Consider the following 57671-nt stretch of genomic DNA (forward strand, 5'->3'; position numbering starts at 1 on the left):
GTGGAGGTGTGGCCGCCGGTGGGTGCGGTGCGGGTTGGGGTGGAGGGGGTTTATGAGGGGTTGGCGGAGCGGGGGTATGCGTATGGGCCGGTGTTCCAGGGGCTGCGGGATGCGTGGCGTCGGGGGGACGAGGTCTTCGTCGAGGTGGCGGTACCGGCGGAGGCGGGGGGCGATGCGGCGCGTTGTGCGATCCATCCCGCTCTCCTCGACGCCGCGCTGCACGGGGTGCGATTCGGCGACTTCGTAACCGACGACGACCAGGCTTATGTGCCGTTCTCCTGGACTGGCGTCACGCTGAACGCGGTCGGTGCGACGGTCCTGCGCGTCACGCTGTCCCCGGCCGGCCGCGACGCGATCGCCCTCCGGGCCACCGACACCACCGGCGCGCCGGTCCTGTCGGCGCGCTCACTGGCCCTGCGCCCGGTCTCCGCCCAACAGCTGAACGACACGCGGGGGAGCAGGACTGATGCCCTCCATCGAGTGGAGTGGGTGGACGCGTCTGGGGCTGTGGCGGCCGGGGGTGAGGTGGCGTCGCGGACTGAGGTGGTGCGAGTGGTCTCCGAGGGTGCGGATGTGGTGGGTGAGGCGTATGGGCATGTGCTTGGGGTGTTGGAGCGGGTGCGGGCGTGGGTGGCGGATGAGGATCTGGCGGGTGAGCGGTTGGTGGTGGTGACGCGGGGTGCTGTTGATGCGGGTGGTGGTGTGGAGGATGTGGCCGGGGCGGCGGTGTGGGGTTTGGTGCGGTCCGCGCAGTCGGAGAATCCGGGGCGTCTGGTGCTGGTGGATACCGATGATGTGGAGGGTGTCGGTGGTGTTCTGCCCGGGGTGCTGGCTCTGGGTGAGGAGCAGGTGGTGGTGCGTTCGGGTGTGGTGCGGGTGCCGCGTCTGGGTCGGGTGCGGGTGTCGGGTGAGGTGTCGGGTGGGTTTGGTTCGGGTGCGGTGTTGGTGACGGGTGGTACGGGTGTGTTGGGTGGTGTGGTGTCGCGGCATCTGGTGGTGCGGCATGGGGTGAGCAGGCTGGTGTTGTTGTCGCGTCGTGCGGGGGAGACTGAGGGTGCGGCGGAGTTGCGGGCGGAGTTGGAGGGGGCGGGTGCTGAGGTGGTGATCGCGGCGTGTGATGCCGCGGATCGTGAGGCTCTGGCCGGGGTGTTGTCGGGGTTGCCGGAGGGTTTTGCGCTGAGTGGTGTGGTGCATGCGGCGGGTGTGCTGGATGACGGGTTGCTGACGTCGTTGACGCGTGAGCGGGTTGAGCCGGTGTTGCGGGCGAAGGTGGACGCTGCGTGGAATCTGCATGAGCTGACGGCCGGGATGGACCTGTCGGCGCTGGTGTTCTTCTCGTCGGCCGCGGGTGTTTTGGGCAACGCGGGCCAGAGCAGTTATGCGGCGGCGAACGGCTTCCTGGACGCGCTGGCGGCTCATCGGCGGGCGCGGGGGCTGCCCGCGGTGTCGATCGCGTGGGGCTTCTGGGAAGAACGCAGCGAACTGACCAAGCACCTGTCGGCCGACGATCTGGCGCGTGCCCACGCGGTGCCGATGCCCACCTCCCAGGCACTGGATCTGTTCGACGCGGCACTCGCCGCAGACGAGGCCATGGTCCTGGCCGCACCGCTGCACCACCGGGCATGGTCGGACGCGGACAACCCGCCCGCCGTCCTGCGCGACCTGGTCCGGCCGCGGATCCGGCGTGCGGCCGAGGCCGCCGACGCCTCCGGATCGGCCTCCGCGCTCGAACACCGGCTGACCGCCGTGGACCGTTCCGAGTGGGACCAGGTCGTACGCGAACTCGTGCGCAATCACATCGCGGCGGTGCTGCGCCATGCCTCCGCGGAGTCGGTAGACACCTCGCGGACCTTCCAGGAGATCGGCTTCGACTCGCTGACCGCGGTGGAACTGCGCAACCGGATCAGCGCGGCAACCGGCGTACGGCTGCCAGCCACCGCCGTGTTCGACTATCCGACACCGCGAGCGCTCGCCGATCACCTGCTCGCCGAAGTCCTCGGGAAGGACATCGGCGCCGCCGCCGCGACACCTGCCGGAGCCGCCCTCGTCGCCGACGATCCCATCGTCATCGTCGGGATGAGCTGCCGCTACCCCGGCGGGATCACCTCACCGGAAGCGCTGTGGGACCTGGTGCGCTCGGGCGGCGACGCGATATCCCCCTTGCCCACCGACCGAGGATGGGACCTGGACGGTCTCTACGACCCGGATCCGGACCGCCCCGGTAGGTCGTACGCCCGCAGCGGTGGATTCGTCTACGACGCGACCGAGTTCGACGCCGCCTTCTTCGGGATCTCGCCGCGCGAGGCCGCCGCCATGGACCCGCAGCAGCGGCTGCTGCTGGAAACCTCATGGGAGGCGTTCGAGCGTGCGGGCATCCCCGCCACCTCCGTCAAGGGCGAGCGGATCGGCGTGTTCACCGGGGTGATGCACCACGACTACCTCACCCGCCTGACGACCACACCGGACGGTGTCGAGGGCTATCTGGGCACGGGCGCGGCGGCCGGCGTCGCCTCGGGCCGCGTGGCGTACACCTTCGGGCTCGAGGGCCCGGCGGTCACCGTGGACACGGCCTGCTCGTCGTCGCTGGTGGCCCTGCACCTCGCCATACAGGCGCTGCGCCTTGGCGAGTGCTCGCTCGCGCTGGCCGGTGGCGTGACGGTGATGTCCACCCCCACCGTCTTCGTGGAGTTCTCCCGTCAGCGTGGGCTCGCGTCGGACGGCAAGTGCAAGGCGTTCGCGGGAGCGGCGGACGGCACCGGCTTCGCCGAAGGCATCGGCATGCTGCTGGTCGAACGGCTCTCGGACGCACGGCGCAATGGACACCCCGTCCTGGCGGTGGTGCGAGGCAGTGCGGTGAATCAGGATGGTGCGTCGAATGGTTTGACGGCGCCGAATGGTCCGTCGCAGCAGCGGGTGATTCGTCAGGCGCTGGCGAGTGCGGGGTTGTCGGCGGTGGATGTGGATGCGGTGGAGGCGCATGGTACGGGTACGACACTGGGTGATCCGATCGAGGCGCAGGCGTTGTTGGCCACGTATGGTCAGGGTCGGGATGCGGACCGGCCGTTGTTGCTGGGGTCGATCAAGTCGAATATCGGTCACACTCAGGCTGCCGCCGGTGTCGCCGGTGTGATCAAGATGGTCATGGCCATGGGCCATGGCGTGCTGCCGCAGAGTCTGCATATCGATGAGCCCACTCCACACGTGGACTGGTCCACCGGCGCGGTGCGACTCCTGGGTGAGCACACGGAGTGGCCGGAGGCCGGGCGGCCCCGCCGGGCCGGTGTGTCGTCGTTCGGCATCAGCGGAACGAACGCGCACCTGATCCTTGAGCAGGCCCCGCTGCCGACGACAGCGGAGCGACCCGACGACGCCGAGCCCGGCGATGCGAAGTCCGATGACGCGCAGTCCGATGGCGTGCGGCCCCGAGCGGCCGGGCCCGGTGCCGTGGTGCCCTGGATCCTCTCGGGTCGCGACCGGCGCGCCCTGTGCGCACAGGCGGAACGACTGCGCGCATACGTGGCGAGCCACCCGGACCGGAGTGTGGCGGACATCGGTTTCTCGCTGCTGACCAGCCGCGCGGTGCTGGAACACCGTGCGGTGGTGCTCGGCGGCGACCACGCCGAACTTTTGGCCGGGCTGACGGCCCTGGCACAGGACGAATCCGCACCGGGCGTGGTGGAGGCCCTGGACGCGGCCGAACCGGGACGCAAGGTGGTGTTCGTCTTCCCCGGTCAGGGGTCGCAGTGGGCCGGGATGGCGCTGGAACTGCTGGAGTCCGCGCCCGTGTTCGCGCGGCGGATGGGCGAGTGCGCCGAAGCGCTGGCTCCGCTGGTGGAGTGGTCGCTGCCGGACGTGTTGGCGGATGAGCGAGCGCTGGCCCGTGTCGATGTGGTGCAGCCGGTGCTGTGGGCGGTGATGGTGTCACTGGCCGAGCTGTGGCGTTCGTACGGTGTGGCGCCATCGGCGGTGGTGGGCCACTCGCAGGGTGAGATCGCGGCGGCGTGTGTCGCGGGCGGCCTGTCCCTGGCGGACGGGGCACGGGTGGTCGTACTGCGCGGCAAGGCGCTGCTCGCCTTGTCGGGCCGGGGCGGAATGGTGTCCGTTCCGGTGCCTGCCGACCGGCTGCGGGACCGGCCCGGGGTCTCCATCGCGGCGGTGAACGGCCCGTCCTCGACGGTGGTGTCCGGCGGCGACGAGGCGCTGGACGCGGTGCTGGCGGAGTTCCCGGCGGCCAAGCGCATCCCGGTGGACTACGCCTCCCACTCGCCCCAGATCGACGGCATCCGGGACGAACTGCTGAAGGCCCTGGCGCCGATCGAGCCGCGCACCGCGGCGATCCCCTTCCACTCCACGGTGACCGGACGGCCCATCGACACCGCCGAGCTGGACGCGGACTACTGGTATCGCAATCTGCGCGAGACCGTTGAGCTCGAGCGGGTCACCCGTGCGGCGGTCGAGGACGGCCATCACACCTTCATCGAGATTAGCCCCCATCCGGTGCTGACCACGGGCCTGCGCGAAACGCTCGATGACGCGGACGCGCACGGCGGCCTCGTACTGGCCTCACTGCGCCGGGACGACGGTGGCCTCACGCGCTTCCGCACCGCCTTGGCCGAGGCGTACGCACACGGTGTCGAGGTCGACTGGCTGTCGGCGTTCCCAGGCGCCCGCCGGGTGGAGCTGCCGACGTACGCCTTCCAGCGCGAACGCTACTGGCTGGACGCCCCCACCGCCGAGGCCCCCACCAGCGCGATCGACGCGGAATTCTGGGCCGCCGTCGAGCGCGAGGACCTCGAGTCGCTCGCCGCGACACTGCGCGTCGACGGGCAGCCGCTGCGCGAAGTGCTGCCCGCCCTGTCCCAGTGGCGGCGCGAACGCCGTGATGTCTCCACCATCGACTCATGGCGATACAAGATCCAGTGGAAGCCGCTCACCCCGCCCGCCACTTCGCCGACCGGCACATGGCTGGTCGTGGTCTCCCACGCCGAGGCCGAGCACGAGTGGGTCGCGGGCGTGACCGGTGCGCTGACCCGTCACGGTGCCGAGCCGCTCGTGGTCGTTCTCGGCGAGCCCGAACTGGACCGTGCCGCGCTGGCCGCCCGGCTGGGCGCGGCGCTGGCCGACACCCCCAGGGTCAGCGGTGTGGTGTCGCTGACCGCGTTGGACGAAAGCCCGCACCCCGCGTATCCCTCGGTCCCCCAGGGATACGCGATGACGTTGTTGCTCTCGCAGGCGCTCGGGGACGCCGGGGTGGAAGCGCCGCTGTGGTGCCTCACCCAGCGTGGCGTCTCGCTCGGCGATGGCGGAGGCAACGGGGGAGGCGCTGGCGGACGCGGTGACGAAGGCAACGGCAGCGGCAATGGGAACGGCACTGGTAGTGGCAGCGGCAATGGTCACGGCGAGGGCGATGGTGACCGTGATGTTGCCGTCAGTCGGAAGCAGGCCCTGACCTGGGGTCTCGGCAAGGTGATCGCCCTGGAACAGCCGCTGCGCTGGGGCGGTTTGATCGACCTGCCGGAGGGCGTGGCCCCGTATGCCCAGGACTACCTGGTCGGTGTGCTGGCCGGCACCTCGGACGAGGATCAGGTGGCGATCCGCCCGACGGGGCTCTTCGGCCGGAGGCTGGCCCACGCACCGGCCCCCGAGCGCGGCGGGGCCTGGCAACCCCGTGGCACCGTACTGGTCACCGGTGGCACCGGAGCGCTGGGCGGCCATGTCGCCCGGTGGCTGGCCGCCCAGGGCGCTGAACACGTGGTACTGACCAGCCGCCGGGGCATGGCCGCGCCCGGCGCCGAACGGCTGGCCGGGGAGCTGGAGGCGCTCGGCGCCCGGGTGACGGTGGCGGCGTGCGACGTCGGTGACCGCGACGCCCTGGCCGCATTGCTGACCGAGGTCGGCCCGCTGACCGCCGTGGTGCACACCGCGGCGGTGCTCGACGACGCCACCCTGAACTCGCTCACCACCGAGCAGCTGCAACGAGTGCTGCGCGTGAAGACCGACGGCGCGGTGCATCTGCACGAACTGACACGCGACATGGAGCTGTCCGCGTTCGTGCTCTTCTCCTCGCTTTCCGGCACTCTCGGCGCACCCGGTCAGGGCAACTACGCACCCGGCCACGTCTTCGTGGACACGTTGGCCGAGCAACGGCGGGCCGAGGGCCTGGTGGCCACCTCCATCGCCTGGGGGCTGTGGGCCGGTGACGGCATGGGCGAGGGCGGTGTGGGCGAAGTGGCCCGCCGCCATGGCGTACCGGAGATGGCACCGGAGATGGCGGTCGCCGCCATGGCTCGTGCCGTCGAGCAGGATGACACCGTCGTCACGGTCGCCGAGATCGACTGGGACCGGCACTATGTCGCGTTCACCGCGACCCGCCCCAGCCCGCTGCTGTCCGACCTCCCCGAGGTACGTGCGCTGATCGACGCCGGAGTCGGCCAGGAGGGCGCCGAACCGGGCCACGAGCGCTCGGAGTTCGCGGAACGACTCGCCGGGATGGCCGACGCCGACCGGAACCGCGCGTTGCTGGATCTGGTACGGCGCCATGTCGCGGTCGTACTCGGACACACCGGCCCGGACGCGATCGACCCCGGTCGCGCCTTCCACGAGATCGGCTTCGACTCGGTCACCGCGGTCGAACTGCGCAACCGGCTCAACCGGGCCACCGGCCTACGGCTGCCGGCCACCGTGACGTTCGACCAACCCACCCCGCTGGCGATGGCGCGGTACCTCCGTGGCGAACTGCTGCACGATGGCCAGGACCGATCGGCCCCGGCCCGCCCGGTCCGCGCGACCGGCGCGGTGGACGACGAGCCCATCGCGATCGTGGGGATGAGCTGCCGCTTCCCCGGGGACGTCGCATCCCCCGAGGACCTGTGGCGCCTGCTCGCCGACGGTTCCGACGCCATTGGCGAGTTCCCCGAGAACCGGGGCTGGGACACCGCGCACCTCTTCCACCCGGACCCCGACCACCGGGGCACCTCCTCCACCCGAGCGGCCGCGTTCGTCTCCGGGGCAGGTGAGTTCGACGCCGGATTCTTCGGAATCTCCCCGCGCGAAGCGGTGGCGATGGACCCGCAACAGCGGCTGCTGCTCGAAGTGTCATGGGAGGCGCTGGAGCGGGCCGGGATCGACCCCTCGACCCTGCGGGGCAGCGAGACCGGCGTGTTCACGGGGACGAACGGCCAGGACTACGCGTCGTTGCTGAAGGCGGACGAGACGGGTGACTTCGAGGGCCGCGTGGGCACCGGCAACTCGGCATCGGTCATGTCCGGCCGGATCTCCTACGTCCTCGGTCTCGAAGGCCCCGCGCTGACCGTGGATACGGCGTGCTCGTCGTCACTGGTGGCATTACACCTGGCGGTGCGGGCCCTGCGGTCGGGCGAGTGCTCACTGGCCCTGGCGGGCGGCGCGAGCGTCATGACGACCACCGGCATCTTCGTGGAGTTCTCCCGTCAGCGGGCGTTGGCGGCCGATGGCCGGTGCAAGGCGTTCGCGGCGGGCGCGGACGGCACCGGCTGGGGCGAGGGCGCCGGAATGCTGGTGGTGGAGCGGTTGTCCGATGCTGAGCGGAACGGCCACCGGGTGTTGGCGGTGGTGCGGGGTAGTGCGGTGAATCAGGATGGTGCGTCGAATGGTTTGACGGCGCCGAATGGTCCGTCGCAGCAGCGGGTGATTCGTCAGGCGTTGGCGAGCGCGGGGTTGTCGGCGGTGGATGTGGATGCGGTGGAGGCGCATGGTACGGGTACGACGCTGGGTGATCCGATTGAGGCGCAGGCGTTGTTGGCCACGTATGGTCAGGGTCGGGATGCGGACCGGCCGTTGTTGCTGGGGTCGATCAAGTCGAATATCGGTCACACTCAGGCCGCTGCCGGTGTCGCCGGTGTGATCAAGATGGTCATGGCCATGGGCCATGGTGTGCTGCCGCAGACTCTGCACATCGATGAGCCCACTCCACACGTGGACTGGTCCGCCGGAGCGGTGCGACTCCTGGATGAGCAGACCGATTGGCCGGAGACCGCACGGCCCCGCCGCGCCGGAGTGTCCGCCTTCGGGGTGAGCGGCACCAACGCCCATGTGATTCTGGAGCAGGCCCCCGCGCCGACCGCCGAGCCCGAGCTCTCGCTGGAACGCGATGAAACGAGGGCCGTGCCGTGGGTGGTCACGGGTGCGAGCGAAGCCGGTGTCCGCGCACAAGCCGCACGCCTCATGGCCTTTGTCGACGATCGGCCGGAACTCCGCCCGATGGATATCGGTTGGTCGCTGGTCTCGACCCGCGCGGCTCTGCCCCACCGCGCGGTGGTGGTCGGCGGGGACCGCGATGAACTCGTCCGTGAGCTGGAGGCCGTGGCCGGTGGCAGCGCCGCGATCGGCGAGGCCCGCACGCATTCCGGGGTGGTGTTTGTCTTCCCTGGTCAGGGGTCGCAGTGGGTGGGGATGGCGTTGGAGTTGGTGGAGTCGTCTTCGGTGTTTGCGGGGCGGTTGGGTGAGTGTGCGGCGGCGCTAGGGCCGTTGGTGGAGTGGTCGTTGTGGGATGTGTTGGGTGATGAGGTGGCGCTCAGTCGGGTTGATGTGGTGCAGCCGGTGTTGTGGGCGGTGATGGTGTCGTTGGCGGAGTTGTGGCGTTCGTTTGGTGTGGTGCCGTCGGTGGTGGTGGGGCATTCGCAGGGTGAGATTGCGGCGGCGTGTGTGGCGGGTGGTCTTTCTCTGGAGGATGGGGCGCGGGTGGTGGCGTTGCGGAGCAAGGCGTTGCTGGCTCTGTCGGGCCGGGGTGGGATGGTGTCGGTTCCGGTGTCTGCCGATCGGCTTCGTGGCCGTCCGGGGTTGTCGGTGGCGGCGGTGAATGGTCCGGTGTCGACGGTGGTGTCGGGGCCGGTTGAGGTGCTGGATGCGGTGTTGGAGGAGTTCCCGGAGGCCAAGCGGATCCCTGTGGACTATGCCTCGCATTCGGTGCAGGTGGAGGAGATCCGGGAGGGGCTGGCTGAGGCGTTGGCGTCGGTCCGGCCGCGTACGGGTGAGGTGCCGTTCTATTCGACGGTGACCGGTCGGCTGATGGACACCGTCGAGTTGGATGCGGGGTACTGGTACCGGAATCTGCGTGAGACGGTGGAGTTCCGGTCCGCGGTCGAAGGGCTGTTGGAGCTTGGCCATACGGTGTTTGTCGAGGCCAGTCCACATCCGGTGCTGACCATCGGCATCCAGGACACGGCCGACGCCACCGACACCACCCACACCGACATCCTCGTCACCGGATCGCTACGCCGCGACGATGGCGGCCTGGTCCGCTTCCTCAGCACCGTCGGCCGACTGTTCACCGCTGGTGTGCCCGTTGAGTGGCAGCCGCTGTTCGCCGAGGCCGGGGCGCGAAGGGGCGATCTCCCGACCTATGCGTTCCAGCATGAGTGGTTCTGGCTGGATCCGGTGCGCGGCGCGAGCGATGTGGGCGGCGCGGGCCTTGCCGGTCTCGCTCACCCCTTGGTGAGCGCGGTGTTGCCCCTGCCCGAATCCGACGGTTGTGTGCTGACCGGCTCGCTCTCGTCGGCCACCCATCCTTGGCTGCGCGATCACGCCGTGCTGGACAAGGTGTTGCTGCCGGGTACCGGGTTCGTCGAACTGGCTCTTCAGGCCGGGCTGCACCTGGGCTGCCGTACGCTGGATGAGCTGACCCTGCAAGCGCCACTCGTACTGCCCGCGCACGGCGACGTACAGATCCAGGTGGCGGTCGGCGGACCGGACGACAGCGGCCGGCGGCCGGTCACGGTGTACTCCAGGCCGGGCCAGGACCGGACCTGGGTACGGCACGCCACCGGCAGCGTCAGCCCCGGCGGTGAAACGGCCACCGTGGATCGGACGGTATGGCCCCCGGTCGACGCCACACCGGTCGACCTCACCGGTGTCTACGCTGAGATGAACACCCGGGGTTACGCGTATGGGCCCGTCTTCCAGGGGCTGCGCGCCGCATGGCGGCGTGGCGACGAGGTGTTCGCCGAGGTGGTCCTGCCCGAGACGGCCGAGAGCGACGCGGGTCGTTGCGCCGTCCACCCCGCCTTGCTCGACGCCGCACTGCACGGCGCCGTACTGGGCACGTTCGTGACCGAACCGGGCCGACCGCACCTTCCGTTCGCCTGGACCGGTGTCAGCCTGCACGCCGTCGGTGCCACCACCTTGCGGGTCGTCTTGTCGCCCGCCGGGCCGGACGCCATCTCGCTCCTGGCGATGGACGGCACGGGAGCGCCGGTGCTGACGGCGGACTCTCTGGCGCTGCGCCCGGTGTCCGAGGGCGCGCTCGGCGGCGCACACAACGACTCGCTGTTCCGAGTGGACTGGACCGAGCTCGCCCTGGCCGCCTCGGACACCTCGGATGAAGTGGCCTTCCCCGTCGTCGAGTCCTTGGCCCAGCTGACCGGGCCGGGGGCACCCCAGCCCGTACACGGGGCCGTGGTGTTCCGGCCTTTCGCCACAGAGGCTTCTGCCACAGAGGCTTCCGTCGCAGGGGCCACAGACGCCACAGGGGCCGCGGATACCACCGAGGAGAACCCGGAGGACGTCTACGCGCTCACCAGCCGTGTCCTCGAGGTCGCGCAGGCGTGGCTGGCGGACGACCGGTTCGGGGACGCCCGCCTCGTCGTGGTGACGCGGGGCGCGGTCGCGACCAGGCCCGCTGAAGACCCGGAGAGCCTTGCCGCAGCCGCGGTTTGGGGCCTCATCCGCACCGCGCAGACCGAGAACCCCGGCCGCTTTGTGCTCGTGGACACAGCGGACGAGGATCCGCCGGTGTCGTCGGTGTCGTCCGCGTCATCCGTGGTGTCCGCCTTGCCCGCGGTGCTCGCCACCGATGAGCCGCAGGTGGCGATCCGAGCAGGGAAGGCGCTGGTGCCCAGGCTGGTACGGGCCGCCTCGTCGGCGTTGCCGGTACCGGCGGAGACGGACACCTGGCGGCTGGAGGCCGACGGCCAGGGCACTCTGGAGAACCTGGTCCTCGCGCCCCACGCGGAGGCGTCCAGGCCACTTGCCGCGCATGAGATCCGGGTGGCCGTGCGCGCCGCCGGGGTCAACTTCCGTGATGTACTGCTCGCTTTGGGGATGTACCCGGACAAGGCCGGTCTGCTGGGCAGCGAAGCCGCCGGGACGGTTCTGGAGATCGGCTCCGGGGTAGCGGGAGTGGCACCGGGAGACCGGGTGATGGGCCTGTTCTCCGGCGCCTTCGGGCCGGTGGCCATCACCGATCACCGACTGGTGGCCCCGATCCCGGCGGGGTGGTCCTTCCCGCAGGCCGCCGCCACCCCGATCGCCTTCCTCACGGCGATGTACGCCTTGATCGACCTGGCCGATGTGCGGAGCGGCGAATCGGTGCTGGTGCACGCCGCGGCCGGTGGCGTCGGGATGGCGGCAGTGCAGGTGGCGCGCTGGCTGGGCGCCGAGGTGTTCGCCACCGCGAGCCCGGCCAAGTGGGATGCGGTACGCGCATGCGGGGTCGCCCCGCAGCGGATCGCCTCCTCCCGCTCGACGGAGTTCGCGGACCGCCTCCGCTCGGACGCACCGGGCGGCGTGGATGTCGTACTCAACTCGCTGACCGGCGAACTCCTCAACGCGTCGCTCGGGCTGCTGCGTCCCGGTGGACGCCTGATCGAGATGGGCAGGACCGACCTCCGGGACGCCGAGGAGGTGATGGCGCGCCACGGTGTGTCGTACCGGGCCTTCGAACTGCTCGACGCCGGTCCCGACCGTATCGGCCGACTGCTCACCGAACTGCTCTCCCTGTTCCGGCAGGGCGTGTTCACCCCGCTGCCACTGCGCGTCCAGGACGTACGCCAGGCGAGCGATGCCTTCCGCCACCTCTCCCAGGCGCGCCACATCGGCAAGCTGGCCCTCACCATCCCGCGACCGCTCTCCGGCGGCACCGCACTGATCACCGGGGGCACCGGGACACTGGGCGGTCTGGTGGCGCGCCATCTGGTGCGGGAACACGGAGTGACGGAGCTGGTGCTGGCCGGCCGCCGTGGTGACACCGCTCCGGGGGCGGCGGAGCTGCTCACCGAGCTGGAGGCCGCCGGAGCCCGGGTGCGCGTGGTCGCATGCGATGTGTCGGACCGGGAGGCGACCGTCGCACTCGTCGCCTCGCTACCGAATCTGCGCAGCGTGGTGCACACGGCCGGTGTCCTCGACGACGCCGTGATCGGGTCGCTCACCCCGGAGCGGCTGCGGACGGTACTGCGCCCCAAGGCGGACGCCGCATGGCATCTGCATGAACTGACCCGGGACCGGGACCTGGCCGAGTTCGTGTTGTTCTCCTCGGCGGCCGGAGTACTCGGTGGCCCAGGACAGGGCAACTACGCGGCGGCCAACGCCTTCCTCGACGCGCTGGCCGCGCGCCGCCGGGCACAGGGGCTGCCCGCGACCTCGCTGGCCTGGGGCTTCTGGGAGCAGCGCAGCGGACTGACCGAACATCTGACCACCGACCGGCTCACCCGGTCCGGCGTGCTGCCGCTGTCCACCGACGAGGGGCTGGCCCTCTTCGACGCCGCCCGCGCGACCGGCGACACCCTGCTGGTGCCGATGCGTTACGAACCGTCCGCACCGGGCCCCGAGCCGGTGCCCGCCCTCCTGCGTGGCCTCGTACGCGCTCCGCTCGCCCGAGCCCTTCCAGGCCCGGCCGATGGTGTCGGCAACGGTGTGACCGAGGGCCTCACCGGGCTGGCGGTGGACGAACGCCTCGGTGTCCTGCTCGACCTGGTCCGCCGGGAGGCGGCGGCCGTGCTCGGCCACGGCGGTCCGGAATCGGTGACACCGCGGCGGCCATTCAAGGAACTCGGCTTCGACTCGCTCTCCGCAGTGGAACTGCGCAACCGGCTGCGCACGGCGACCGGCCGACGGCTGGAAGCCACCCTGATCTTCGACCACCCCACTCCGGCCGCGCTCGCCCGCCACCTCGACGCCGAGCTGTTCGGCGCCACCGATGTGGCGGCGCCCGTACCGGCACCGACGGTCGCGCACCCGGCCGATGAACGGATCGCCATCGTGGGCATGAGCTGCCGGCTCCCCGCCGGGGTGGACTCCCCGGAGGCGCTGTGGACGTTGCTGATGAGCGGCACGGACGCGATATCGGAGCTGCCCACCGACCGCGGCTGGAGTCTCGACGCGCTCTACGACCGGGACCCGAGCCGGCCCGGCACGACATACGCCAAGACCGGTGGCTTCCTGAAGAACGCGGCGGACTTCGACGCGGGATTCTTCACCATCTCCCCGCGAGAGGCGCTGGCCGCGGATCCCCAGCAACGGCTGTGGCTCGAGGCGTGCTGGGAAGCCTTCGAACGCGCCGGTATCGATCCCCTCGCCCTGAAGGGCACCCGCACCGGGGTGTTCGCGGGTGCCGCTTCGACAACGTACGGCGCGGGCCAGGCCGCCGCTCCGGACGGCTCCGAGGGGTATCTGCTCACCGGGAACTCCACCTCCGTGATCTCCGGTCGCGTGGCCTACACCCTCGGCCTCGAAGGCCCCGCCGTCACCGTGGACACCGCGTGCTCGTCCTCGCTGGTCAGCGTGCACTGGGCGTGTGAGTCCCTGCGCAGGGGCGAGAGCACGCTGGCGCTGGCGGGCGGCGTGGCGGTGATGACGACACCGGACCTGCTGGTCGAATTCTCCCGCCAGCGCGGACTCGCACCGGACGGGCGGTGCAAGTCGTTCGCCGCCGCCGCTGATGGCACCGGGTTCGCCGAAGGCGCCGGAGTGCTCGTCCTGGAACGGCTCTCCGACGCCGAGCGGAACGGCCACCAGGTGTTGGCGGTGATCCGTGGCTCCGCCGTCAACCAGGATGGCGCGTCCAACGGCCTGACGGCGCCGAACGGTCCCTCGCAGCAGCGGGTGATCCGGCAGGCGCTGGCGAACGCCGGGCTGGCCTCCCGAGACGTGGACGCGGTCGAGGCGCACGGTACGGGTACGACACTGGGTGATCCGATCGAGGCGCAGGCCCTGCTGGCCACCTACGGCCAGGACCGGGATCCGGATCGGCCACTGCTGCTGGGCTCAGTGAAGTCCAACATCGGACACACCCAGGCGGCCGCGGGCGCCGCCGGACTCATCAAGATGGTTCTGGCGCTGCGCAACGGCATACTGCCACGCACCCTGCACGTCGACGAGCCCTCCCCGCACGTCGACTGGTCCGCCGGGGCCATGGAGCTGCTGACCGAGCAGACCGAGTGGCCCGACCGGGACCGCCCGCGCCGGGCCGGGGTGTCCGCGTTCGGGGTGAGTGGCACCAACGCCCATGTGATCCTCGAACAGGCCCCGGAACCGGACGAGAACGGCGAGCCGGGCACCGGCCGGTCGGGGTTGCCCGCGGTGCCCTGGGTGTTGTCGGGCGCGGGAGCGGCCGGGCTGCGGGCCCAGGCCCAGCGGCTGGCCTCCTTCGTACGGGAGAACCCCCAGCTCGACCCCGTGGACGTGGGCTGGTCCCTGGTCGCGACCCGCGCTGCCCTGTCGCACCGGGCGGTGGTCGTGGGCGCGGACCGCACGGAACTGCTGCGCGAGCTGGACGCGGTGCAATCCGTGGGCGCCGCCGAGGCGGGGCGCGAAGTGGTGTTTGTCTTCCCGGGTCAGGGGTCGCAATGGGTGGGGATGGCGTTGGAGTTGGTGGAGTCGTCTTCGGTGTTTGCGGGGCGGTTGGGTGAGTGTGCGGATGTGTTGGCGCCGTTGGTGGAGTGGTCGTTGTGGGATGTGTTGGGTGATGAGGTGGCGCTCAGTCGGGTTGATGTGGTGCAGCCGGTGTTGTGGGCGGTGATGGTGTCGTTGGCGGAGTTGTGGCATTCGTTTGGTGTGGTGCCGTCGGCGGTGGTGGGGCATTCGCAGGGGGAGATCGCGGCGGCGTGTGTGGCCGGTGGGTTGTCCCTGGAGGATGGGGCGCGGGTGGTGGCCTTGCGGAGCAAGGCATTGCTAGCCCTGTCGGGCCGTGGCGGGATGGTGTCGGTTCCGGTGTCTGCCGATCGGCTTCGTGACCGTCCTAGGTTGTCGGTGGCGGCGGTGAATGGTCCGGTGTCGACGGTGGTGTCGGGTGCCGTCGAGGTGCTGGACGCCGTGCTGGCGGAGTTTCCGGAGGCCAAACGGATCCCCGTGGACTACGCCTCGCATTCCTCGCAGGTGGAGGAGATCCGGCGGGAGCTGGCTGAGGCGCTGGCGTCGGTCCGGCCGCGTACGGGTGAGGTGCCGTTCTATTCGACGGTGACCGGTCGGCTGATGGATACCGTCGAGTTGGATGCGGAGTATTGGTATCGGAATTTGCGTGAGACGGTGGAGTTCCGGTCCGCGGTTGAGGGGCTGCTGGAGCTTGGTCATACGGTGTTTGTCGAGGCCAGTCCGCATCCGGTGCTGACCGTCGGCATCCAGGACACCGCCGACGCCACCGCCACCGACATCGTGATCACCGGTTCGCTCCGCCGGGACGAAGGAGGCGTCCGGCGGTTCCTGATGTCACTGGCCGAGGTGTGCGTCCGTGGTGTCGAGGTCAACTGGTGGAGGGCCTTCGACGGCGCCGGCGCTCGGCGAGTCGACTTGCCCACTTACGCGTTCCAGCGTGAGCGGTTCTGGTTGACGCCACCGACGGGCACGGGCGATGCGTCCGGGCTGGGCCTGGGCGCCGTTGACCATCCCTTGCTGGGCGCGGCGGTGCCTCTCCCGGACGCGGATGGCTGTGTGCTGACCGGTGCGCTGTCGCTGGCCGGGCAGCCATGGCTGGCGGACCACTCCGTCCTCGGCATGGTCCTTCTGCCGGGCACCGCGTTCGTGGAGCTCGCGTTGCAGGCGGGGGCGCGGTTCGGCTGCGACACGCTGGAAGAGCTGACGCTGCATGAGCCGCTCGTCCTGCCCGAGCAGGAGACCGTGCAGCTCCAGGTGTCGGTCGGCGGCCCGGATGACCTCGGCAGCCGCCCCTTCACGGTGTTCTCGCGCCGTGAGGGCGACTGGACACGCCACGCCGGAGGCACCCTGTGCGTGGGCGAGCATGGCGATCCGCCTGCGAATCCGTCGGTGTGGCCACCGGCCGATGCCCGGCCGGTGGATGTCGCCGAGCTGCACATGACGATGGCCGAGCGGGGCTATCAGTACGGACCCGCCTTCCAGGGCCTGCGGAAGGCTTGGATCCGCGACAGCGAGGTGTTCCTCGACGTCGCGTTGCCCGAGTTGGTGAGGGGCGACGCCGCCCGCTGCGGAGTTCATCCCGCGTTGCTGGACGCGGCCCTGCAAGGCATCGGCCTTGGCGCCTTCGTCAGCGAACCGGGCCGGGCCCATCTTCCCTTCTCCTGGAGCGGGGTGACCTTGCACGCGGTGGGCGCCACCACCGTGCGGGTGACGCTCAGCCCGGCCGGACCGGACGCGGTGGCCATCCGGATGACGGACACCATCGGGGCGCCCGTGCTGTCGATCGACGCCTTGGCGATGCGCCCGCTCGCGGAGCAGCGGCTGCTTGAGGCGGGCGGCCGCCGTGGCGACGCATTGTTCCGGCTGGACTGGACGGAGCTTCCCGTCTCCACGGGGGCCACTGGCTCGCGGGCCCTGTCCTGGGGCCTGCTGGGCGGCCACGACGAGCCCCGACTCACGGCCGCGCTGACCGCGGTCGGTGTGTCGCCACAACGCCACCGGGACCTCGCCTCCATCGACCAGGTGCCCGATGTGTTGGTCCTGCCATGTCTGCCCGAGGCGGATGACGGCCCGGCCCCGGAAGCCACCTCGTCCACTCTCGGCCGAGTGCTGGAAGTGGTGCGGGAGTGGCTCGGGGACGCGCGGTACACCGATACCCGCCTGGTGGTGCTCACCCGCCGTGCGGTGGTCACATCCACCGGTGACGACGTGGAGGATCTGGCGGCGGCCGCCGTACGGGGGCTCCTGCGCACCGCACAGCAGGAGAACCCCGACCGGCTCGTCGTGATCGACCATGACGACTCGGACCTTGGGGTACTGCCCGCGGTGCTCGCGACAGGGGAACCCGAAGCGGCCATCCGGGCCGGTACGGTGCTGGTGCCCAGACTGGTCAAGGCGGCCGTACCGGATGGGAAAACCCCTGCCTGGGACACGGGCACCGTACTGATCACCGGCGGGACGGGGACACTCGGCGGCCTGGTCGCCCGCCATCTGGTGACCACCCATGGCGCGCGTGACCTGGTGCTGGCCAGCCGCGGAGGTGACACCGCGCCCGGTGCCGTGGAACTGGCCACCGAGCTGGAGGCGCTCGGCGCCCGTATCCGCGTCGCCGCCTGCGATGTGGCCGATCATGCCCAGCTGACCGCGCTGCTCGACACCATTCCGGCGCTGCGCGCCGTCGTCCACACCGCCGGTGTGGTGGACGACGGTGTCATCGGCTCGATGACCGCCGACCGCTTGGAGGCCGTCCTACGGCCGAAGGCGAACGCGGCGTGGCACCTGCACGAGCTGACCCGCCGACTGGACCTGGACGCGTTCGTACTGTTCTCCTCCGCCACCGGAGTGCTGGGCAGTGCGGGACAGGGCAACTACGCCGCGGCCAACGCCTTCCTCGACGCGCTGGCCGTGCACCGGCGGGCCCAGGGGCTCCCCGCGGTGTCCGTGGCATGGGGCCTGTGGGAGCAGCGGAGTGGCCTGACCGCACATCTGTCGGAGCAGGACATGGCCCGTATGACCCGCACGGGCGCCGTTCCACTCTCCGACGAACGCGGTCTCGAACTGTTCGACGCCGCGTGCCGGAGTGGCGAAGCCACGCTCGTGGCCACTCCGTTGCACCTTCGTGCGGTGGCGGCCACCGGTACGGTGCCGCCCGTGCTGAGCGCGCTGGCACCGGCCCTGCCGCGCCGGGCCGCCGAGGCCGGTGACGGTGGGGTGGCCCTGCGGCAGAGCCTGGCCGAGATGTCGGGTGCGGAACAGAGCCAGACCGCACGGGAGTTGGTACGCGGACACGTCGCCGCGGTGCTGCGGCATCCGGACGGGTCGGCGATCGACCCGGCGCGGACCTTCCAGGAAATCGGCTTCGACTCGTTGACCGCGGTGGAGCTGCGCAACCGGCTGGGTGCCAGCACCGGAATCAGGCTGGCCGCGACCGCGATCTTCGACTATCCGACACCTGCCACGCTGGCGGAGCATCTGCTCGCCGAGATCGTGCCGGAGACCGCCGACCCGGTCGCGGCCCGGCTCGGCGAGCTGGACAAGGTGGCCGCCATGATTTCGGCGATGGGCGAGGACGACACCCTGCGCGAGCAGTTGTCCTCTCGGATGGAGACCATCGTTGCGATGTGGGCCGACCTGCACCGTCCGGAGCGGTCGAGCAGGGTTGGGCGGGACCTCGAATCGGCCTCGCTCGACGACATGTTCGGAATCATCGACCAGGAACTCGATGGGTCATGAGCAGCGAGAACGTCCGACCGGGAATCGAGGGGGCTGGCACGCGGATGTCAAACGACGAAAAGGTACTCGAGTACCTCAAGAAGCTCACCGCCGATCTGCGCCAGACGCGTCAGCGCCTCCAGGACGTCGAGGCCAAGAGTCGCGAGCCGATCGCGATCGTCGGTATGAGCTGCCGTTTCCCGGGCGGGGTGAGCTCGCCGGAAGACCTGTGGCGGCTGACGGAGTCGGCGGTGGACGCGGTCTCCGGCTTCCCCACCGACCGAGGCTGGGACCTGGACGGCCTGTACGACCCCGACCCGGATCGCGCGGGCCGGTCGTACGCCCGCGAGGGCGCGTTCATCCCCGATGCCGGCCACTTCGACGCCGGCCTCTTCGGGATCTCGCCGCGTGAGGCGCTGGCGATGGATCCGCAGCAGCGGCTGCTGCTGGAGGCGTCGTGGGAGGCCCTGGAGCGGGCGGGTATCCCGACCGACTCCCTGAAGGGCAGCCGGACCGGTGTGTTCGCAGGACTGATGTCTTCCGACTATGTCTCGCGGCTGCCGGAGGTTCCGGACGAGCTCGAGGGATACGTCGGCATCGGAAGCGCGGCGAGTGTCGCCTCCGGCCGTGTGTCGTACACGCTGGGGCTTGAGGGTCCGGCGGTCACGGTGGATACGGCGTGTTCGTCGTCGTTGGTGGCGTTGCATCTGGCGGTGCAGGCGTTGCGGTCGGGTGAGTGTTCGCTGGCGCTTGCGGGCGGTGTCACGGTGATGGCGACACCCGGCACCTTTGTCCAGTTCTCCCGGCAGCGCGGCCTGGCCGCCGACGGCCGGTGCAAGGCGTTCGCGGCGGGCGCGGACGGCACCGGCTGGGGCGAGGGCGTCGGCATGCTGGTGGTGGAGCGGTTGTCCGATGCTGAGCGGAACGGCCACCGGGTGTTGGCGGTGGTGCGTGGCAGCGCGGTGAATCAGGATGGTGCGTCGAATGGTTTGACGGCGCCGAATGGTCCGTCGCAGCAGCGGGTGATTCGTCAGGCGTTGGCGAATGCGCGGTTGTCGGCGGTGGATGTGGATGCGGTGGAGGCGCACGGTACGGGTACGGCCCTGGGCGATCCGATCGAGGCGCAGGCTCTGCTGGCCACCTATGGTCAGGATCGGGATGGGGACCGGCCGTTGTGGTTGGGTTCGGTGAAGTCGAATATTGGACATACGCAGGCTGCGGCGGGTGTGGCTGGTGTGATCAAGATGGTGATGGCGATGCGGCATGGGGTGCTGCCGCGGACGCTGCATGTGGATGAGCCTTCGCCGCATGTGGATTGGTCTGCCGGTGCGGTGGAGTTGTTGTTGGGGCAGGTGGTGTGGCCGGATGTGGATCGGCCTCGCCGGGCGGGTGTGTCGGCGTTCGGGGTGAGTGGGACGAATGCCCATGTGGTGTTGGAGCAGGCGCCCGAGGTGGTGGAGGGGTCTCGGGACGAGGGTGTTGCGTTGCCTGCGGTGCCGTGGGTGGTGTCGGGTTCGGGTGAGGCGGCGGTGCGGGCTCAGGCGGAGCGGTTGCGGGAGTTTGTGGTGGGTGATCCTGGGTTGGATCCGGTGGATGTGGGGTGGTCGTTGGCGAGTGCGCGTGCCGGGTTGTCGCATCGTGCGGTGGTGGTGGGTGCGGATCGTGATGAGTTGTTGGGTGGGTTGGGTTCGGTGGTGGTGGGTGTTTCGGCTGGTGGTGGGTTGGGTGTGTTGTTTGCTGGTCAGGGGTCGCAGCGGTTGGGGATGGGGCGTGGGTTGTATGAGGTGTATCCGGTGTTCGCTGCGGCGTGGGATGAGGTGTGTGGGGAGCTGGACCGGTATGTGGATCGGTCGGTGGGTGAGGTGGTGTGGGGTGATGATGTTGAGCTGATTGGGGAGACGGCGTATGCGCAGGCGGGGTTGTTTGCGCTTGAGGTGTCGCTGTATCGGCTGATTGCTTCGTGGGGTGTGCGGGCGGATTATCTGCTGGGTCATTCGATTGGTGAGTTGGCTGCGGCTTATGTGGCGGGTGTGTGGTCGTTGGAGGATGCGGCGAGGGTGGTGGCTGCTCGGGGTCGTTTGATGCAGGGGTTGCCGTCGGGTGGGGTGATGGTTGCGGTGGCCGTCTCGGAGGGTGAGGTGCGGGCGCTGTTGACCGATGGGGTGTCGGTTGCGGCGGTGAATGGTCCCGAGTCGGTGGTGATCTCGGGTGATGAGGGTGCGGTTCGGGCGGTTGTGGATGTGTTGGTTGGGCGGGGGGTGCGGGCGCGGCGGTTGCGGGTGAGTCATGCGTTTCATTCGGCTCGTATGGACGGGATGCTCGCGGAGTTCGGCGAGGTCCTGGACGGCGTCGAGTTCCACGCTCCGAGCGTGCCCGTGGTGTCGAATGTGACGGGTGTGGTGGCGGGTGAGGAGCTGTGCTCACCGGAGTACTGGGTGCGGCATGTGCGGGAGACCGTCCGGTTCGCTGATGGGCTGGCGACGTTGCGTGGGCTGGGCGTTGGTTCGTTCCTGGAGCTGGGGCCGGACGGGACGTTGACCGCGCTGGCCGACGGCGATGGTGTGTCGGTGTCGCAGTCGGGTCGTCCCGAACCGACTGCGGTTATGGCGGCTTTGGGCGGGCTGTACGTCCGGGGTGTAGAGGTGGACTGGGGCGCGGTGTTCCCGGGTGCTCGGCGGGTTGATTTGCCGACGTATGCCTTCCAGCGTGAGCGGTTCTGGCTGGAGTCGTCCCCGGTGCAGCCCGCGACGAGCGCCGTGGACGCGGTGTTTTGGGACGCGGTCGAGCGTGGCGATGCGGAGATTCTTGGGGTTGATGCTGAGCAGCCGTTGAGTGCCGCATTGCCTGCCTTGGCGTCGTGGCGGCGAGCGCGTCAGGAAGAGTCGGTCATCGACGCATGGCGGTATCGGCTGACCTGGGCCCCGGTCGTGGGTCCTCCTTCGCAGCTCTCCGGCCTGTGGTTGGTGGTGGTCGAGCCGGATGAGGAGGAGACGGACGTTGTCGCCGCGCTGCGAGGCGCTGGTGCCGAGGTGCGTGTCGTAACGGTCGATGAGCTGGGTGTGGGTCCGGTTGCGGGTGTGGTGTCGTTGTTGTCGGTTGAGGCGACGGTGTCGTTGGTGCGGGGTCTTGTGGCTGTTGGGGGCGATGCGCCGTTGTGGTGTGTCACTCGGGGTGCGGTCTGTGTGGTGGACGGGGATGTGGTGGATCCGTATGCGTCGGCTGTCTGGGGTCTGGGTCGTGTGATCGGGTTGGAGTATCCGGACCGTTGGGGCGGGCTGATCGATCTGCCCACCGCATGGGATGAGCGAACCTCGGATCTGTTGTGCTCGGTGCTTTCGGGCGCCACAGGCGAGGACCACACAGCGATCCGTGGCAACGAGGTGTTGGGCTGTCGTCTGAGCCGGGCGACGACGTCGGGCCCGGGGCCGTCCACTGCCTGGGAAGCGTCGGGGACCGCGCTGATCACTGGTGGAACGGGTGCCCTGGGGAGCCATGTCGCCCGATGGCTCGCGGATACCGGCGTTGAAGAGATCGTGTTGACGAGCCGGCGAGGCGTGGACGCTCCTGGAGCACGGGAACTGGTCGCCGAACTGTCGGCCACGGGTGTATCGACCCGCGTCGTGGCGTGTGATGTGGCCGATCGGAACGCGGTTGCGGAGCTGATCGAGACCATTCCGGATCTTCGCGTGGTTGTGCATGCCGCGGGAGTACCGAGCTGGGGCCCGTTGAGCGCCCTAACCGCGCAGGACCTTCAGGATGGAATGCGGGCCAAGGTCGCGGGAGCCATCCACCTGGATGAGCTGACGCGCGATATGTCCTTGGATGCTTTTGTGCTGTTTTCGTCGGTGGCGGGGGTGTGGGGGAGCGGGAATCAGTCGGCATATGCGGCGGCGAATGCGTTTTTGGATGGGTTGGCGTGGCGGCGTCGTGGCGTTGGGTTGGTGGCGACGTCGGTGGCGTGGGGTATGTGGGGTGGCGGTGGTATGGCGGTTGGTGGTGAGGAGTTTTTGGTTGAGCGTGGTGTGTCGGGGATGGCTGCGGGGTTGGCGGTTGTGGCGTTGGGGCGGGCGTTGTGTGATGGTGAGACGGCGCTTGTGGTGGCGGATGTGGACTGGGAGCGGTTCGGGGCGAGGTTCACCGCGCTGCGTCCGAGCCCTCTGCTGAGCGAACTGATCCCCGACGCCGCCGACTCGGGGGCTCCGCTGGGCGAATTCGCGGCCCGTCTCCAGACCATGTCCGAGGGCGACCGCATGCGCGCGGCCGTCGAGCTGGTGCGCGTTTCGGCCGCGGCGGTGCTGGGGCACCAGGGGCCGGAGGCCATCGACCCCGGCAGGACGTTCCAGGAGATCGGGTTCGACTCGCTGACCGCCGTGGAGTTGCGCAACCGGATCGCCACGGCCACCGGTATCCGACCGCCGGCCACGATGATCTTCGACTATCCGACCCCTGCGGCCCTCGCCGAGTATCTGAGCGTGGAATTGCTCGGTTCGCCGCAGGACAGTGTGCCGCCGATACAGGTGGCCGCACCGGACGACGGTGATCCCATCGTCATCGTCGGCATGAGTTGCCGCTTCCCCGGGAATGTCGAGTCTCCCGAGGACCTGTGGCGGCTGATCGACTCCGACGGCGATGCCATAACGGCCTTCCCGACGGACCGTGGATGGGACCTGACCAGCCTCTACGACACGGCTGCGGGGGAGCCGGGGACGTCGTATGCGCGTGTCGGCGGGTTCGTCCACGGCGCGGGCGAGTTCGACGCCGGGTTCTTCGGGATCTCGCCGCGTGAGGCGCTGGCGATGGATCCGCAGCAGCGGCTGCTGCTGCACGCGGCGTGGGAGGCGTTCGAGCGGGCCGGTATCCCGGCCGCGTCGGTCAGGGGCAGCCGGACAGGAGTGTTCGTCGGAGCCTCCCCGCAGGGCTATGGCGCCGCCGAAGCGTCGGAAGGCTATTTCCTCACCGGTAGTTCGGGCAGCGTCATTTCGGGTCGGGTGTCGTACACGCTGGGGCTTGAGGGTCCGGCGGTGACGGTGGATACGGCGTGTTCGTCGTCGTTGGTGGCGTTGCATCTGGCGGTGCAGGCGTTGCGGTCGGGTGAGTGCTCGCTGGCGCTCGCGGGCGGTGTCACGGTGATGGCGACACCCACTGCTTTCGTGGAGTTCTCGCGTCAGCGTGGGCTGGCCGCTGATGGCCGGTGCAAGTCCTTTGCCGCTGGTGCGGATGGGACGGGTTGGTCGGAGGGTGTGGGGCTGCTGTTGGTGGAGCGGTTGTCGGATGCTGAGCGGAATGGGCATCCGGTGCTGGCCGTTGTCTCCGGCTCCGCAGTGAATCAAGACGGTGCGTCGAATGGTTTGACGGCGCCGAATGGTCCGTCGCAGCAGCGGGTGATTCGTCAGGCGCTGGCGAACGCGGGGTTGTCGGCGGTGGACGTGGATGCGGTGGAGGCGCATGGTACGGGCACGGCGCTGGGTGATCCGATCGAGGCACAGGCGTTGTTGGCCACCTATGGGCAGGGTCGGGATGTGGATCGGCCGCTGTGGTTGGGTTCGGTGAAGTCGAATATTGGTCATACGCAGGCTGCGGCGGGTGTGGCTGGTGTGATCAAGATGGTGATGGCGATGCGGCATGGGGTGTTGCCGCGAACGCTGCATGTGGATGAGCCCTCCCCGCACGTGGACTGGTCGTCCGGAGCGGTCGAGTTGTTGAGGGGAAGGGCTGCTTGGCCGGAGATGAATCGGCCGCGTCGGGCGGGCGTGTCGTCGTTCGGGGTGAGCGGGACGAACGCGCATGTGGTGTTGGAGCAGGCGCCTGAGACGGTGGAGGGGTCTCGGGGCGAGGGTGTTGCGCTGCCTGCGGTGCCGTGGGTGGTGTCGGGTGTGGGTGAGGTGGCGGTGCGGGCGCAGGTGGAGCGGTTGCGGGAGTTTGTGGACCGGAATGCGGATCTGGATCCGGTGGATGTGGGGTGGTCTTTGGTGGCCGCTCGGTCTGTGTTGTCGCATCGTGCGGTGGTGGTGGGTGGGGATCGTGATGAGTTGTTGGGTGGGTTGGGTTCGGTGGTGGTGGGTGTTTCGGCTGGTGGTGGGTTGGGTGTGTTGTTTGCGGGTCAGGGGTCGCAGCGGTTGGGGATGGGGCGTGGGTTGTATGAGGCGTATCCGGTGTTCGCTGTGGCGTGGGATGAGGTGTGCGCTCAGCTGGACCGGTATGTGGATCGGTCGGTGGGTGAGGTGGTGTGGGGTGATGATGCTGAGTTGATCGGGGAGACGGCGTATACGCAGGCGGGGTTGTTTGCGCTTGAGGTGTCGCTGTTCGCGTTGGTGTCCTCGTGGGGTGTGCGGGCGGATTACCTGCTGGGCCATTCGATTGGTGAGTTGGCTGCGGCTTATGTGGCGGGTGTGTGGTCGTTGGAGGATGCGGCCAAGGTGGTGGCTGCTCGGGGTCGTCTGATGCAGGCGCTGCCGCCGGGCGGGGCGATGGTTGCGGTGGCGGCGTCGGAGGGTGAGGTGCGGGGGTTGCTGACCGATGGGGTGGCGGTTGCGGCGGTGAATGGTCCCGAGTCGGTGGTGATCTCGGGCGATGAGGGTGCGGTTCAGGCGGTTGTGGATGTGTTGGTTGGGCGTGGGGTGCGGACGCGGCGGTTGCGGGTGAGTCATGCGTTTCATTCGGCTCGTATGGACGGGATGCTCGCGGAGTTCGGCGAGGTCCTGGACGGTGTCGAGTTCCACGCTCCGAGCCTGCCGGTGGTGTCGAATGTGACGGGTGTGGTGGCGGGTGAGGAGTTGTGCTCGCCGGAGTACTGGGTGCGTCATGTGCGGGAGACGGTCCGGTTCGCCGATGGGCTGGACACCCTCCGCGAGCTGGGTGTTGGTTCATTCCTGGAGCTGGGCCCCGATGGCACGTTGGCGGCACTGACCGATGGCGATGGGCTGCCGGTCCTGCGCCGGGATCGTCCGGAGCCTCTGTCCGTCATGGCTGCTCTGGGTGGGTTGTATGTCCGGGGCGTGGAGGTGGACTGGGACGCGGTGTTCCCGGGTGCTCGGCGGGTTGATTTGCCGACGTATGCCTTCCAGCGTGAGCGGTTCTGGTTGGAACCGGCCGCTGATGAGCCCACGACGAGCGCGGTCGACGCGGCGTTCTGGGCTGCGGTCGAACGCGGGGACCTCGGATCGTTCGGTATCGACACCGAGCAGCCGCTCAGTACCGCACTGCCCGCCCTTTCGTCCTGGCGCCGCCGTCACCAGGAGAGGTCACTGGTCGAGTCCTGGCGGTACCGCCTCGACTGGTCCCCGATCGGGGCCGTTTCTGAGCTGCCGACTCTGCGCGGTACGTGGCTGGTGGTAGGCGACACCGGAGACGAGGTGGCTGCCGTGTTGCGGGCCGCGGGGGCCGATGCGCGGGCTGTGACGACGGCGGAACTGGGCGAGGTCGCGGCTGCGGGTGTGGTGTCGTTGTTGCCGGTCGAGGCGACGGTGTCACTGGTGCAGGCACTGGGGACGGCCGGGATCGATGCGCCGTTGTGGTGTGTGACTCGGGGTGCGGTGTCGGTGGTGGATGAGGATGTGGTGGATCCGGTTCAGTCGGGGGTGTGGGGTCTTGGGCGGGTGATTGGGCTGGAGTATCCGGATCGTTGGGGTGGTCTGGTTGATCTTCCGGGGGTTGTGGATGAGGAGGCTGGGGTGTGGTTGTGTCGGGTGTTGGGTGGGGGTACGGGGGAGGATCAGGTTGCGGTTCGTGGTGGTGGGGCGTGGGGTGCCCGGTTGGTTCGGGTGGTGGGTTCGGGGTCGGCTGGGTCGGTTGTGTGGCGGGGTGGGGGGTCGGCGTTGGTGACGGGTGGTACGGGTGCGTTGGGTGGTCATGTGGCGCGTTGGCTGGCGGGTGCGGGTGTGGAGAACATTGTGCTGGTGAGTCGTCGGGGGTTGGCTGCGCCTGGTGTGTTGGGGTTGGTGGCGGAGTTGGAGGGGTTGGGTGCTGTGGTTCGGGTGGTGGGGTGTGATGTGGGGGATCGGGATCAGGTGGTGGGGTTGTTGGAGGGGATTGTGGATTTGCGGGTGGTGGTGCATGCGGCGGGTGTGCTGGATGACGGTGTGTTGGAGTCGTTTTCGGCTGGGCGGGTTGGTGAGGTGTGGCGGGTCAAGGTTGAGGGTGCGTTGTATTTGGATGAGTTGACCCGGGGTCGGGATCTGGATGCTTTTGTGTTGTTTTCTTCGGCTGCGGGGACTGTGGGTAGTGCGGGTCAGGGGAGTTATGCGGCGGCTAATGCTGCTCTGGATGGGTTGGCTTGGCGGCGGCGGGCGCAGGGGTTGGTGGCCACGTCGGTGGCGTGGGGTGCCTGGGCCGACAGTGGCATGGGGGCCGGGCACACACGGACCATGGCACCACGGCTGGCGCTGGCTGCCCTTCAGCGAGCGTTGGACGACGATGAGACCGCACTGATGATCGCGGACATCGACTGGGAGCAGTTCGGCTCGCGGTTCGGCGCGGTGCGGCCCAGTCCGCTGCTTGGCGAGTTGCTGGGTGGCGCCGCTCGTTCCACGCCCGCGGTGGGCGAGTTCGCCGACCGGCTACGGTCCCTCCCCCCGGCCGAGCGGGAGCGAACCGTCCTTGAACTCGTACGTGGCCAGGTGGCCATCGTTCTGGGACATGCCACCCCGGCGGCGATCGATACCGCAGCGACATTCCAGTCAACCGGTTTCGACTCCCTGACCGCGGTCGAACTCCGCAATCGGCTCATGGCGGCCACCGGAGTGCAGACACCCACCTCGGTCGTTTTCGACTACCCCACGCCGGAACTTCTCGCCGGCCACCTGCGGGAGCAACTGCTCGGGGCAGGATCGGCAGCCTTCTCGACGACGGTCGCCACGACCCCGGTGGCTGACGACCCGATTGCGATCATCGGCATGAGCTGCCGATTCCCTGGTGGTGTCGACTCGCCCGAAGAGCTCTGGCGGCTCCTGGAGTCGGGGACGGATGCCATTTCCGCCTTCCCACAGGACCGCGGCTGGGACCTGGCCGGAGGGGCCGATGACGCGTCGGTCCGGGCGGGTGGCTTCCTCTACACGGCGGCCGAGTTCGACCCCGCGTTCTTCGGGATCTCGCCGCGTGAGGCGATCGCGATGGATCCGCAGCAGCGGCTGCTGTTGGAGGCTTCGTGGGAGGTCTTCGAGCGGGCCGGGATCGCCGCGGACGCGTTGCGGGGCAGCCCCACCGGGGTGTTCGTCGGCACCAACGGCCAGGATTACGCCGCCCTCGTCGGTAACGCGCCACAGCGTGCGGACGGCCATCTGGCCACCGGCAGCGCGGCGAGCGTGGCCTCCGGCCGACTGTCCTACACCTTCGGGCTCGAGGGCCCGGCCATCACCGTGGACACCGCGTGTTCGTCGTCGTTGGTGGCCATGCACCTGGCCGCGCAGGCGCTGCGCTCGGGCGAATGCCGTATGGCCCTTGCGGGCGGCGCCACGGTGATGGCCACGCCCACCGCCTTCGCCGAGTTCTCCCGGCAAGGCGCGTTGGCCGCTGATGGCCGGTGCAAGGCGTTCGCGGCGGGCGCGAACGGCACCGGCTGGGGCGAAGGCGTGGGCATTCTCCTGTTGGAGCGGCTGTCCGACGCCGAACGGAACGGCCACCGGGTGCTGGCGGTGATGCGTGGCTCCGCCGTCAACCAGGACGGTGCCTCGAATGGGCTGACGGCGCCGAACGGTCCCTCGCAGCAGCGGGTGATCCGGCAGGCGCTGGCGAACGCCGGGCTCGCCGCCCGGGACATCGACGCGGTGGAGGCACACGGTACGGGTACGACGCTGGGTGATCCGATTGAGGCGCAGGCTCTGCTGGCCACTTATGGCCAGGACCGGGATGCGGATCGCCCGCTGTGGTTGGGGTCGATCAAGTCCAACATCGGTCACACTCAGGCCGCTGCCGGTGTCGCCGGTGTGATCAAGATGGTTATGGCTATGGGCCATGGTGTGCTGCCGCAGAGTCTGCACATCGACGAGCCCACTCCTCATGTGGACTGGGCAGCCGGACGGATCGCACTGCTCGCCGAACCGTCCCCCTGGCCTGAGACGGGAGCGCCGCGACGCGCCGGAGTCTCCTCCTTCGGCGTGAGTGGCACCAACGCGCATGTGATCCTCGAACAGGCATCTGCGGTAGCCGAAGTCGAGGAAACCGAGACGGCGCGAACGCCCGAACCGTCAGCTGTTCCGTGGGTGCTCTCGGCAGGGAGCGAAGCGGGGCTGCGGGCGCATGCCCTCCGGCTTCGGTCCTTCATAAGCGCCGATGCTGATCTGCGTCCGGTGGATGTCGGTTGGTCGCTGGTCTCGACCCGCGCGGCCCTGTCCCACCGTGCGGTGGTGGTGGGCGGGGACCGCGATGAACTCGTTCGTGAGCTGGAGGCCGTGGCCGGTGGCAGCGGCACGATCGGTGAGGCTCGCACGCATTCCGGGGTGGTGTTTGTCTTCCCGGGTCAGGGGTCGCAGTGGGTGGGGATGGCGTTGGAGTTGGTGGAGTCGTCTTCGGTGTTTGCGGGGCGGTTGGGTGAGTGTGCGGAGGCGTTGGGCCCGTTTGTCGAGTGGTCGTTGTTCGATGTGTTGGGTGATGAGGTGGCGTTGGAGCGGGTGGATGTGGTGCAGCCGGTGTTGTGGGCGGTGATGGTGTCGTTGGCGGAGTTGTGGCGTTCGTTTGGTGTGGTGCCGTCGGTGGTGGTGGGGCATTCGCAGGGTGAGATTGCGGCGGCGTGTGTGGCGGGTGCGTTGTCGTTGGAGGACGGTGCCCGGGTGGTGGCGTTGCGGAGCAGGGTGTTGCTGGCTCTGTCGGGCCGGGGTGGCATGGTGTCCGTTCCGGTGTCCGCCGACCGGCTCCGCGACCGCCCCGGACTGTCGGTGGCGGCGGTGAATGGTCCGGTGTCGACGGTGGTGTCGGGGCCGGTTGAGGTGCTGGATGCGGTGTTGGAGGAGTTCCCGGAGGCCAAGCGGATCCCTGTGGACTATGCCTCGCATTCGGTGCAGGTGGAGGAGATCCAGCGGGAGCTGGCGGAGGCGTTGGCGTCGGTCCGGCCGCGTACGGGTGAGGTGCCGTTCTATTCGACGGTGACGGGGCGGCTGATGGACACCGTCGAGTTGGATGGGGAGTACTGGTATCGGAATTTGCGTGAGACGGTGGAGTTCCGGTCCGCGGTCGAAGGGCTGCTGGAGCTTGGTCATACGGTGTTTGTCGAGGCCAGTCCGCATCCGGTGCTGACCATCGGCATCCAGGACACCGCCGACGCCACCGACACCACCCACACCGACATCCTCGTCACCGGATCGCTACGCCGCGACGACGGCGGTCCGGCGCGCTTCCTCACCGCGCTGGCCGAGCTGTTCGTACGAGGGGTGGCGACGGACTGGCGGCAGGCGTTCGAAGGGACCGGCGCCCGGCATGTCGACTTGCCGACCTACCCCTTCCAGCGGGAGCGCTTCTGGGTCGAGCCCACCGCCCCAGGCGTGGTCCGGGACACTGATGCCACCACCGCGGACGGCGACTTCTGGGCGGCCGTCGAGCGCGAAGACACCGCATCGCTGGCGGCCACCTTGCAGGTCGACGGCGAGTCGCTGGGTGACCTGCTACCCGCCTTGTCTGCCTGGCGCCGCCGGCGGCACGAGCGGTCCGCGCTGGAAGCCATTCGGTACCAGGTCAACTGGAAGCCGCTTGTCGACGACCGGCCCGTGACGTTGTCGGGCGTTTGGCTCGTGGTGGTTTCCCAGGCTGACGCCGACCATGAGTGGGTCTCCGGCGTAACTGAGATGCTCGCTGAACACGGGGCCGAGCCAGTGGTGTGCCTGGTGGACGAGCGGCACCTGGATCGTGCCGTGTTGGCCGACCGGCTGACGAGCATGACCGATACGAGCAGCAGGACCAGCACAAGCAGCCCAAGCGGCACGACGGGCCCGGCGAGCATCAGCGGCGTGGTGTCGCTGGCCGCCCTGGACCAGCGGCCGCACCCGGACTTCGCCTCCGTGCCCATCGGTTTCGCGATGACGGTGCTGCTGACTCAGGCGTTGGACGACGCATGTGTGGAGGCACCGCTGTGGAGTCTGACCCAATCCGCCGTATCCACCGGGCCCGCTGACATCCTCCTCACGCCCGCGCCCGCATCCGCGCAGGCACTGGTGTGGGGCGTCGGCCGAGTGATCGCGCTTGAGCAGCCCCGGCGCTGGGGCGGGCTCATCGACCTGCCGACCGAGGCGAACACGAGGTCACGGGCACGGCTGGCAAGGGTCCTGTCAGGCGTTTCGGGCGAGGACCAGGTCGCGATCCGGGCGGTGGGGGCCTTCGGGCGCAGGCTCGCCCATGCCCTCGCGTTGCGGACCGACCTGCCGTCCTGGCAGCCGAGTGGGACCGTACTGGTCACCGGAGGCACCGGAGCGCTGGGTGGCCATATCGCGCGGTGGCTGGCACACCAGGGCGCGGAGCACCTCGTGCTGACCAGTCGGCGCGGCATGGCCGCGCCCGGGGCGTCCGAGCTCGTCGCGGACCTGGAAGCGGCCGGAGCGACGGTGACCGTTGCCGTGTGCGACGTGGCCGAGCGTGCCCAACTGGCCGAGCTGGTGGCCGAGGTCGGCCCGCTGACGGCTGTTGTGCACACAGCCGCTTTGCTGGACGACGCGACGGTTGACTCCCTGACCACCGAGCAACTGCACCGGGCGCTGCGCGTCAAGGTCGACGGCGCGATGCATCTGCACGAGCTGACCCGCGACATGGAACTGTCCGCGTTCGTGCTCTTCTCCTCCTTGTCCGGGACGGTCGGGACACCAGGGCAGGGCAATTACGCACCGGGCAACGCGTTCCTCGATGCGCTGGCCGAGCACCGTAAGGCCGAGGGCCTGGTGGCGACATCCGTGGCCTGGGGCCTGTGGGCCGGTGGCGGGATGGGAGCGGGCGAAGCGGGCGAGGTGGCCCGGCGGCATGGTGTTCCCGCACTGTCCCCGGAGCTGGCGCTGGTCGCACTGCGTACGGCTGTCGAGCAGGGCGACACGGTGGTCACGGTTGCGGACATCGCATGGGAACGCCACTATGCCGCCTTCACCGCGACGCGGCCCAGCCCCTTGCTGGCCGACCTTCCGGAAGTACGGCGACTCATCGAGGCTGGGGCCGCTGCGGTCGTCGAGGAGACGGACCTGGACCGATCCGGACTCAGGGGGCGCCTGGCCGGACTCGACGAGGCCGAACAGCTACGACTCCTCCTCGACTTGGTACGCCGCAATGTCGCGGTGGTGCTCGGGCACACCGACCCGGGAGCCGTGCCGTCCCACCGTGTCTTCCAGGAGCTCGGCTTCGACTCCGTGACGGCGGTCGAATTCCGCAACCGGCTGGGTGCCGCAACCGGTTTGCGGCTCCCGGCGACCGCCGTATTCGACTACCCGACCCCGCTCGCCCTCGCGGAGTACGCGCGGTCGGAACTGCTGGGAACGGCCGGAGAGTCCCTGCGCGCCGAGCCGAGCGGCTCCCTCGTGGACGACGATCCGATCGTGATCGTAGGAATGAGCTGCCGCTTCCCCGGCGGGGTGAGCTCGCCGGAGGACCTGTGGAACTTCCTCGCCGAGGGCGGGGACGCGATGTCGGCGTTCCCTGGGGACCGTGGCTGGGACCTGGCCGGTCTCTTTCACAGCGACCCTGGCCACCCGGGGACCTCGTACACCCGGACGGGCGGCTTCGTCCATGACGCGACCGAGTTCGACGCCGACTTCTTCGGTATCTCGCCGCGTGAAGCGGTCGCGATGGATCCGCAGCAGCGGCTGCTGCTGGAGGCATCGTGGGAGGCGTTCGAACGGGCGGGGATCGATCCTCGGTCGCTGCGGGGCAGCGAGACCGGAGTGTTCGCCGGCACCAATGGTCAGGACTACGTCAGCCTTTTGGGCGGAGACCAGCCGCAGGAGTTCGAAGGCCATGTGGGAACGGGTAATTCGGCGTCGGTGATGTCCGGCCGGATCGCCTATGTTCTGGGCCTCGAGGGCCCGGCGCTGACCGTGGATACGGCGTGTTCGTCGTCGTTGGTGGCGTTGCATCTGGCGGTGCAGGCGTTGCGGTCGGGTGAGTGTTCGCTGGCGCTTGCGGGCGGTGTCACGGTGATGGCGACACCGGGATTGTTCGTGGAGTTCTCGCGCCAGCGCGGCCTGGCCGCCGACGGTCGGTGCAAGGCGTTCGCGGGGGCCGCTGACGGCACTGGTTTCTCCGAGGGCGTGGGGATGCTGGTGGTGGAGCGGTTGTCGGATGCTGAGCGGAACGGTCACCGGGTGTTGGCGGTGGTGTGTGGTTCGGCGGTGAATCAGGATGGTGCGTCGAATGGTTTGACGGCGCCGAATGGTCCGTCGCAGCAGCGGGTGATTCGTCAGGCGTTGGCGAGTGCGGGGTTGTCGGCGGTGGATGTGGATGCGGTGGAGGCGCATGGGACGGGTACGGCGCTGGGTGATCCGATCGAGGCGCAGGCGTTGTTGGCCACTTATGGTCAGGGTCGGGATGGGGATCGGCCGCTGTGGTTGGGTTCGGTGAAGTCGAATATTGGTCATACGCAGGCTGCGGCGGGTGTGGCTGGTGTGATCAAGATGGTGATGGCGATGCGGCATGGGGTGCTGCCGCGAACGCTGCACGTGGATGAGCCCTCCCCGCATGTGGACTGGTCTGCCGGTGCGGTGGAGTTGCTGACGGGGCAGGTGGTGTGGCCGGAGGTGGATCGGCCGCGTCGGGCGGGTGTGTCGGCGTTCGGGGTGAGTGGGACGAACGCGCATGTGGTGCTGGAGCAGGCGCCTGAAGTAACGGAGCCTGAGGCTGAACGCGCGGAACTGCCTGCGGTGCCGTGGGTGGTGTCGGGTGTGGGTGAGGTGGCGGTGCGGGCGCAGGTGGAGCGGTTGCGGGAGTTTGTGGATCGGAATGTGGATCTGGATCCGGTGGATGTGGGGTGGTCGTTGGTGGCCGCTCGGTCTGTGTTGTCGCATCGTGCGGTGGTGGTGGGTGCGGATCGTGATGAGTTGTTGTGTGGGTTGGGTTCGGTGGTGGTGGGTGTTTCGGCCGGTGGTGGGTTGGGTGTGTTGTTTGCGGGTCAGGGGTCGCAGCGGTTGGGGATGGGGCGTGGGTTGTATGAGGTGTATCCGGTGTTCGCTGCGGCGTGGGATGAGGTGTGCGCTCAGCTGGACCGGTATCTGGATCGGTCGGTGGGTGAGGTGGTGTGGGGTGATGATGCTGAGCTGATCGGGGAGACGGCGTATACGCAGGCGGGACTGTTTGCGCTTGAGGTGGCGCTGTATCGGCTGATCGCTTCGTGGGGTGTGCGGGCGGATTATCTGCTGGGTCATTCGATTGGTGAGTTGGCCGCGGCTTATGTGGCGGGTGTGTGGTCGTTGGAGGATGCGGCGAGGGTGGTGGTTGCTCGGGGTCGTTTGATGCAGGGGTTGCCGTCGGGTGGGGTGATGGTTGCGGTGGCCGTGTCGGAGGGTGAGGTGCGGGCGCTGTTGACCGATGGGGTGTCGGTTGCGGCGGTGAATGGTCCCGAGTCGGTGGTGCTGTCTGGTGAGGAGGGTGCGGTTCAGGCGGTTGTGGATGTGTTGGTTGGGCGTGGGGTGCGGACGCGGCGGTTGCGGGTGAGTCATGCGTTTCATTCGGCTCGTATGGACGGGATGCTCGCCGAGTTCGGCGAGGTCCTGGACGGTGTCGAGTTCCACGCTCCGAGCGTGCCCGTGGTGTCGAATGTGACGGGTGTGGTGGCGGGTGAGGAGTTGTGCTCACCGGAGTACTGGGTGCGGCATGTGCGGGAGACCGTCCGGTTCGCCGATGGACTGGCCACGCTCCGCGAGCTGGGTGTTGGTTCATTCCTGGAGCTGGGACCTGACGGCACGCTGACGGGCTTGGCCGATGGCGATGGTGTGCCGGTCCTGCGCCGGGATCGTCCGGAACCCGTGTCCGTCATGGCTGCTCTGGGTGGGTTGTATGTCCGGGGTGTTGAGGTGGACTGGGGCGGGGTGTTCCCGGGTGCTCGGCGGGTTGATTTGCCGACGTATGCCTTCCAGCGTGAGCGGTTCTGGCTGGAGCCGTCCTCGGTGCAGCCCACCACGAGCGCCGTGGACGTGGCGTTCTGGGACGTGGTCGAGCGCGGGGACGCCCAAGCGCTCGGGGTCGATGTTGAGCAGCCGCTGAGTGCCGCGTTGCCTGCCTTGGCGTCGTGGCGGAGGGCGCGCCAGGAAGAGTCGGTCATCGATGGGTGGCGTTACCGACTCGGCTGGACGCCGATCCCGGCGGTGTCCGGGGAGTCCGGCCTCACCGGCACCTGGCTGTTGGTGGTCGAGCCGGGTACGGACGGTACCGATGTGGCCGCTGCGTTGCGGTCGGCCGGGGCCGATGTCGAGGTCGTAACGGTCGATGAGCTGGGTGTGGGTCCGGTTGCGGGTGTGGTGTCGTTGTTGTCGGTTGAGGCGACGGTGTCGCTGGTGCGGGGTCTTGTGGCTGTTGGGGGCGATGCGCCGTTGTGGTGTGTCACTCGGGGTGCGGTCTGTGTGGTGGACGGGGATGTGGTGGATCCGTATGCGTCGGCTGTCTGGGGTCTGGGTCGTGTGATCGGGTTGGAGCATCCAGACCGTTGGGGCGGGCTGATCGACCTGCCCATGGAGGCGGATGCGCCTGTGGGCGCGTTGCTGGCCGGGGTTCTCGCCGGGCACACCGGGGAGGATCAGGTGGCAATCCGTACCGCCGGGGCGTGGGGTGCCCGGCTGGCCCGGGCGACGCCAGGGACGGACACGTTCGCCGCGTGGCGTGGTCGAGGAGCCGCCTTGATCACCGGAGGTACGGGTGCGTTGGGCGGCCATGTGGCGCGCTGGTTGTCGGGAACCGGGGTGGAGCACATCGTGCTGACGAGCCGCCGGGGGATGGCGACCCCTGGTGCGACCGAGCTGGTGACCGAGCTGGAGGAGCTCGGAGTCCAGGTGACGGTGGCCGCATGTGATGTCGCCGATCGGGACGCGGTCGCGACCCTGCTGGCCACCATCCCCGATCTCCGAGTCGTCGTGCATGCCGCGGGGGTGCCGAGCTGGGGCGCCTTGGACAGCCTGACACCCGATGAGTTCGAGGAGAGCGTCCGGTCGAAGGTTGCCGGGGCGGCGAACCTGGACGCGCTCCTGGCGGACACCGAACTGGATGCCTTTGTGTTGTTTTCGTCGGTGGCGGGGGTGTGGGGGAGCGGGAGTCAGTCGGCGTATGCGGCGGCGAATGCGTTTTTGGATGGGTTGGCGTGGCGGCGTCGTGGTGTTGGGTTGGTGGCGACGTCGGTGGCGTGGGGTATGTGGGGTGGCGGTGGTATGGCGGTTGGTGGTGAGGAGTTTTTGGTTGAGCGTGGTGTGTCGGGGATGGCTCCGGGGTCGGCGGTTGTGGCGTTGGGGCGGGCGTTGTGTGATGGTGAGACGGCGCTTGTGGTGGCGGATGTGGACTGGGAGCGGTTCGGGTCGCGGTTTACCGCGCTGCGTCCGAGCCCACTGCTGAGCGAACTGATCCCCGACACGTCCGAACCACTAACGCCGACGGTCGGTGCATTTGCTGTTGAGTTGCGCGGATTGTCACGCGAGGACCGGGATCGTACGGTCACGGAGCTCGTACGGGCACATGCTGCCGAGGTGTTGGGCCATCAGAGCCCGACCGCGATCGGCCTCGACCGAACGTTCCAGGAGTTGGGTTTCGACTCGCTGACCGCCGTGGAATTGCGGGACCGGCTCAGTACGGCGACTCAGCTGCGATTCCCGGCCTCCGTGATCTTCGACTATCCGACCCCGGCGGCGCTCGCCGAGCATGTGTGCGGGGCGGCGCTCGGGCTGGCCGAAGAAATACAGATACCGCAAACGCCGAGTGCGGTGGACGACGATCCGATCGTGATCGTCGGGATGAGCTGCCGCTTCCCGGGCGGTGTGGACTCTCCGGAAGCCCTGTGGCGGTTGGTCAGCGTCGGTGACGATGCCGTATCGCCCTTCCCCTCCGACCGTGGGTGGGACCTGGCCGGTGTGTACGACGCCGACGCCACTCGCTCGGGCCGGTCGTACGTCCGCTCGGGTGGCTTCCTCCATGACGCGGCCGAGTTCGACGCTGGCTTCTTCGGGATCTCGCCGCGTGAGGCGACCGCGATGGATCCGCAGCAGCGGCTGTTGCTGGAGACGGCCTGGGAGGCGTTCGAGCGGGCTGGAATCCCGGCCTCGACGCTCAAGGGCAGCCAGACCGGCGTCTTCGTGGGCGCGTCCACGCAGGGCTACGGCAGCGGGGACGGGCAGGCCCCGGAAGGCTCCGAGGGATACCTGCTGACCGGCAATGCGAGCAGCGTGGTATCCGGTCGGGTGGCCTATACGTTCGGGCTCGAGGGTCCGGCGGTCACGGTGGACACTGCGTGCTCGTCCTCGTTGGTGGCGCTGCACTGGGCGGTGCGGGCCCTTCGATCGGGCGAGTGCTCCCTCGCGCTGGCCGGCGGGGTGACGGTGATGGCGACACCCGCCACTTTCGTGGAGTTCTCGCGTCAGCGCGGTCTGGCCGCCGATGGCCGCTGCAAGTCCTTCGCCGCCGGTGCGGATGGGACGGGCTGGTCCGAGGGCGCCGGCATGCTGCTGGTCGAGCGGCTGTCGGATGCCGAGCGGAATGGGCATCCGGTGCTGGCCGTTGTCTCCGGCTCCGCAGTGAATCAAGACGGCGCGTCGAATGGTTTGACGGCGCCGAATGGTCCGTCGCAGCAGCGGGTGATCCGTCAGGCGCTGGCGAGCGCCGGGCTGGCCGCCCAGGATGTCGACGCGGTCGAAGCGCATGGCACGGGCACCAGGTTGGGTGATCCGATCGAGGCGCAGGCGTTGTTGGCCACGTATGGTCAGGGTCGGGATGCGGATCGGCCGCTGTGGCTGGGCTCCGTGAAGTCGAATATTGGTCATACGCAGGCTGCGGCGGGTGTGGCTGGTGTGATCAAAATGGTGATGGCGATGCGGCATGGGGTTTTGCCGCCTAGCCTGCATATCGATGAACCGACGCCCCATGTCGATTGGTCTGTCGGTGCGGTGGAGTTGCTGACGGGGCGGGTGGTGTGGCCGGATGTGGATCGGCGACGTCGGGCGGGTGTGTCGGCGTTCGGGGTGAGTGGGACGAACGCCCATGTGATTGTGGAGCAGGCGCCTGAGGTGGCGGAGGAGCCGCAGGTCGAGCGCGGTGAACTGCCTGCGGTGCCGTGGGTGGTGTCGGGTTCGGGTGAGGCGGCGGTACGGGCGCAGGTGGAGCGGCTACGGGCCTTCGCGGACCGGAATCCGGATCTGGATCCGGTGGATGTGGGGTGGTCTTTGGTGGCCGCTCGGTCTGTGTTGTCGCATCGTGCCGTGGTGGTGGGTGCGGATCGTGATGAGTTGTTGGGTGGGTTGGGTTCGGTGGTGGTGGGTGTTTCGGCCGGTGGTGGGTTGGGTGTGTTGTTCGCTGGTCAGGGGTCGCAGCGGTTGGGGATGGGGCGTGGGTTGTATGAGGCGTATCCGGTGTTCGCGGTGGCGTGGGATGAGGTGTGTGCCCAGCTGGACCGGTATCTGGATCGGTCGGTGGGTGAGGTGGTGTGGGGTGAGGACGGGGCTCTGATCGGGGAGACGGCGTATACGCAGGCGGGGTTGTTCGCCCTTGAGGTGTCGCTGTATCGGCTGATCGCATCGTGGGGTGTGAAGCCGGATTATCTGCTGGGCCATTCGATTGGTGAGCTGGCCGCCGCTTATGTGGCGGGTGTGTGGTCGTTGGAGGACGCGGCCAAGGTGGTGGCCGCTCGGGGCCGTCTGATGCAGGCGTTGCCGCCGGGCGGGGCGATGGTCGCGGTGGCGGCGTCGGAAGGTGAGGTGCAGGGGCTGCTGACTGATGGGGTGGCCATCGCGGCGGTGAATGGTCCCGAGTCGGTGGTGATCTCGGGTGATGAGGATGCGGTGTACGCCGTCGAGGAGATGTTCACCGCAGGTGGGGTGCGGACGCGGCGGTTGCGGGTGAGTCATGCGTTTCATTCGGCTCGTATGGACGGGATGCTTGCCGAGTTCGGCGAGGTGCTGAACGGTGTCGAGTTCCACGCCCTGAGCCTGCCGGTGGTCTCGAACGTGTCCGGTGTGGTGGCCGGTGAAGAGCTCTGCTCGGCGGAGTACTGGGTGCGCCATGTGCGGGAGACGGTCCGGTTCGCCGATGGGCTGGACACCCTCCGTGAGCTGGGCGTTGGCTCATTCCTGGAGCTGGGCCCCGATGGCACGTTGGCCGCGCTGACCGATGGTGATGGGCTGCCGGTCCTGCGCCGGGATCGTCCGGAGCCCGTGTCCGTCATGGCGGCTTTGGGTGGGTTGTATGTCCGGGGTGTTGAGGTGGACTGGGACGCGGTGTTCCCGGGCGCTCGGCGGGTCGATCTCCCCACCTACGCGTTCCAACGGCAGCGGTTCTGGTTGGAATCCGCCTCCGCCCAGCCCGAGACCAGCGCCGTTGACGCGGCGTTCTGGGACGTGGTCGAGCGCGGGGATGTGCGGGCGCTGGGCATTGACGGGGAACAGCCGTTGAGTGCCGTACTGCCTGCCTTGGCGTCGTGGCGGAGGGCGCGGCAGGAGCGGTCGGCCATCGATGGCTGGTGTTACCGGCTCGGCTGGACGCCGATCCCGGCGGTGTCCGGGGAGCCGGGCCTCACCGGCACCTGGCTGGTCGTAGTCGAGCCGGGTGCGGACGGTACCGATGTGGCCGCTGCGCTGCGGTCGGCCGGGGCCGATGTCGAGGTCGTGACGTCGGTGGAGCTGGGCGCGGGTCCGGTTGCGGGCGTCGTGTCGTCGTTGTCGGTCGAGGCGACGGTGTCGTTGCTGCAAGCCCTTGTGGCAGCCGAGGTCGATGCGCCGTTGTGGTGCGTCACTCGCGGTGCGGTCTCGGTGGTCGACGGAGACCTGGTGGATCCTGACCAGGCCGGAATCTGGGGCCTCGGCCGTGTCATCGGTTTGGAGCATCCGGACCGCTGGGGCGGGCTGATCGACCTGCCTGCCGAACTTGACGATCGCGCTGGGGAACTGCTGGTCGGCGTCCTCACCGGGGACACCGGTGAGGATCAGATAGCCATCCGTGCCACCGGCACATGGGGTGCCCGTCTGACGCGGGCGACGCCGACCGGTGAGGTGCGGACTGGCGGGGTGATGGCCGGTGGGGCGATGCCGACCGGTGACGTGATGGCCGGTGAGGTGGCACGGACCGGCGAGGCGGCGGCCGATGGGGCGACGCCGACCGGTGGCGTGGATGAGGCATCGACCGCATGGCGTGGGCGTGGTACCGCGCTGGTCACCGGTGGTACGGGCGCACTGGGCCGCCAGGTGGCGCGCTGGCTGGTGGACAGCGGTGTGGAGCGGATCGTGCTGACCAGCCGCCGGGGAGCCGAGGCGCCCGGCGCCGCCGAGCTGGTCGCCGAGTTGGGGAGCCGAGTGCGTGTGGTGGCCTGTGATGTCGCCGATCGCGAGGCGCTCGCGGCTCTTCTGGCGACGATCCCGGATCTGCGCACCGTCGTGCACGCGGCGGGTGTCCTCGACGACGGTGTGCTCGAATCGCTGACCCCGGAGCGGATCCGCGCCGTGATGCGGGCCAAGGCCGACGGCGCACGCCATCTCCATGAGTTGACCAATGGCACCGACCTCGACGCCTTCGTGTTGTTCTCCTCGGCCGCCGGGACCGTGGGCAATGCGGGCCAGGGGAGTTACGCGGCGGCCAACGCGGTCCTGGACGGGCTGGCTCAGCGGCGCCGGGCCGAGGGGCTGGTGGCCACATCGGTGGCCTGGGGAGCCTGGGCCCAATCCGGTATGGCTGCGGGAGTGGCGCGGTCGCAGGGCATGGATGCGAGGTCGGCGCTCGCCGCTCTGGGGCTGGTGCTGGCCGCCGACGAGACCATGGTGATGGTGGCCGACATCGACTGGGCGACCTTCGGGGCCCGGTTCACCGCCGCACGGCCGAGTCCGCTGCTCGGCGAGTTGCTCGGTGACGGGTCCGGGCCGACCGAGCCGACGGGTGGCGAACCGGCCGACGCGTTCGCCACTCGCCTGGAGGCCATGGCCGACCGGGAACGGGCGGCCACCGTGCTGGACCTGGTCCGTTCGCATGTGGCCGCCGTCCTGGGACACACGGCATCGGAGGCGATCGACCCGGCCCGGCCCTTCCAGGAGATCGGTTTCGATTCGCTCACCGCGGTGGAGCTGCGGAACCGGCTCACCGCGGCCACCGGGGTACGACTCCCGGCCTCCGCGATCTATGACTACCCGACCCCGGAGGCGCTCGCCGAGCATGTGTGCCGGGAGGCGCTGGGCGTGGGCGGACGGATACCGGCCCCGGCGGCGCCACGTCCGGTGGACGATGAACCGATCGCCATCATCGGGATGAGCTGCCGTTTCCCCGGCGGGGTGAGCTCGCCGGAGGACCTGTGGGGGCTGCTGGCCGAGGGCCGCGACGCCGTGTCGGAGTTCCCGGCGGACCGCGGCTGGAACCTGGCCGAGTTGTACGATCCCGATCCCGACCGCCCTGGCTCCTCGTACGTCCGGGCGGGCGGATTCCTCGATGACGCGGCCGCGTTCGACCCCGGTTTCTTCGGGATCTCGCCACGCGAGGCGCTCGCGATGGATCCGCAGCAGCGGCTGCTGCTGGAGGTCGCCTGGGAGGCGTTCGAGCGCGCCCATATGTCCCCTGCCACGCTCAAGGGCAGCCGGACCGGGGTGTTCGTCGGGACCAACGGCCAGGACTACGCTGCTCTGGCGAGCGGGGCCCCGCAGAGCGCGGAGGGGTATCTGGGCACGGGCAGCGCCGCCAGCGTTGCCTCGGGCCGGCTGGCGTATACATTCGGCCTCGAGGGTCCGGCGGTCACCGTGGACACGGCCTGTTCGTCGTCGATGGTCGCGCTGCACCTCGCCGCGCAGGCCCTGCGTTCCGGCGAATGCTCCTTGGCCTTGGCCGGTGGCGCAACCGTCATGGCCACCCCGGCGGCCTTCCTGGAGTTCTCCCGTCAGCGCGCACTGGCGGCCGATGGACGGTGCAAGGCGTTCGCGGCGGCGGCTGACGGCACCGGCTGGGGCGAGGGCGTCGGCATGCTCCTGGTGGAGCGGCTCTCCGACGCGGAGCGCAACGGCCACCGGGTGCTGGCGGTGATGCGTGGCTCCGCCGTCAACCAGGACGGCGCTTCCAACGGGCTGACCGCGCCGAACGGACCCTCGCAGCAGCGGGTGATCCGGCAGGCGCTGGCGAACGCCCGGTTGTCCGCCACGGATATCGACGTCGTGGAGGCGCACGGTACCGGCACCAGCCTCGGCGACCCGATCGAGGCGCAGGCGCTGCTCGCCACCTACGGTCAGGGGCGGCCTGAGGAGAAGCCACTGTGGCTCGGCTCGGTGAAGTCCAACATCGGGCACACCCAGGCGGCCGCCGGTGTGGCCGGCGTGATCAAGATGGTCATGGCCATGCGACACGGCGTACTGCCGCGGACCCTGCATGTCGACGAGCCCTCGCCGCATGTGGACTGGACGGCGGGCCGGGTCGAGTTGCTCGTCGAAGCGAGGGAGTGGCCGCGGAAACGAGCTCCTCGCCGGGCGGGCGTGTCCTCGTTCGGGGTCAGTGGCACCAACGCCCATGTGATCGTCGAGCAGGGGCCGGAGGTTGCCCGGCCCGATCAAGTACGCGGGCTGGAGCCGGCGTCGGTGCCGGTGCCGGTGCCGGTGCCGGAGACGGAGACGCTGCCGGTGGCGGGATCGGAGCCGGAGTCGGGATCGGAGCTGGAGTCGTTGCCAGCCCCGGGGCTGGAGCCATCGCCGCTGCCGGAGTCGGCGCGCGAGCCGTCGATGCCCGTGCCGTGGGTGCTGTCAGGTGCCGGAGAGGCCGGGCTGAGGGCCCAGGTCGAGCGGTTGGCGTCCTTCATCGACGCCCATCCGGGGCTGGATCCCGAGGATGTCGGGTGGACGCTGGTGGCTTCCCGTTCGCTTCAGGCGCACCGTGCCGTGGTGATGGGCACGGACCTCGCGGAGCTACGACGTGGGCTGGACACCGTCTCGACGGACGGCGCCGCCCAGCCCGGTCGCAAGGTGGTGTTTGTCTTCCCCGGCCAGGGGTCGCAGTGGGCCGGGATGGCGTTGGAACTGCTCGAGTCCTCGCCGGTGTTCGCGCGGCGGATGCGCGAATGTGCCGATGCGCTGGCGCCGTTCGTCGAGTGGTCGCTGTTCGATGTGCTGGGCGATGAGGCGGCGCTCGGGCGGGTTGATGTGGTGCAGCCGGTGTTGTGGGCGGTGATGGTGTCGTTGGCCGAGCTGTGGCGTTCGTACGGTGTGGTGCCGTCGGCGGTGGTGGGCCACTCGCAGGGTGAGATTGCGGCCGCGTGTGTGGCCGGTGGGTTGTCCCTGGCGGATGGGGCGCGGGTGGTGGCCTTGCGGAGCAAGGCGCTGCTGGCCTTGTCGGGCCGGGGTGGCATGGTGTCCGTTCCGGTGCCCGCCGACCGGCTCCGCAATCGTCCGGGGCTGTCGGTGGCGGCGGTGAACGGTCCGGCGTCGACGGTGGTGTCCGGTGCCGTCGAGGTGCTGGATGCGGTGCTTGCGGAGTTCCCGGAGGCCAAACGGATCCCCGTGGACTACGCCTCGCACTCCCCGCAGGTGGCGGAGATCCAGCGGGAGCTGGCGGACGCGCTGGCGCCGGTCCGGCCGCGCGGTGGGCAGGTCGGGTTCCACTCGACGGTGACCGGACGGCTCATCGACACCTCCGAACTCGACGCCGACTACTGGTACCGCAACCTCCGGCACACGGTGGAATTCCAGAGCACCGTCGAAGCCCTGATCCGCCAGGGCCACACCGTGTTTGTCGAGGTGAGCCCGCATCCGGTGCTGACCGTCGGTATCCAGGACACCGTCGACACCGCGGTCACCGCCGACACCACCCCCATCGCCGACGCCACGGACGCCGCGGACGCCACCGGTGGCGCCGACGCCACCGGTGGCGCCGGCGCCGACATCGTCGTGACCGGATCGCTGCGTCGCGATGACGGTGGTCCGGTCCGCTTCCTCACCGCCCTCGCCGACCTTCACACCCGAGGTGTGGACGTGGACTGGCGTCCGGTCTTCACCCGCACCCGGACGGTGGACCTTCCCACCTATGCGTTCCAGCGCGAGCGCTTCTGGCTGAAGCCCGCGCGGGCGGTGACCCAGGCGTCCGGGCTGGGCCTCGGCGATATCGAGCACCCCCTGCTGGGCGCGGTACTGCCGCTGCCCGGGGCCGAAGGCGGTGTGCTGACCGGACTGCTCTCCCTGGACGGACAGCCCTGGCTGGCCGACCACATGGTGCGGGGCACGGTGGTCTTCCCGGGCACGGGATTCGTCGAACTCGCCCTCCAGGCCGGTCAGCACTTCGGACGCCCGGTGGTGGAGGAGCTGACCCTACAGGCTCCGCTGGTGGTGCCGGGCCAGGGCGGGGTGCAGATACAGGTGGCCGTCTCGACGGCGGACGAGCGGGGCCGGAGGCCGGTCACGGTGCACTCGTGCCGCGCCGGGGAGTGGGTGCTGCATGCCTCGGGCACCCTCAGTGCGATGGGTGATCTCGACGTTGCCGAGACGTATCCCACCGAGGTGGCCCGGTCCCTGGAGGTGTGGCCGCCAGAGGGCGCGCGGCGCGTCGATGTCTCGGGAATGTACGAGACGATGGCGGAGCGCGGTTACGGATACGGTCCCGCTTTCCAAGGGCTGCGCGCCGCGTGGACACGCGATGACGCGATCTATGCCGAGGTGGCCCTGGAGCCGGAGGCACAGGACGTGGCGGCGCGGTGCGGTGCGCATCCGGCCCTGCTCGACGCCGCCCTGCACGGAGTGGGGCTCGGCCGTTTCCTCGCCGACCCCGGTCAGGCGTATCTGCCGTTCTCCTGGAACGGGGTGGTGCTGCACGCCGTCGGCGCCTCCGCCATCCGTGTGGTGCTCTCCCCGGCCGGTCCGGACGCGGTGTCACTGGAGGTGGCGGACCCGACGGGCGCTCCGGTGCTGTCGGTGGCGTCGCTCGCGCTGCGTCCGCTGTCCGGCCGCCGGATCGCGGACACCCGGGGGGTGGATCAGGACTCGCTGTTCCACGTGGACTGGGTCGAGACACCGCTGCCCATCGCCACGGCGGGCTCGGCACCGGATGAGTTCGATGTGTCGGCGAAGTCCGCCTCGCCGGTGAAGTTCGATGCCCCGGTCGAGTACGAAGCCCTCGCCCCGGATGCCCCGGTGCCCCACATCGTGGCACTGACCTGTGAGTCGGCCGGTGACGCGGTGTCCGCCGTCGTGTGCCGGGTGCTGGCGGTGGTACGGCGGTGGCTCGGCGACGAGCGATGTGCCCGGTCGCGGCTGGCCGTGCTGACGCGTGGCGCGGTGGCGACCGCTCCCGGCGAGAGCGTCGACGACCTCGGCGCGGCGGCCGTCTGGGGCCTGCTCCGCAGCGCACAGGCCGAACATCCGGACCGCTTCGTCCTCATCGACCACGACGGCCACCAGGATTCCCGCACGGCGCTGGCCGCCGCGCTGACCGCCGCGGCGGCCGGTGGCCATGCGCATCTCGCGCTGCGCCGTGGCCGTGCCCTGACGCCTCAGCTCGCTCCGCTCACCCCGTCCGTCACCGCCCCGTCCGTCACCATCCCGTCCGTCACCATCCCGTCCGTCACCGCCCCGTCCGTCACCATCCCGTCCGTCACCGCCCCGCCCGGCGCCACTCCGCCCGTCACCAACCCATCCGCTGCCACCCCAGCCCTGGAGGACGGGGTGCCGTGGCGGATGGACGTCACCAGCCAGGGCACGCTGGAGAATCTGGCCGCCGTCCCCTGCCCGGAAGCAGCCGGTGCCCTCGGCGCCGGACAGGTGAGGGTGGCGATGCACGCGGCCGGGGTGAACTTCCGGGACGTCGTGGTCGCCCTCGGCATGATCCCCGGCCAGGACGTCATCGGCAGCGAGGGCGCCGGAGTCGTGCTCGACATCGGCCCCGGTGTGTCCGATCTGGCGCCCGGCGACCGGGTGATGGGCCTGTTCTCCGGTGCGTTCGGCCCGGTGGCGTTGACCGATCACCGGCTGTTGGCGCGGCTGCCGGAGGGCTGGTCGTTCGCCGACGCCGCGGCCACGCCGGTGGTGTTCCTGACCGCCATGTACGGGCTGATGGACCTGGCCGGTCTCCGGCCCGGAGAATCGGTGCTGGTGCACTCGGCCGCTGGCGGGGTGGGCATGGCCGCGACGCAGGTGGCCCACTGGCTCGGCGCGGAGGTGTACGCCACCGCGAGCCCCGGGAAGTGGGACACGCTGCGCGCTGGAGGAGTGGCGGACGACCGGATCGCCTCCTCCCGCTCCTTGGAGTTCGCCGACCGCTTCGGCCGGGTGGACGTGGTGCTGAACTCGCTGGCGGGCGAGTACGTGGACGCCTCGCTCGGGCTGCTCGCCGACGGCGGACGTTTCCTGGAGATGGGCAAGACCGACATCCGCGACGGTGACCGTGTGGCCGCCGTGCACGGGGTGCGGTACCAGGCGTTCGACCTCATGGACGCGGGCCCCGACCGGGTCGGTGAACTGCTCCGGCTGCTGGTGTCGCTCTTCGAGCGAGGGACCTTCACCGCGCTGCCGACCCGTGCGTGGGATGTACGGCGGGCGGGCGACGCGCTGCGCTTCCTCTCGCAGGCACGCCACATCGGCAAGCTGGTGTTGTCCGTCCCGCAGCCGCTGCGGGAGGGGGACACCGTGCTCATCACGGGCGGCACCGGCACACTGGGCGGGCTGGTCGCCCGTCACCTGGTGGAGCGGCACGGGGTACGGGATGTCGTCCTGGCCGGTCGACGGGGTCCGGACGCTCCGGGCGCGGCCGAACTCGCCGGTGCCCTGCGGGAACACGGTGCCCAGGTGCGGGTGGTGGCCTGTGACGTGGCCGACCGGGACGAGCTGGCACGGTTGCTGGACACCGTCCCCCGCCTGCGGATGGTGGTGCACACCGCGGGCGTGCTCGACGACGGGGTGATCGAGTCGCTCACCCCGGAGCGGGTGCGCGAGGTCCTGCGGCCGAAGGTGGACGCCGCCTGGCATCTGCACGAGCTGACGGCCGATCGTGAGCTGGCGGAATTCGTGGTGTTCTCCTCGGCCGCGGGTGTCCTGGGAAGCCCCGGGCAGGGTGCCTACGCGGCGGCGAACGCATGGCTGGACGCGCTGATGGCGCGCCGCCGTGCCGCCGGGCTGCCGGGCCTCTCGGTGGCCTGGGGACTGTGGGCCGAGCGCAGCGGGATGACCGGCCATCTGTCGGACCGGGATCTCGCCCGGATGGCCAGGGCGGGTGCCACGCCTCTCGCCACCGAGCAGGGGCTACGGCTCCTCGACAGCGCCAGGGCGGCGACCGAGGCGGTCGTGCTGGCCACCCCGCTGGACGCCGCGGCGCTGCGGGCACAGGCCGACGCCGGTGCGCTGCCCGCGCTCTTCCGCGGTCTGGTCCGTGCGCCGATCCGCCGCGCGACCGGCGCGGGTCCGGTCGAGGACGAGTCCTCGCTGCGGGGCCGGATGGCCGCGATGCCGGCCGCCGAACGCCAACAGCTGGTGCTGGACCTGGTCCGTACGCAGGTGGCGACCGTGCTGGGACACGGCACCCCCGCCGCGGTCGACACGGCGCGCACCTTCGCGGAGACCGGCTTCGACTCGCTCACGGCCGTCGAATTGCGCAACCGGCTGCGCACGGCCACCGGGGTCAGGCTGCCGGCCACCGCGATCTTCGACTATCCGACACCGGCCGTCCTGGCCGGCCATCTTCTCCGGGAGCTGGACGGCACCGCCGACATGGCCGTGGCACGGTCCGCCGCCCCGGCTGCCGCCACCGACCGGGACCCGATCGTGATCGTCGGGATGGCCTGCCGCTATCCGGGCGGGGTGACCTCGCCCGAGGAGCTGTGGGAGCTGCTCGACACCGGGCGCGACGCGGTTTCGGATTTGCCGGACAACCGGGGCTGGGACCTGGACGGCCTGTACAGCGCCGATCCGGACAGCTCGGGCACCTCGTACGTCCGCGCCGGTGGCTTCGTGCACGACGCGGGGGAGTTCGACGCCGACTTCTTCGGCATCTCGCCGCGCGAGGCGCTCGCCATGGACCCGCAGCAGCGGCTGCTGCTGGAAGTGGCCTGGGAGACGGTGGAGCGGGCCGGTATCCCGGTGGCGTCGCTGAAGGGAAGCCAGACCGGGGTGTTCGTCGGCGCCGCCTCACAGGGCTACGGAACGGGGGCCGGGCAGGCCGCGGAGGGCTCCGAGGGCTACTTCCTGACCGGTGGCGCGGGCAGTGTGGTCTCCGGCCGGCTCTCGTACACCTTCGGTCTGGAGGGCCCGGCGGTCACCGTGGACACCGCCTGCTCCTCGTCGCTGGTCGCGTTGCATCTGGCGGCGCAGGCCCTGCGGTCAGGTGAGTGTTCGCTGGCACTGGCCGGCGGGGTGACGGTGATGGCGACCCCGGGCATCTTCGTGGAGTTCTCCCGCCAGCGCGGACTGGCCGCCGATGGCCGCTGCAAGGCGTTCGCCGACGCGGCGGACGGCACCGGCTGGGGCGAGGGCGTCGGCATGCTGCTGCTGGAGCGGCTGTCCGACGCGCGCCGCAACGACCACCGGGTCCTGGCGGTCGTACGGGGCTCCGCCGTCAACCAGGACGGCGCTTCGAACGGCCTGACCGCGCCGAACGGGCCCTCGCAGCAGCGGGTGGTCCGGGCCGCGCTGGCGAACGCCGGGCTGGCCGCGTCGGAGGTGGACGCGGTGGAGGCACACGGCACCGGCACCAGCCTGGGCGACCCGATCGAGGCACAGGCACTGCTGGCCACCTACGGGCAGGAGCGCGAACGGCCGCTGCTGCTGGGCTCGATCAAGTCGAACATCGGGCACACCCAGTCGGCCGCGGGAGTGGCCGGGGTCATCAAGATGGTGCTGGCGATGCGGCACGGAACGCTGCCCCGGACCCTGCATGTGGACGAGCCGTCGACCCATGTGGACTGGTCGGCCGGTGCGGTGGAGCTGCTGACCCGGCCCGCTGAGTGGCCGGGGACCTCCCGCCCCCGCCGGGCCGGGGTGTCCTCGTTCGGGGTGAGCGGGACCAACGCCCATGTGATCCTCGAACAGTCACCCACCGAGTCCGGGACCGACCCGCGGCAGGCACCCGAGCGGGCCCCGGCGGTGGTGCCATGGGTGCTGTCCGGCCAGGGCGAGCGCGGACTGCGGGCGCAGGCCGAGCGGTTGCGGTCCTTCCTGGTCGCGCACCCCGAGTCCGCCCCGGCCGATGTGGGCTGGTCGCTGGCCGCCACCCGTTCGGCGCTCTCGCGCCGGGCCGCGGTGGTCGGGGCCGACCGGGCGGAGCTGCTGGACGGACTGGCCGCGCTGGCGGCCGGCGAGCCCGCGCCGGGCGTGGTCTTGGGCACCGCGGGGCCGGGCCGGGTGGGCGTGCTGTTCGCGGGCCAGGGTACTCAACGGGCCGGTATGGGACGTGAGTTGTACCAGGCGTTCCCGGTGTTCGCGGCGGCGTGGGACGAGGTGTGCGCCGCGCTCGACCCACATCTGGACCGTCCGCTCGGCGAGGTGGTGACCGACACCACCGGCGCGCTGGACACCACCGGTGCGTTGGACGCCACCGCGTATGCGCAGGCGGGCCTGTTCGCCCTCGAAGTGTCGCTGTTCCGGCTGGTCTCCTCCTGGGGGGTGCGGCCGGACTATCTGCTGGGACACTCCATCGGCGAGCTGGCCGCCGCCTATGTGGCCGGGGTGTGGTCGCTGGAGGACGCCGCCAAGGTGGTGGCGGCCCGGGGTCGGCTCATGGGCGCGCTGCCGCCGGGCGGGGCGATGGTGGCCCTGGCCGCGCCGGAGGACCAGGTACGGCCGTTCCTGACCGACCGGATCGCCCTCGCGGCCGTGAACGGGCCGTCGTCGGTCGTGGTGTCCGGGGACGAGGACGCGGTGCGCGGTGTGGCCGAGGCGTTCGCCGCCCGTGGGGTGAAGACGCGGCGGCTGCGAGTGAGCCACGCCTTCCACTCACCGCAGATGGACGGAATGCTCGTCGCGTTCGGCGAGGTACTCGGCACGGTGGACTTCCGCACCCCGCGGATACCGGTGGTGTCGAACCTCTCCGGCGCGGTGGCGGGGGAGGAGCTGTGCTCTCCCGCCTACTGGGTGCGGCAGGTGCGGGAGACGGTGCGGTTCGCCGCCGGGCTGGAGCGGCTGCGAGAGCTCCGCACGGACACCTTCCTCGAACTCGGGCCGGACGGCACCCTCACCGCCTTGGCCCAGGCCCAGGTCACCGGGGCGGACGCCGAGTTCATCCCCACCCTGCGCGCCGACCGGCCCGAGCCGGTCACGGTCACCACCGCCCTCGCCCAGTTGTACACACACGGTGTGGAGCCGGACTGGTCCGCGGTCTTCCCCGGCGCCCGCCGGACCGAGCTGCCGACCTACGCCTTCCAGCGCTCCCGCTTCTGGCTGGAGCCCTCCCGTACACCGGGCGACGCGGCCGGCTTCGGGCTCGGCGCGCTGGACCATCCACTGGTCGGTGCGAGGGTGCCGCTGCCCGACGCGGACGGTGTCCTGCTCACCGGCCGCGTCTCCGCCGACGCCCACCCGTGGCTGACCGGTCGGCGAGTGCTGGACGTGCCCCTGTTCCCGGCGACCGGCTTCCTGGAACTGGTGCTCCAGGCGGGGCTCCAGTACGACTGCCGGACGGTGGACGAACTCACCATCCATGAACCACTCGTCCTCCCCGAGCGGGGCGCGGTCGAGGTGCAGGTGTCCGTCCGTGGCGCCGACGAGTCCGGCCGCCGCCCGGTCACCGTGTACTGCCGCCGCGACCAGCGGTGGGTCCGGTATGCCACGGCCGTCCTCGGTGCGGACCGGCCGCCCGCGCCGGAGCACCCCGAGACCTGGCCGCCCACCGGCGCCCGGCCGCTGGAGTCCGGCGCGACACCGGCGTGGCGCCGTGGCGACGAGGTCTTCCTGGACATCGAGCTGCCCGAGGTGGCCGGGGCCGGGGCCGGACGCTGGACGCTGCATCCCGCCCTGCTCGACCAGGCGTTGCGCGGGGAGGCGCTGGCAGGGCTGGTCACCGCGCCCGAGGGGGCCCATCTGCCGTTCTCCTGGACGGGGATCACCCTGCACACCACGGGTGCCACGAGGCTGCGGGCCACCCTCGCGCCCGTCGGCCCGGACACGGTCTCGCTCCAGGTGGCCGACGCCGCCGGAACCCCCGTGCTGTCGGTGGACTCGCTGGTGCTCCGCCCGGTGTCCGGACAGCGGCTGCGCCAGGCCAACGCGGCACTGTTCCGGCCGGTGTGGGCCGCTTGCCGTACGCGTCCCGAACCGGACACCGGCACCGTCCGGTGGGCGCTCGTCGGCGACCCGGACGCCTGGAAAGACGCCCGGAAAGACGTGTGGGAAGACGGCTGGGAACCGGACACGCTCGGTGCGCCGGTCGCGGTGTATCCGGACCTGTCGGCCATCGAGGACGTGCCGGACATCGTCCTCCTCCCGTGTGTATCCGAGGGTGGGACGGCGTCCGATGTGGCCGTCCGGGTATCCGAGGCCGTGCGGACGTGGCTGGCCGGGGAGCGGTTCGCCACCTCGCGTCTGGTGCTGGTGACCCGGGGTGCGCTCGCCACGGCGGCCGGTGAGGATGTCGAGGACCTGGCCGCGGCCGCGGTGTGGTCGCTGGTGGAGCCCCTCCAGACGGCCGAGGCGGGACGGTTGACACTGGTCGACACCGATACGTGGGATCTGCGCACGCTGCGTGCCGCGGTGGCCGTGGAGGAGGGCCGGGTCGCACTCCGGGCGGGAGCGGTGCTGGTACCGGACCTGGCCACGGCGGTGGCCACCGAGCAGGATCCGCCCGCCTGGGGCCCGGGGACGGTGCTGGTCACCGGCGGGTCGGCCGCGGCCGTCGCCCGGCATCTGATCGCCGAACACGACGTGCGCGACCTGGTCCTGGCCGGGGACGGCGATATGGCCGAACTGGCGGCACTCGGAGCCACGGTTCGGCTCGCCCCGTGCGATCCGGCGGACGATCAGGCGCTGGCCGAGCTGCTGGCGGAGATTCCCGGACTGCGGAGCGTGGTGCACACCGCGGCCGACGCCCCGGAGCGGACCCGGGCCGGCGCGCTCTCCCCGGAAACCCTGCGGCCACAGCTGCGGTCGGGGGTGGCGGCGGCCTGGAACCTGCACCTGGCCACGCGGGGCCTGGAACTGGACCGCTTTGTGCTGGTCACCTCCGGCGCCGGGACACTGGGCCCCGCGTACGCCGACGCGCTGGCCGCACACCGGCAGGCTCTCGGGCTGCCCGCGGTGTCCGTCTCCACCGACCTGGGCCTCGCCCTGTTCGACGAGGCATGCGCCGGACCCGGGGAGGCGGTCCGGGTCACCACCGCCATGCCGGTCCCCGCACGCACCGAAGCGGTCAGGCAGCCGGTGGAACAACCCCCGGCGGCAGAGGCTTCCGCGACCACGCTGCTGGAGCGGCTGGCCGGGCGGACGGAGGACGAGCAGGACGAGATCCTGCTGGAGCTGGTCCGTGGCCAGGTCGCCATGGTGCTCGGCCATCCGGACGCCACCATGGTCGACCCGGACCGAGGCTTCGTGGACATGGGCTTCGACTCGGTGGCGGCCGTGAAGCTCCGCAACCAACTGGCCGGGGCCACCCGGCTCGACCTGCCCGCCAGCCTCACCTTCGACCACCCCACGGCCGCCGATCTCGCCCGCCATCTGCGTGCCGAAATGCTGCCCGACGACGCGGCGGCCGCCATTCTCGTGCTCGAAGAGCTCAACAAGCTCGACGATTCGATCCTCGTGCTCGACCCGGGAAGCGCGGCACGGGTGCGGATCTCGACCCTGCTCCAGGATCTGGCCGCGAAATGGGTCGAGCGGGCGGATCGTCCATGACCACACACCTCATTTCCGACGCACGCACGTGCCTGGCAGGCCCACACGCATGCCTGACAGACGCACGCACGTGCCTGAACAGACGCACACACGTGCCAGACAGCCACACGCACCGTGCCTGGACACACCAGTCGCCCATGATGCGCAAACGAGGGAGTCAACAGTGAGCGAGACCTTGTCCCTTCCGGGGACCGTGAAGGCCGAACGGCGTTGTCCGTACGACCCGCCGGAGGACCATCGCCGACTGCGGGACATGGGCGAACTGGGCAAACTGGAGCTGCCCGGCGGGCTGGTGATGTGGTTCCTGACCAAGCACGACGACATCAGGGCCATGCTGGCCGACACCCGGTTCAGCGGTGCCAGGGTGCCGTTCCCGGCGATGAGCCCGGAGATACCGGCGGGCTTCTTCTTCTCCATGGACCCGCCGGACCACACCCGCTACCGCCGCACGCTCACCGCCGAGTTCTCGGTGCGTGGCGCACGCGAACTGACCGGCCGGATCGAGCGGCTGGCCGACCGACACCTCGACGTGATGGAGGCGGCGGGCACCAGCGCGGACCTCGTGGCGGCCTATGCGTATCCGGTGCCCGCGATGGTGATCTCCGAGATCCTCGGCGTGCCGTACACCTACCATCAGAAGTTCGACCACGAGGTACGTACGCTCCGGGAGACCGGCGGCGACGACCAGGCTGTCGGCGCGATGGCGTCCGCGTGGTGGGACGAGATGCGGGGATTCGTGCGTGCCAAGCGGGCCGAGCCCGCGGACGACATGATCAGCAGGCTGCTGCACGATGAGGTCGAGGGCGGTGCGCTGACCGACGAGGAGGTGGTCGGCATCGCGATGACCATCATTTTCGCAGGTCATGAACCCGTGGAGAACCTGATCGGCCTCGGCATGCTGGCGCTGTTCGAGGACCGTGAGCAGCTGGCCCGGCTGCGGGAGAACCCCGACCTCATCGACAGCGCCGTGGAGGAGTTCCTTCGCTACTTCCCCGTCAACAACTTCGGTACGGTGCGCACCGCCACCGAGGATGCCGTGATCAATGGTCATCCCATCGCGAAGGGCGAGATCGTGGCCGGTCTGGTGTCCACCGCCAACCGGGACCCCGAGCGGTTCGCCGACCCCGACCAGCTCGTCCTCGACCGGCCGCACGCCTCCCACCTCGCGTTCGGGCACGGTGTGCACCAGTGTCTGGGCCAGCAGCTGGCGAGGGTGGAACTGAAGGTGCTTCTGCAACGGCTGCTCGTCAGGTTCCCCGCGCTGCGGCTGGCGGTGGCCCCGGAGGAGATCAGGTACCGGGAGAACACCTCGTTCTACGGTGTCCATGAGCTGCCGGTGACCTGGGCGGCCGAGTAGTCGCGGCACTTGGGTAACGGGGGCCATGGAACAGGGACTTCCGGTGGCCCCCGGCTCATCCGACCCGGGTGACCGCCACCGCCGCCTTGAGATCCGCCCAGAACTCGGGCCGGATGCCGACGCGGTGGCCCAGCCGGTAGACGGTGGTCCTGGCCCGGCCGCGCACCCGCAGATGTACTTCGGTCGGTCCCGGGTGGGCCTGGAGGATCTCTTTGAGCTGTTGCACGGAGCGCGGGGTCACCCGCGCTTCGAGCATCTCCAGACACAGCGGGGCATGGCGGGCGCTCAGGTCGGGGACCGATAGCTCCATCGCCACCAGCCGTGGCACGTCCTCGCGTCTGTCGAGGCGGCCCTTGACGAACACCACCGTGTCCTCGATGAGTTGGCCCGACACCAGCTGATAGGTGGCGGGGAAGACCATGCACTCGATGGATCCGGCGAGGTCCTCCACGGTGGCGATGGCCCAGGCGTTGCCCTGTTTGGTCATCTTGCGCTGGAGGCCGGAGATGATGCCGCCGACCGTGACGACCGCGCCGTCCGGGAAGTCACCGCCGGTGAGCTGTGCTACGGCGGCGTCCGCCCTGCCGGCCAGCAGCTGCTCCAGACCGAGGAGCGGGTGGTCGGACACGTACAGCCCCAGCATCTCCCGCTCCTGGGCCAGCAGATACGGCTTGTCCCACTCCTCGGAGGAGAACTCGACATCGAGGCCGAAGCCCGGCCCGTCGCCACCCCCGCCGTCACCGCTCATACCGCCGAAGAGGTCGAACTGCCCCTCGGCCTCCTTGCGCTTGACCGCGACCACATTGTCGATCAGCGCCTCGTAGTGCGCCGTCAGCCCCTTGCGGGTGTGGCCCATCGGGTCGAACGCGCCCGCCTTGATCAGCGATTCGGTGGTGCGCTTGTTGCACGCGGTGATCTCGATCTTGTCCAGGTAGTCGGGGAACGAGGTGAACCTCCCCCTGGCCTTGCGGGCGTGGACGACCGCCTCGACGACATGGGCCCCGACGTTGCGAACGGCTTCCAGACCGAAGAGGATCACATCGTCGCCCTGGGCTGCGAAGTGGTGCACCGACTCGTTCACATCCGGCGGCAGCACCTTGATGCCCATGCGGCGGCACTCGTTGAGGTAGACGGCGGACTTGTCCTTGTCGTCCTTGACGGAGGTGAGCAGCGCCGCCATGTACTCCGCCGGATGGTTGGCCTTGAGATAGGCGGTCCAGTACGAGACGAGCGCGTAGGCGGCGGCGTGCGCCTTGTTGTAGGCGTAGCCCGCGAAGGGCACCAGCACGTCCCAGACCGCCTGGACGGCCTCGTCGGAGTAGCCGCGCTCCCGGCAGCCGTCGCGGAACGGGATGAACTCCTTGTCCAGGACCTCCTGCTTCTTCTTGCCCATGGCCCGGCGCAGCAGGTCGGCCTGGCCGAGTGAATAGCCTGCGAGCGCCTGGGCGGCCTTCTGGACCTGCTCCTGGTAGACGACCAGGCCGTAGGTGATGTCGAGGACGTCCCTGAGCGGCTCCTCAAGCTCCGGGTGGATCGGGGTGATCTCCTGCTGGCCGTTCTTCCGCAGGGCGTAGTTGATATGCGAGTTCATGCCCATCGGGCCGGGCCGGTACAGCGCGGTGACCGCGGTGATGTCCTCGAACTGGTTGGGTTTCATCAGCCGGAGGAGCGAGCGCATCGCGCTGCCGTCGAACTGGAACACACCGAGGGTGTGGCCACCGCTGAGCATCTCGAAGGTCTTGCGGTCGTCCAGCGGCAGATCCAGCAGCTTGAGGTCGATGCCCTTGTCGGCGCGCACCATCGCGACGGCGTCGTCCATGATGGTGAGGTTGCGCAGGCCCAGGAAGTCCATCTTCAGCAGGCCGAGCGACTCACAGGTGGGGTAGTCCCACTGTGTGATCGTGACCCCGTCGGTGTGCCGCACCCAGACCGGGACATGGTCCACGATCGGCTCGCTCGACATGATCACACCGGCGGCGTGCACACCCATCTGCCGCACCAGGCCCTCGACACCCTTGGCGGTGTCGATGACCTTCCGCGCATCCGGCTCGTTCTCGTACATCGCCCGCACCTCGCCCGCCTCGCTGTAGCGGGGGTGCTTCTCATCGGTGATACCGGACAGCGGAATGCCCTTGCCACCGACGTCGGCGGGCATGGCCTTGGTGATGCGGTCGCCCATCGCGTACGGATAGCCGAGCACCCGGGCCGAGTCCTTGATGGCGTTCTTGGCCTTGATGGTGCCGTAGGTGCCGATCATGGCGACCTTGTCGGAGCCGTACTTCTCCGTCACATAGCGGATCACCTCCACCCGCCGACGCTCGTCGAAGTCGATGTCCACGTCCGGCATGGACACGCGCTCGGGGTTGAGGAACCGCTCGAAGATCAGCCCGTGGTCCACCGGGTCCAGGTCGGTGATGCCCATGGCGTACGAGACGATCGAACCGGCCGCCGAACCACGGCCCGGCCCGACGGCGATGCCCTGCTGCTTGGCCCACATGATGAAATCGGCGACCACGAGGAAGTAGCCCGGGAACCCCATCTGGATGATGACGTCCATCTCGTACTCGGCCAGCTTCTGCCGGTCCTCCGGTACGCCACTCGGATAACGCCGGGCCATTCCGCGCCGGACCTCCTCGCGGAACCAGGTGACCTCGGTATGGCCCTCGGGGACGTCGAAGCGCGGCATCAGGTCGCGCTTGTCGAACATACCGGTGGTGTCGATCTGCTCGGCGACCAGGAGCGTGTTGCGGCAGCCCTCCTGCCAGGCGTCCGAGGAGTCGATGGCGTACATCTCCTCGGTGGACTTCAGGTAGTAACCGGTGCCGTCGAAGCGGAAGCGGTCCAGATCCGAGAGGTTCTTCCCGGTCTGGATGCACAGCAGCGCATCGTGTGCGGTGGCCTCGTCCGCGTAGGTGTAGTGCGAGTCGTTCGTCACCAGCGGCCGGATGCCCAGCTTCCTGCCGATGTCCAGCAGCCCGTCGCGGACCCGGCGCTCGATCTCGATGCCATGGTCCATCAGCTCCAGGAAGTACCGGTCCTTGCCGAAGATGTCCTGGTACTCGGAGGCCGCCTTCAGCGCCTCGTCGAACTGGCCCAGCCGCAGCCGGGTCTGTAGCTCACCGGATGGGCAGCCGGTCGAGGCGATCAGCCCCTCGGCGTGCTCGGCGATGACCTCCTTGTCCATCCGTGGCCACTTCTGGAGCCAGCCCTGGGCATACGCGTCCGACGACAGCCGGAACAGATGGTGCAGCCCGGTGTTGTCCGCCGCCCAGATCGTCTTGTGGGTGTAGCCGCCCGAACCGGAGACATCGTCGCGCTTCTGATGGGGCTGCCCCCACTGGATCTTGCGCTTGGTGCGCCGTGACTCCGGTGCGACATACGCCTCGATCCCGATGATCGGTGTTACACCCGAGGCCGTGGCCTGCTGGAAGAAGTCATACGCGCCATGGAGGTTGCCGTGGTCGGTCATGGCGATGTGCGACATGCCCATCTCCCGGCAGGCGCCGAAGAGATCCTTCAGCCGGGCCGCGCCGTCCAGGAGCGAGTACTGCGTGTGCACATGCAGATGGGTGAAAGGCTGTGCCACTCCTTCCCCCGGATCAGGAGTCGGACTCGAGGGCCTGGGCGATCCGCCGCAGGCCCGTGGCCACCTCCCGCGCCGAGGGGGCGCGCTCGGGATCGACCAGCCACTGCTGGGTCAGACCGGCGATCAGGGCCATATGCACCGACCCCACCGCACGGGCCACTTCGCCGTCCTCCGCGCCCTCGATGCCGTGCAGATCGGCCGCCAGCGTGGTTCGGGCCCCTTCGAACGCCTCGGCGAGCTGCTGCCGGACCTCGGCGGAGCGTTCGGCCTGGGCGAGCGCCTCCGCGCTGGCCACCAGCAGCGGCCGATCCGTGGTCTCGGACTCGACGACCCGGGCCCACATCGACTCCACTCGCGCCCCCGCCCCGGAGCCCGCCACGGGCTCCGCCGAGCCGGACCGCACCTTCTCGCTCCACTCGTCGAGCGTTTCCAGGAGCGCCGCGTTGAGCAGCCGCTCCTTCGAACCGTAGTGGTAATTGATCGTGCCGAGCGGTGCGTTGGC

The 57671-nt window shown here is 69.9% G+C and carries 5 protein-coding genes (1 of these 5 running past the window's edge); 3 read left to right on the forward strand and 2 right to left on the reverse strand.

What is annotated here, in order from left to right; genetic code table 11:
- From AB0E24_RS40735 to AB0E24_RS40745, 3 genes are all read left to right on the forward strand, one after another.
- Positions 1 to 18354 (forward strand): SDR family NAD(P)-dependent oxidoreductase (locus tag AB0E24_RS40735; protein WP_435865380.1); only part of this gene is annotated, 18354 nt, incomplete at its 5' end.
- Between the two features lie 44 nt (positions 18355 to 18398).
- A complete protein-coding gene (locus AB0E24_RS40740) occupies positions 18399 to 52226 on the forward strand; it encodes a type I polyketide synthase (RefSeq protein WP_359384701.1) in 33828 nt (11275 codons plus the stop codon).
- A 163-nt stretch (positions 52227 to 52389) separates the two neighbouring features.
- Complete coding sequence (locus tag AB0E24_RS40745; protein WP_359384703.1) at positions 52390 to 53583, forward strand: cytochrome P450; 1194 nt, start codon at positions 52390 to 52392, stop codon at positions 53581 to 53583.
- A 55-nt stretch (positions 53584 to 53638) separates the two neighbouring features.
- Here the strand turns inward: AB0E24_RS40745 and dnaE are convergent, their stop codons facing one another.
- Both dnaE and AB0E24_RS40755 read right to left on the reverse strand, forming a co-directional pair.
- On the reverse strand, positions 53639 to 57169 hold the full coding sequence (gene dnaE, locus AB0E24_RS40750; RefSeq protein WP_359384704.1) for a DNA polymerase III subunit alpha: 3531 nt from the start codon (positions 57167 to 57169) through the stop codon (positions 53639 to 53641).
- Between the two features lie 13 nt (positions 57170 to 57182).
- Positions 57183 to 57671, reverse strand: the 3' portion of a protein-coding gene (locus AB0E24_RS40755) for a TetR/AcrR family transcriptional regulator (protein ID WP_232636689.1). 93 nt of this gene lie beyond the right edge of the window; the window shows 489 of its 582 coding nt (coding positions 94–582); its start codon lies beyond the right edge, outside the window; it ends in the stop codon at positions 57183 to 57185.

It is taken from the genome of Streptomyces malaysiensis subsp. malaysiensis, from assembly GCF_040653035.1.
Taxonomy (GTDB): Bacteria; Actinomycetota; Actinomycetes; order Streptomycetales; family Streptomycetaceae; genus Streptomyces; species Streptomyces malaysiensis.

Excerpts from the sequence above, each read along its gene's own strand:
- AB0E24_RS40740 (WP_359384701.1), top strand. The coding sequence starts at position 18,399 with ATGTCAAACGACGAAAAGGTACTCGAGTACCTCAAGAAGCTCACCGCC.